53 protein-coding genes and 1 pseudogene are annotated in these 56226 nt (G+C 60.9%); 20 read left to right on the top strand and 34 right to left on the bottom strand.

Annotated elements, in window-relative coordinates:
• Window positions 1-80: 80 nt before the first annotated feature.
• The 14 genes from U5782_RS24540 to U5782_RS24475 all read right to left on the bottom strand — a co-directional run bounded on the left by U5782_RS24540 (window position 81) and on the right by U5782_RS24475 (window position 16716).
• The gene (locus U5782_RS24540; protein ID WP_322046484.1) at window positions 81-839 is read right to left on the bottom strand and encodes an SDR family NAD(P)-dependent oxidoreductase; all 759 of its coding nucleotides are present in this window, start codon (window positions 837-839) and stop codon (window positions 81-83) included.
• A gap of 27 nt (window positions 840-866) precedes the next feature.
• Window positions 867-1661, bottom strand: coding sequence for an enoyl-CoA hydratase/isomerase family protein (locus U5782_RS24535; RefSeq protein WP_322046483.1), 795 nt, complete (start codon window positions 1659-1661; stop codon window positions 867-869).
• Between the two features lie 139 nt (window positions 1662-1800).
• Window positions 1801-2745, bottom strand: coding sequence for a LysR family transcriptional regulator (locus tag U5782_RS24530; protein WP_322046482.1), 945 nt, complete (start codon window positions 2743-2745; stop codon window positions 1801-1803).
• Between the two features lie 148 nt (window positions 2746-2893).
• A complete protein-coding gene (locus U5782_RS24525) occupies window positions 2894-4252 on the bottom strand; it encodes an MFS transporter (protein ID WP_322046481.1) in 1359 nt (452 codons plus the stop codon).
• 355 nt (window positions 4253-4607) lie between these two features.
• On the bottom strand, window positions 4608-5360 hold the full coding sequence (locus U5782_RS24520; RefSeq protein ID WP_322046480.1) for an SDR family NAD(P)-dependent oxidoreductase: 753 nt from the start codon (window positions 5358-5360) through the stop codon (window positions 4608-4610).
• A gap of 12 nt (window positions 5361-5372) precedes the next feature.
• On the bottom strand, window positions 5373-6254 hold the full coding sequence (locus U5782_RS24515) for an SMP-30/gluconolactonase/LRE family protein (RefSeq protein WP_322046479.1): 882 nt from the start codon (window positions 6252-6254) through the stop codon (window positions 5373-5375).
• Window positions 6251-6808 carry a nuclear transport factor 2 family protein gene (locus tag U5782_RS24510; RefSeq protein WP_322046478.1) on the bottom strand — a complete coding sequence of 186 codons (558 nt, stop codon included), beginning with the start codon at window positions 6806-6808 and terminating at the stop codon, window positions 6251-6253. The genes U5782_RS24515 and U5782_RS24510 overlap by 4 nt, the downstream gene beginning before the upstream one ends.
• Window positions 6809-6908: 100 nt before the next feature.
• On the bottom strand, window positions 6909-9008 hold the full coding sequence (locus tag U5782_RS24505) for an acetate--CoA ligase family protein (RefSeq protein ID WP_322046477.1): 2100 nt from the start codon (window positions 9006-9008) through the stop codon (window positions 6909-6911).
• Between the two features lie 60 nt (window positions 9009-9068).
• A complete protein-coding gene (locus U5782_RS24500) occupies window positions 9069-11366 on the bottom strand; it encodes an acyl-CoA dehydrogenase family protein (protein WP_322046476.1) in 2298 nt (765 codons plus the stop codon).
• A gap of 77 nt (window positions 11367-11443) precedes the next feature.
• Window positions 11444-12217: an enoyl-CoA hydratase/isomerase family protein gene (locus tag U5782_RS24495; protein ID WP_322046475.1), complete on the bottom strand. Its 774-nt coding sequence runs from the start codon at window positions 12215-12217 to the stop codon at window positions 11444-11446.
• A gap of 43 nt (window positions 12218-12260) precedes the next feature.
• Window positions 12261-13073, bottom strand: coding sequence for an SDR family oxidoreductase (locus tag U5782_RS24490; RefSeq protein WP_322046474.1), 813 nt, complete (start codon window positions 13071-13073; stop codon window positions 12261-12263).
• Window positions 13060-13824, bottom strand: coding sequence for a carboxymuconolactone decarboxylase family protein (locus U5782_RS24485; RefSeq protein WP_322046473.1), 765 nt, complete (start codon window positions 13822-13824; stop codon window positions 13060-13062). The genes U5782_RS24490 and U5782_RS24485 overlap by 14 nt, the downstream gene beginning before the upstream one ends.
• A gap of 32 nt (window positions 13825-13856) precedes the next feature.
• The gene (locus U5782_RS24480; protein ID WP_322046472.1) at window positions 13857-15056 is read right to left on the bottom strand and encodes an SDR family NAD(P)-dependent oxidoreductase; all 1200 of its coding nucleotides are present in this window, start codon (window positions 15054-15056) and stop codon (window positions 13857-13859) included.
• A gap of 10 nt (window positions 15057-15066) precedes the next feature.
• Window positions 15067-16716 (bottom strand): long-chain fatty acid--CoA ligase, encoded by a 1650-nt coding sequence (locus tag U5782_RS24475; RefSeq protein WP_322046471.1) that lies wholly within the window; start codon window positions 16714-16716, stop codon window positions 15067-15069.
• Window positions 16717-17038: 322 nt separating this feature from the next.
• On the opposite strand from U5782_RS24475, the gene U5782_RS24470 reads away from it, so the two are divergent.
• The 4 genes from U5782_RS24470 to U5782_RS24455 all read left to right on the top strand — a co-directional run bounded on the left by U5782_RS24470 (window position 17039) and on the right by U5782_RS24455 (window position 21448).
• Window positions 17039-18100, top strand: coding sequence for an LLM class flavin-dependent oxidoreductase (locus U5782_RS24470; RefSeq protein WP_322046470.1), 1062 nt, complete (start codon window positions 17039-17041; stop codon window positions 18098-18100).
• Between the two features lie 26 nt (window positions 18101-18126).
• Window positions 18127-18915: a flavin reductase family protein gene (locus tag U5782_RS24465; protein WP_322046469.1), complete on the top strand. Its 789-nt coding sequence runs from the start codon at window positions 18127-18129 to the stop codon at window positions 18913-18915.
• A 265-nt stretch (window positions 18916-19180) separates the two neighbouring features.
• Window positions 19181-20140 (top strand): alpha/beta hydrolase, encoded by a 960-nt coding sequence (locus U5782_RS24460; RefSeq protein WP_322046468.1) that lies wholly within the window; start codon window positions 19181-19183, stop codon window positions 20138-20140.
• A 117-nt stretch (window positions 20141-20257) separates the two neighbouring features.
• Window positions 20258-21448, top strand: a complete 1191-nt coding sequence (locus U5782_RS24455; protein ID WP_322046467.1) for a porin — start codon at window positions 20258-20260, stop codon at window positions 21446-21448.
• A gap of 118 nt (window positions 21449-21566) precedes the next feature.
• Here the strand turns inward: U5782_RS24455 and U5782_RS24450 are convergent, their stop codons facing one another.
• Both U5782_RS24450 and U5782_RS24445 read right to left on the bottom strand, forming a co-directional pair.
• Entirely contained in the window at window positions 21567-21893 is a 327-nt protein-coding gene (locus U5782_RS24450; RefSeq protein ID WP_322046466.1) for a DUF4148 domain-containing protein, read from the bottom strand.
• Between the two features lie 123 nt (window positions 21894-22016).
• On the bottom strand, window positions 22017-22745 hold the full coding sequence (locus U5782_RS24445; RefSeq protein WP_322046465.1) for a helix-turn-helix transcriptional regulator: 729 nt from the start codon (window positions 22743-22745) through the stop codon (window positions 22017-22019).
• Window positions 22746-22888: 143 nt separating this feature from the next.
• Between U5782_RS24445 and U5782_RS24440 the strand changes: the two genes are divergently transcribed.
• The 3 genes from U5782_RS24440 to U5782_RS24430 all read left to right on the top strand — a co-directional run bounded on the left by U5782_RS24440 (window position 22889) and on the right by U5782_RS24430 (window position 25387).
• The gene (locus tag U5782_RS24440) at window positions 22889-24136 is read left to right on the top strand and encodes an MFS transporter (protein ID WP_322046464.1); all 1248 of its coding nucleotides are present in this window, start codon (window positions 22889-22891) and stop codon (window positions 24134-24136) included.
• Window positions 24133-24390 (top strand): hypothetical protein, encoded by a 258-nt coding sequence (locus U5782_RS24435; RefSeq protein WP_322046596.1) that lies wholly within the window; start codon window positions 24133-24135, stop codon window positions 24388-24390. Before U5782_RS24440 ends, U5782_RS24435 begins: the two co-directional genes overlap by 4 nt.
• A gap of 223 nt (window positions 24391-24613) precedes the next feature.
• Window positions 24614-25387 (top strand): SDR family oxidoreductase, encoded by a 774-nt coding sequence (locus U5782_RS24430; protein ID WP_322046463.1) that lies wholly within the window; start codon window positions 24614-24616, stop codon window positions 25385-25387.
• 152 nt (window positions 25388-25539) lie between these two features.
• On the opposite strand, the gene U5782_RS24425 is transcribed toward U5782_RS24430, so the two are convergent.
• Window positions 25540-26331, bottom strand: a complete 792-nt coding sequence (locus tag U5782_RS24425; protein WP_322046462.1) for an SDR family oxidoreductase — start codon at window positions 26329-26331, stop codon at window positions 25540-25542.
• A gap of 77 nt (window positions 26332-26408) precedes the next feature.
• Window positions 26409-27173 carry an SDR family oxidoreductase gene (locus U5782_RS24420; RefSeq protein ID WP_322046461.1) on the bottom strand — a complete coding sequence of 255 codons (765 nt, stop codon included), beginning with the start codon at window positions 27171-27173 and terminating at the stop codon, window positions 26409-26411.
• A gap of 140 nt (window positions 27174-27313) precedes the next feature.
• Here U5782_RS24420 and U5782_RS24415 point away from each other — a divergent pair, with 140 nt between their 5' ends.
• The gene (locus U5782_RS24415; RefSeq protein WP_322046460.1) at window positions 27314-28231 is read left to right on the top strand and encodes a LysR family transcriptional regulator; all 918 of its coding nucleotides are present in this window, start codon (window positions 27314-27316) and stop codon (window positions 28229-28231) included.
• 196 nt (window positions 28232-28427) lie between these two features.
• Here the strand turns inward: U5782_RS24415 and U5782_RS24410 are convergent, their stop codons facing one another.
• Complete coding sequence (locus tag U5782_RS24410) at window positions 28428-28631, bottom strand: hypothetical protein (protein WP_322046459.1); 204 nt, start codon at window positions 28629-28631, stop codon at window positions 28428-28430.
• Between the two features lie 12 nt (window positions 28632-28643).
• Window positions 28644-28994 (bottom strand): HdeA/HdeB family chaperone, encoded by a 351-nt coding sequence (locus tag U5782_RS24405; RefSeq protein WP_322046458.1) that lies wholly within the window; start codon window positions 28992-28994, stop codon window positions 28644-28646.
• 234 nt (window positions 28995-29228) lie between these two features.
• On the opposite strand from U5782_RS24405, the gene U5782_RS24400 reads away from it, so the two are divergent.
• A complete protein-coding gene (locus U5782_RS24400; protein ID WP_322046457.1) occupies window positions 29229-29510 on the top strand; it encodes a GCG_CRPN prefix-to-repeats domain-containing protein in 282 nt (93 codons plus the stop codon).
• Window positions 29511-29888: 378 nt separating this feature from the next.
• Here the strand turns inward: U5782_RS24400 and U5782_RS24395 are convergent, their stop codons facing one another.
• From U5782_RS24395 to U5782_RS24385, 3 genes are all read right to left on the bottom strand, one after another.
• Complete coding sequence (locus U5782_RS24395; RefSeq protein ID WP_322046456.1) at window positions 29889-30437, bottom strand: YMGG-like glycine zipper-containing protein; 549 nt, start codon at window positions 30435-30437, stop codon at window positions 29889-29891.
• A 59-nt stretch (window positions 30438-30496) separates the two neighbouring features.
• Window positions 30497-30670 (bottom strand): DUF3563 family protein, encoded by a 174-nt coding sequence (locus U5782_RS24390; RefSeq protein ID WP_322046455.1) that lies wholly within the window; start codon window positions 30668-30670, stop codon window positions 30497-30499.
• A 131-nt stretch (window positions 30671-30801) separates the two neighbouring features.
• Entirely contained in the window at window positions 30802-32151 is a 1350-nt protein-coding gene (locus U5782_RS24385; RefSeq protein ID WP_322046454.1) for a HAMP domain-containing sensor histidine kinase, read from the bottom strand.
• Between the two features lie 215 nt (window positions 32152-32366).
• On the opposite strand from U5782_RS24385, the gene U5782_RS24380 reads away from it, so the two are divergent.
• From U5782_RS24380 to U5782_RS24370, 3 genes are all read left to right on the top strand, one after another.
• Entirely contained in the window at window positions 32367-33074 is a 708-nt protein-coding gene (locus U5782_RS24380; RefSeq protein WP_322046453.1) for a response regulator, read from the top strand.
• 173 nt (window positions 33075-33247) lie between these two features.
• The gene (locus U5782_RS24375; protein ID WP_322046452.1) at window positions 33248-33499 is read left to right on the top strand and encodes a hypothetical protein; all 252 of its coding nucleotides are present in this window, start codon (window positions 33248-33250) and stop codon (window positions 33497-33499) included.
• Between the two features lie 105 nt (window positions 33500-33604).
• The gene (locus U5782_RS24370; RefSeq protein ID WP_322046451.1) at window positions 33605-33991 is read left to right on the top strand and encodes a DUF3564 family protein; all 387 of its coding nucleotides are present in this window, start codon (window positions 33605-33607) and stop codon (window positions 33989-33991) included.
• 53 nt (window positions 33992-34044) lie between these two features.
• On the opposite strand, the gene U5782_RS24365 is transcribed toward U5782_RS24370, so the two are convergent.
• The 9 genes from U5782_RS24365 to U5782_RS24325 all read right to left on the bottom strand — a co-directional run bounded on the left by U5782_RS24365 (window position 34045) and on the right by U5782_RS24325 (window position 45012).
• Window positions 34045-35157: an AraC family transcriptional regulator gene (locus tag U5782_RS24365; protein WP_322046450.1), complete on the bottom strand. Its 1113-nt coding sequence runs from the start codon at window positions 35155-35157 to the stop codon at window positions 34045-34047.
• 150 nt (window positions 35158-35307) lie between these two features.
• Window positions 35308-35862, bottom strand: coding sequence for an OsmC family protein (locus U5782_RS24360; RefSeq protein WP_322046449.1), 555 nt, complete (start codon window positions 35860-35862; stop codon window positions 35308-35310).
• Window positions 35863-35906: 44 nt separating this feature from the next.
• The gene (locus U5782_RS24355) at window positions 35907-37556 is read right to left on the bottom strand and encodes a long-chain-fatty-acid--CoA ligase (RefSeq protein ID WP_322046448.1); all 1650 of its coding nucleotides are present in this window, start codon (window positions 37554-37556) and stop codon (window positions 35907-35909) included.
• Between the two features lie 54 nt (window positions 37557-37610).
• On the bottom strand, window positions 37611-38432 hold the full coding sequence (locus tag U5782_RS24350; protein WP_322046447.1) for an enoyl-CoA hydratase/isomerase family protein: 822 nt from the start codon (window positions 38430-38432) through the stop codon (window positions 37611-37613).
• 65 nt (window positions 38433-38497) lie between these two features.
• Window positions 38498-39493, bottom strand: a complete 996-nt coding sequence (locus U5782_RS24345; RefSeq protein WP_322046446.1) for an MDR family oxidoreductase — start codon at window positions 39491-39493, stop codon at window positions 38498-38500.
• Between the two features lie 33 nt (window positions 39494-39526).
• The gene (locus U5782_RS24340; RefSeq protein WP_322046445.1) at window positions 39527-41017 is read right to left on the bottom strand and encodes an aldehyde dehydrogenase; all 1491 of its coding nucleotides are present in this window, start codon (window positions 41015-41017) and stop codon (window positions 39527-39529) included.
• 59 nt (window positions 41018-41076) lie between these two features.
• Window positions 41077-42483: an aspartate aminotransferase family protein gene (locus U5782_RS24335; RefSeq protein WP_322046444.1), complete on the bottom strand. Its 1407-nt coding sequence runs from the start codon at window positions 42481-42483 to the stop codon at window positions 41077-41079.
• 33 nt (window positions 42484-42516) lie between these two features.
• Window positions 42517-43926, bottom strand: a complete 1410-nt coding sequence (locus tag U5782_RS24330) for an APC family permease (protein ID WP_322046443.1) — start codon at window positions 43924-43926, stop codon at window positions 42517-42519.
• A 315-nt stretch (window positions 43927-44241) separates the two neighbouring features.
• Entirely contained in the window at window positions 44242-45012 is a 771-nt protein-coding gene (locus U5782_RS24325) for an alpha/beta hydrolase (protein WP_322046442.1), read from the bottom strand.
• 166 nt (window positions 45013-45178) lie between these two features.
• Here U5782_RS24325 and U5782_RS24320 point away from each other — a divergent pair, with 166 nt between their 5' ends.
• The 3 genes from U5782_RS24320 to U5782_RS24310 all read left to right on the top strand — a co-directional run bounded on the left by U5782_RS24320 (window position 45179) and on the right by U5782_RS24310 (window position 49004).
• Window positions 45179-47164, top strand: coding sequence for a carboxypeptidase-like regulatory domain-containing protein (locus U5782_RS24320; RefSeq protein ID WP_322046441.1), 1986 nt, complete (start codon window positions 45179-45181; stop codon window positions 47162-47164).
• Between the two features lie 306 nt (window positions 47165-47470).
• A complete protein-coding gene (locus U5782_RS24315) occupies window positions 47471-48556 on the top strand; it encodes a helix-turn-helix transcriptional regulator (RefSeq protein WP_322046440.1) in 1086 nt (361 codons plus the stop codon).
• A 79-nt stretch (window positions 48557-48635) separates the two neighbouring features.
• On the top strand, window positions 48636-49004 hold the full coding sequence (locus U5782_RS24310; protein WP_322046439.1) for a hypothetical protein: 369 nt from the start codon (window positions 48636-48638) through the stop codon (window positions 49002-49004).
• 46 nt (window positions 49005-49050) lie between these two features.
• Here the strand turns inward: U5782_RS24310 and U5782_RS24305 are convergent, their stop codons facing one another.
• The gene (locus tag U5782_RS24305) at window positions 49051-50088 is read right to left on the bottom strand and encodes an AraC family transcriptional regulator (protein WP_322046438.1); all 1038 of its coding nucleotides are present in this window, start codon (window positions 50086-50088) and stop codon (window positions 49051-49053) included.
• Between the two features lie 149 nt (window positions 50089-50237).
• Between U5782_RS24305 and U5782_RS24300 the strand changes: the two genes are divergently transcribed.
• The 4 genes from U5782_RS24300 to U5782_RS24285 all read left to right on the top strand — a co-directional run bounded on the left by U5782_RS24300 (window position 50238) and on the right by U5782_RS24285 (window position 54245).
• Window positions 50238-51191 (top strand): 3-keto-5-aminohexanoate cleavage protein, encoded by a 954-nt coding sequence (locus U5782_RS24300; RefSeq protein WP_322046437.1) that lies wholly within the window; start codon window positions 50238-50240, stop codon window positions 51189-51191.
• A gap of 77 nt (window positions 51192-51268) precedes the next feature.
• Window positions 51269-52615: an MFS transporter gene (locus U5782_RS24295; protein ID WP_322046436.1), complete on the top strand. Its 1347-nt coding sequence runs from the start codon at window positions 51269-51271 to the stop codon at window positions 52613-52615.
• 42 nt (window positions 52616-52657) lie between these two features.
• Window positions 52658-53398, top strand: coding sequence for a 3-oxoacyl-[acyl-carrier-protein] reductase (fabG, locus tag U5782_RS24290; RefSeq protein ID WP_322046435.1), 741 nt, complete (start codon window positions 52658-52660; stop codon window positions 53396-53398).
• Window positions 53399-53453: 55 nt separating this feature from the next.
• Window positions 53454-54245 (top strand): SDR family oxidoreductase, encoded by a 792-nt coding sequence (locus tag U5782_RS24285; RefSeq protein WP_322046434.1) that lies wholly within the window; start codon window positions 53454-53456, stop codon window positions 54243-54245.
• 94 nt (window positions 54246-54339) lie between these two features.
• Here U5782_RS24285 and U5782_RS24280 read toward each other — a convergent pair whose 3' ends face one another.
• The gene (locus U5782_RS24280) at window positions 54340-55593 is read right to left on the bottom strand and encodes a serine hydrolase domain-containing protein (protein WP_322046433.1); all 1254 of its coding nucleotides are present in this window, start codon (window positions 55591-55593) and stop codon (window positions 54340-54342) included.
• Window positions 55594-55836: 243 nt separating this feature from the next.
• Between U5782_RS24280 and U5782_RS24275 the strand changes: the two are divergent.
• Window positions 55837-56226 (top strand): annotated as a pseudogene (locus U5782_RS24275) (muconate cycloisomerase); the annotation flags it as partial.

The following is a 56226-nucleotide window of genomic DNA, read 5'->3' as shown; positions in this document are numbered from 1 at the left end:
TAACCCGGTGGCTCGACGCTTGCTTGTCGGCATCGCGATTGAGTCGCCGGGAGTTTCTTGCTGTCGTGTCTGTCGACCGCCTAGATATTCGTGAAGGTGATCCCGCCATCTACGGCCATCCATTGTGCCGTCACGAAATCGGCATCGTCGGAGGCCAGATAGACGATGGCTTTGGCGATGTCGTCGACGTTGCCCAGGCGGCCCAGGGGAGTCGTGGCCACGCGTCTGGCGTCACGTTCCTCGTTGCGATTGCGAACCGTGCCCTCGGTCGGCACCGCCGATGGACAAACCGCATTGACGCGGATATTGCGAGCGCCCAGTTCTGCCGCCGCCGCGCGCGTAATACCCAGGATGCCGGACTTGATGCCCGAGTACACGATGGAATTCGCGGCTGAGCGCAGCGCTGCCGTCGAGGCTACATTGACAATGGCGCCGCCGCGTTCGGGATCCATGACTGCCGTCGCGGCCTGAATGCCCCAGATCACCGCCTTGAATCCGATATCGAGCATACGATCTACGGTCTCTGGTGCGATCTCCAGTACCGACTGATAGCGAACCCATGCTGCGTTACTGATCAGGATATCGAATCGATTGCCACGCTCATAAACCGCATTGACGGCCTCGGTGATGCCTTCCCGTGTCGAGACGTTCTTCACGACCGGGAAAGCCTGGCCGCCCGCGGCGATCACCGCTTCGACAGTGCTGTTGACCAGCTCTTCCTTCAGGTCGTTGACGCCCACGATAGCGCCACGCGCGGCCAATCTGAGGGCCGTCGCTTTACCAATACCCGCGCCGGCACCGGTCACGAGCGCATAACGCCCAGCCAAATCTTGTTGCATAGTGATTTTCTGTTCCGGGTTAATGGATTAACGACCTTTGAAGACCGGTGCGCGTTTTTCAAGGAATGCCATGCGGGCTTCCCTGGCGTCTTCGGTTTTGGCCAGCATCATCGTGATGTCCTGCTCGTGACGATACGCTTCACGTTGGGGCATCTGCTCGGTAAAGTTGGCGGCTTTCTTGGCCTGGACGAGTGCGATAGGGGACTTGCTGGCAATGCGTCGGGCAAGTTCCATTACGTGGGGCAGAAGCTGTCCGGAAGGCAGCACGTCCTCCAGCACATTACGGCGCAGGAGATCTTGAGCCGTCAGCTTGTCGCCGGTAAAGAACATACGACGGACGGTCGAGCGACCGAACAAGGTACGCAGCATGGATGCACCGCCGGCCAGCCCGACATTGATCTCCGGCATGGCGAACACGGCATTTTCCGAGGCATACATGATGTCACATGCGGCCATCAGACCCAGACCGGCACCCAGGGCTGCGCCGTTGACTGCCGCGATCACGGGCTTGGCGCATTCCTTGATCGAATTGCCGGTTTCGCGAGTCCAGCGGTTGTGGTCGAGGAAATCGCTCGGGATGTCGGGGTCCGGACGATCGCGCAGATCTGCCCCGGCGCAAAATGTATCGCCGGCACCCGTCAGGACTGCGCAGCGAATATCGTCACGCAGGCTGATCTCATCAAATACGGCAATGAGACGGCGACGCATCGCCCGCGATAGCGCGTTCTTGACCTCGGGCCGATTGAGGGTGACCAGGGCCACGCCGTCCTGGACTTCCAGGGTCACCGTATTTCGGACGGTCTCTTGCACGTCTGCGCTCATGCGTCTACTCCAGTCGTTAATCTTGATTTATGGCACCAAGTGGTGCAAAAGATTGTACTGCGACCGGAATAGCGGATTTTCAAGCAAAAACCGAGGGTGATTCACCAGAATCACGGGTAATCAAAACAAGTGCCAGATATTATGATGCGGTTTGTTCCTGGGGAAGCTTCATCTGGCGGGGCTCGTACGCAGAGAACCTCAGCTCTGAGCCCCCGACCCGCGAGGCCACGAAGTCCAGAAACAGGCGGATCTTGATCGGGATGGACGGCGAGTCAATAATGGTCGCGTACATGCCATCCTCGAACGAGGAATTGGTGACCTGATATTCGGGGAGCAGACGCACCAGTCGTCCACTCATGAGATCCTTGTGCACGGTATAGTCATCCAGAAGAACGATGCCTTCACCCATGCGCGCGAATTCAAGTAGGGCGATACCGTTATTGCTCACATGACAGGGCTGAAACGCGACTTCGGTTTCGACATCGTCTTTGCGGAATTTCCATGAATAGCCGTTTCCCGGCATGGAGTACGCGAGACATCGGTGGAGTTTCAGATCTTCCGGCGCTGAGGGCTGGCTTCGGCCAAAGAAATAACCAGGGGAAACCACGAGGTATCGGTCGCTTCTGAAAAGCATCCGGCGCTTGATTCCGGATTCGACTGGAGGCGCAATCCGGAAATCGATATCAATATGATCATTGTTCAAATCGGCCAGGCTTTCGCTCAACACCAGTTCGATTTGAATGTCGGGGTAAAGCTTCGAGAATTCGCTGACCAGGCTCGGCAACACGCCCAGGCCGAACATGACGCGAGAATGGACTCGCAGCGTTCCCGATGGGGCGGAGGTAATGGACGTGATGCTTCGGTGGGCGTCCTCGATGTGCCGGAGAATGCCTTCGACATGCTTGGCGTACTCAAGCCCAGCCTCGGTCAAGGCGACATTGCGAGTCGTGCGAGTGAATAGTTTGACCTTCAAATCGTCTTCGAGATCCAAAACCATTCTCGAAACGGACGCCGGTGCAATGCCGAATTGACGGGCAGTTTCAGAAAAACTCTTATTTCTGGAGATGGAAAGGAAGAACTCCATCGCACGAAGCCGATCCACGATGTCTCACTATATTTGTATGATTGAGCATTGATTATTGCACATTTCGGAACACGAAAACATCAAAAAGACAAAGCCGCTGTCCTGCGACAGCGGCTTTATAGGTACTACGAAATCTTCTCTTTGGTAATCAGTGGGAAGACAAGGCGGGGGCGCCTTGATAGCGGCGCAGAAGCACCGGAATCTTGATGCCGATAAGCATGATCGAGACCGAAGCCAGCACTGCCGGAACGGCCACCCATGTCACGATTGCGGTCATGGTCCAACCCAGCGACAGCAAAACGGGACCCAGGAACGTACCGGCAACGCCGCCAAAGCGGCCCATGCCGAGCACCCATGCCGCACCCGTTACGCGGCTCGACGTGGGGTACATTTGCGTGGCAAGGGTGGACATCGAGGAGCAGGCGCCGTTGTTGGTCATGGCAACCAGCATGAGCAACACCATCAGGACATCACCGCGAGCGCCCGTAATACCGACGATCAATGCTGCAACCGTGCAGATCGCAAAATAGCCGGAAATCACGCGCAGCGGCCCAAGTTTGTCCATCAGGATGCCGGAGATGAAGATGCCAATGCCGGAAATCCAGTTGAACCACATCATCGTGTTCGCCATTTCCTCCAGCTTGTGCCCGTCCGCCTGGAGAATGGTCGGGAGCCACATGCTCAGCACGTACAGTGTGATCGTGGAGCAGATGTAAGCGACCCACAGCAGGAGCGTCGGTCCCCGAAGTTGCTCCGAGAACAATTCGGCGATTGAGAATCTGTGCTTTTTGACTTCAACGTGTGTATCGGCCACGAACGTGACGCCCGTGAAATCCGCGGTGGGGTCGATGCGCTTGAGTGCCTTGGCGATCTTGTCTTGACCTTTTCCGGACGCCGCCAGATAGCGAACCGATTCCGGGAGAAAGAACGCGAGCAGAATGCCGACGACAATCGGAGCGACACCCCCGACAATCAGATAACCTTGCCAGCCGTGCGTCGGGATAACCGACTTGGCCAGCGGGCCGGTGATGCCGCCGCCAAATGCAAAACCGCAGAGCATGAAGTTGACCGCCCGGCTGCGCATACGGCTGGGCAGGAATTCGCTCATCATGGTGGCGCAGTTCGGGATGGCCGCGCCAAGACCAATCCCGGTCAAGAGACGTGCCACAAGTAGTTCGTCCAGGTTGGTCGAGTAGCCTGCGGCCAACGAGAACACACCGAAGAAGACAACCGAGCAAGCGAGCACGAGACGACGGCCAATGCGGTCGGCGGCAGGGGCTGCAACAGCGGCGCCAATACCAATACCGACGAGGGCTGCGCTCAGCACGGGTGCCAGATCGGCTTTGGTCACCCCCCATTGTTTGATCAGGGCCGGGGCGATAAGACCCATTGCGCTCGTGTCCAGACCATCGAGAACAATGGTCAGGAAACACAGCACGAATAAGAGCAAGTGAAAGCGGCTGAGCGGCCGCTCGTCGATGAACGACTGTACGTCGAGGGTTTTCATGTCCTGATCCCGTTTGCCTACGAATGAGAAGCACGAATAGCAGCGTTATTTATCGGATGAGTGAAGACGCTGCTAATTTGTTCTGCTGAGAGCAACCTGTATAAAGGGTTACCGGTTGCCGCTCCGTTGAGTGAGGAACTTGCTCAATGCGCGAATCGAGTGTCTTTGGATACTCAAATCGACATCCTGCACGGCATGAAACCCACAGAATGGCTTCGAAAGGCCTCGGGCCTCGACGATGTTGTCAATGCTCATATATCTCCAATATCTCCGTAGTTCTATTTTTTACCGAGGGGAATCATCCCCATCGGGTGCTGCATCACAACCAGGTACAACAGAATGAAACTATTATCGCTCACAGGTAGGCAATTGCCGACCCGCCATCAACGCGCACGCATTCGCCATTCACGAACGAACTCTGATCCGAAGCGAGGAAGCAGGCAGCGTTCGCAATGTCTTCTGGTTTTCCCAAACGAGGCATGGGGGTCTTGGCCTGGCGGATTTTGCGCGTTTCTTCGCTGACGTTTTTGACCACGCCTTCCGTTTCCGTATAGCCTGGAGCTACCGAATTGACGCGAATGCCGCGCGGACCCAATTCCGCAGCCGCGCTGCGCATCAAACCCAAAACACCGGCCTTGACGCCACAGTAGACCAGCGCCTTCGGCAGACCGATGAAGCCCGACGAGGACGCGATATTGACGACCGATCCCCCTTCCTTCATGTATTCAGCCGCAGCTTGAATGCCCCACACGACCGAGTTAAAGCCCGTTCCGGTCATCATCGATACGTCTTTTTCCGTGATCTCCAATACCGGGGCATAGCGAACCCACATGGCGTTGCTGACCAGGACATCCAGACGGCCTGCCTGTTCGGCCAGACCGCCCGCGGCATGGAAAATCGTTTCGCGCTTTGCCACATCGCCGCCGAAAGCATAGGCTCGGCCACCTTGGGCCTTGATTTCTTCGGCGGCGGCCTGTGCCTTTTCCAGATCGCGATCCAGAATGCCGACGACCGCGCCTTCGGCCACGAATTTGTCAACGATGCCGCGACCAATGCCTTGCGCGCCACCTGTCACGAGTGCGACTTTGCCTTCCAGTTGCTTCGTCATTTCCATTCCTGATTAGAGATCGTTAAATCGGCATTCGGACAGACCGCGCACATGCGTGCCTGTGATCGCAACCACAGCGCCCGCATTCGGGTTTTCGCTCTTCAAGGCATTGCCACTGTTGCTGATCGAGGTTACGAAGATCGTATCGAGCTGCTCACCGCCGATGGAGGGGCAGGTGGGATAGACCGTTGGCAGATCGATCAGCAGATCCAGTCGGCCTTCGGGCGTAAACCGGGCAAGTTGACCCGAGATAACCATGGCTGCCCAGAGATTGCCTTGCGCGTCGATCGTGGCGCCGTCGGGACCGGATTTCAGTGATGTTGTGTCTGCGAACAGGGTGCGTTCATCAATCGATCCAGACGCGGAATCGTATCGATAGCGACGCAACTGGTGGCTCAGGCTATCCGAGAAGTACAGATACTTTCCATCGGGACTAAAGCACGTGGAGTTGGTGACACATATTCCTTTTTCCAGAGACTTGAGATTGCCGTGGCCGTCGAGTTGATACAGTTCGCCCACGGGCTCCCGGCGCCCGAGAGCCATCGAGCCCACGACCAGGCGTCCTTCGCGATCGACGCGACCGTCGTTGAGCCGCATGTTCGGCGCAGGATGCGCCACATCGACAAAGTGCGTGATATGGCTGGTTTCGGTATCGAGGAAGCAAAAGCTGTCAACGAGTGCGACGAGAACACGACCGCTTTCGCACAGGGCGATAGATCCAATCTGCGACGGCAATGTCCATTCACGTACCGATTCCGCTTTCAGATTGCGCGCTTTCACCTGGTGTGCGTGCGAATCGATCCAATACAGGATCTGGTTCCGGTCGTCCCATAGCGGGCACTCGCCCAGTGCATCGCGGGATGTGCCGATAATGTCGATAGAATGGTTATTCATGATTCTTTCTTGCTAGTGTCTTCTACTGCTGCCGCATTCAGCGCCAGGATATCGGCGCGAACCTCATACAGCGTATCCGTCGGGTAGCGCGAACCCAACGGACGACGAGCCGTTCCAAACATGTCGATTTCGGTCGTGGTTTCAATGGGCGTGGTGCGGCTCCAATCGTAGACGACGGTGCGCGCCGCCACTCGCCATTCGCCAGCGCGTTTCTCGAAGCGGTCGATATAGCGGCCATAGAGACTCACTTCCTTGCGCTCGCTCGCGATCTTTCGGTCTTCCTGAACAGCGTGGAAATAGCTTTCGGCCAATGCCCGGTCGCCGTGCAATTCGATCATGATGTTGCCGATCATATGAATCATGCGGCCGGCGCTCTTGAGCGATTCCATTGCCCAATCGCAGAATCCCGAAGCCGTGCCCTGATAAGGGCCGTGGCGATCCGTTGCGTCTTCCCAATAGGTTGCGCGCAGTGCTTTCTCGTCGCCGCGATCCACGCCACGGCAGTAGCGATAGAGGCAATCGCGAATGGCTTCGCGGTCGAGCAATTCCTGCATTGCCTGATTCGAGATTTCAGATTTGCTCATGTCATTCCTGGCCCAGCCTGGCGTGGATGGTGGCCGGGTTACCCGGCCACGGTTAGCGCACGGTTACCGTTTAGAGCACCGCTTCAGGATGCTTGATGATCACGGCGTCGAGCACGGCGGCGCCGGATTCACGCACGACAAGCGGATTGACGTCCACGCTCATGACTTCTGGATGATTCATCGCGAAGTCCGAGAGCTTGACCATCGCCTTGACCAGTGCGTCGGTGTCCTTGAGTGCCGAACCGCGCCAGCCCTTCAGGAGCGCCGCAGCCTTCACCTTGTCCAGCGCCTGACGTGCGCGCGCTTGCGTGAGCGGGGCAGAGACGAGCGACACGTCCTTGTACAGCTCGGTATTGACACCGCCGGCGCCCACGAGAATCATCGGGCCAAAGGTCGCATCGTTGTTCACACCGAGGATCATTTCGGTGCCGCCCACGATCATCGGGCACACGAGGATGCCGTCGATTTGCGCATCGGGAACATGGATGTGCGCGCTGTCGAGAATCTGTTGGTGGGCCGCACGCACAGCGTCAGCGTTGGCAACGTTGAGCACGACGCCGCCGACTTCGGTCTTGTGCACGATTTGCGGGCTCACGATCTTGAGCACCACGGGGTAGCCCATCGCCTCGGCGGCTGCTACGGCGGCATCCGCGTTGACAACCAGCACGTCTTGCGGCACCGGCAAGCCTGCGTTGGCCAATGCTTCCTTCGCCAGGGCTTCCGTGCTCACGTCGCCGAGCTTATGGGATGCATGACTCGATTCACCCAGTTCGTAGAGGTGGGTCCAACGTGCACGGATCGTCGCCGCGGCGCCCAGCGCGAGCGTAGCGCGCGTTGCGTCGTTGAAAACCGGAATGCCGATTTTTTCAAGTTCGCGGTCCACTTCGGGCACCGAGAGCGTGACCACGATAACGTCGCGCTCGGGATGCTTCGCCTTCAGTTCGGCAAACGGCTGCTCGTAGTTGGTCTTGAACGACGCAGGAGCCAGGCCGGCCGATGCCAGATACGCCAGTGTCGTGCCATAGCTGCTATTCGAGAGCATGACGTCGAGCGCGCGAACCGTGCCGTTCTTGACCGACGTGATTTGCGCGGTCACGTCGAGCGGGTTGGCGGCGACGGCGAACGGCAGCAGTTCGAGCATTGCCGTTTTAGCGGCTTGCGGCAGGGCCGGCATCGTGAGGCCGGAATCGCCACATGCGTCCGCGACCATCACGCCGATCCCGCCCGACGACGTCAGCACGCCCAGTTCGTTATTGACCGGCAGATGACCCGTGGTCGAGATCAGGTAGGCGATGTCCAGCATCGCTTCTTGCGACTGGGCGCGATATGCGCCGCACTCCGCAAAAACAGCGTCGTAGGCCGCATCGTTGCCGGCCAGCGAACCCGTATGGGTTGCGGCAGCGGCGGCCCCGAGTTCGGAGCGGCCGACCTTCATGATGATGACCGGCTTGTGAGCCTTCGCCGCTTTCAGGAGGGCACGGCGCAGTTTCTGACCGTCCTTTGCCGATTCAAGTGCGGCCATGATGACCTTGGTATGCGGATCTTCAGCCAGATAGTCGATGGCTTCCGCGACATCGACGTCCGCTTCATTACCCGTGGCCACGATCTTGCTGAAACCCATGCCGCGCAGCGTCGCGGCACCATACAGCGCCGACCCGAAGGCGCCCGATTGCGTCGCCAGAGCGATGCCGCCGGCCTTTGGGCTGACGCCGTAGAGCACGACCGAGAACGTCGAGAACAGGCGCGATTCAACGTTCAGCAGACCCAACGAGTTCGGGCCGATCATGCGAACGCCCGAGGCCTTGCACATCGCGGCCATACGGTCTTGAACGGCGCGGCCTTCCTCGTTGATTTCGGCGAAACCGGCGGTCAGCACGACCACCGACTTGACACCCTTCTGGATGGCGTCGCGCAGTGCGGATTCCACACCGCCGGTCGGCACCACAATGATCGCTTGATCGGGCGTTTCGGGCACGTCGAGAATCGACGGGTACGCCGGAAGGCCTTGAATTTCCGCGCCGCTGCGGTTGATCGGGAAGAGCTTGCCCTGATAGCCCGATTCGCGAAGGAACCGCAGTACACGGCCGCCAATGCGATCCGGATCCGACGAGGCGCCGATAACGGCCACCGATTTTGCGTCAAACAGCGCGCTGAGTGTAGAAGATGTCATGGTATGCGAGTGAGTTCGAGCACTCCCCGGTCATGCCGGGGCGCTTCAATCAAGCCGGATTTAGACTTGTGCGACGAGCCAGTCGAGACATTGGCTACGGTTGCCGAAGCGTTCCGCTGCGGTGCGCGACTGCATGCAGAGTTGGGTGGCAGGCATTTCCACCGTCATACCCATGCCGCCGTGCATCTGGATAACGGCGTGGCCGACGTCCTTCGCCACGCCCGCGCAGAACATCTTGGTCAGCACGACGAATCGATCGATGGCGCAGTCGTCGCTGGCGTTGAAGCCTTCTATAAGGCGTGCAACCTGGCCCTTGATACCTTCGTAGGCCACATAGCAATCCACGACGCTGTGCTGGAGCACCTGGTGGACGGCCAGCGGTTTGCCGAACTGCACGCGGTCGTTGAGATACTGGATCGTTTGTTCGACCTTGGCGCCGACTGCGCCGACGATTTGCACGCATGACAGCAGTGCGCCGATCTGCAACGCCTGGTTGACCGCGACGTTCACCGCAGAGCCGAGCAACACAATTTCGTCGTCGCTCACTTCGAGGCCGTCAACCGCGTAGTCAACGGTAACCGTACCGTCAATGCCGCTGAAAAACTGGGCGCGATCGGCCAGACGCGAACGCGCGATCAGCACCAAAGCCTGACCTTCTTCGGTCGACGCATTGAAGATGAGGTGAGTGGCGGGTTCGCTTTCGTTCGAGCCACGGATCGCACCGCGCAGAACGTTGCCTTCGAGGCTGACCGTGGCGGCCTGGAGAGGCGTGCCAAACGCCGATTGCAGAACCGGCGACACCGAAGTCTCGCCGCTCAGCAGTTGTTCGAGCACCGGGCCAACTAGCGGCGCTGCCGCCGCGGCTTCGAGCAGAACCGGGGCCACGGCGCAACGCTCGACCAGCGGCGCCACGTTCGTGTAGCGCGAGGCCGCTTCAACGATGCCGGCGAGATCCGTCAAGGTTGCCCCGACGCCGCCGTTGTCTTCCGAAACCAGAACCGACTGCCAGCCCAGTTCGAGGGCTTGTTGCCACTTGCCCGAAGCCTGGCCTTGAGCGGCGTTGCCCTTCAGCGTTTCGGCAACGGCCGCCAGGCGTGCCGACGAGTCGAACATGTCGCCCTGGAACATGGTGCTCACGGCGTAGCCTTCGCCCATGATCGACTTGGCGATGATGTTTTTCTGCACTTCCGTCGAGCCGCCGGCGAGCGTTCGCGAACGATAGAACAGGTAGGTGTGGACGAAATTGCGTTCGAGGTTCAGCTCGTCTTCCGTCGTTGCCAGAGGCATCAGCGGCAGCAGGCGAGCCGCGTACTCAGGCCCGAGTACATCCATCGCGATCGACGTCACTTCCTGGCTTTGCTTCGAGCACGCCATTTTCAGCGCCGACGACTTCGACGATTGCAGCGTGCCCGCCATGTCTTCCTTGATGGCCGACAACAGGATTTCACGCGTACCGTATGCACCGGCTTCGACTTCGAGCAAGCGGTCGAGTGCCTTCAGCAGTGACGGCGTTGTGCCCTTTGCCTTGATCTTGTCCTGAACGAGTTCGGTTACCTGCTGAACGTGACGAAGCAGACGGGGCATCAGTGCCGGGCTCAATCGCTCGCGGTCGAGCAGGAACTTGCCGTATGACCAGCCCTGGCCTTCGGCGCCGATGCGATTGAACACCGGCACCTTGACGTCCTTCAGGAACACTTCGTTGACGTGATGCCACTGGTCGATCGTGTGAATCGGGCGAACTTCGATGCCGGGCGTGTTCATCGGGATCAGGAGCAGGGTGATGCCTTCCTGACGCTTGCCTTCGTTGCTTGTTCGCACGAGCGTGTACATGATGTCCGCTTCCTGAGCGTGCGAAGTCCAGATCTTCTGGCCGTTGACGATGTAATGCTCGCCGGTTTCGTCCAGAACGGCAGCGGTCTTGAGCGAAGCCAGATCGGAGCCCGCACCCGGTTCCGAATAGCCCTGGCACCACCATTGCGAACCGTCGATGATGGGCGGCAGGAAGTGGGCCTTTTGCGCGTCTGTGCCGAATGCCTGAATGACGGGGCCAATGTGGCCAATGCCGTGGTGATACAGCTGCGGGCAGTCCAGTTCCGCGGTCACTTCTTCGAAGATCAGGCGCTGCATCACGTCCCAACCCGGCCCGCCGAACGCTTTGGTCCAGCCCGGCGCAGAATAGCCGAGACCGCCTTTGGCCATCGCAGCGGTGTACTGGCTCAGGAGTTCACGGCCCAGCTTCTTGTTTGCGCGCGTTGCGGCGCGCACTTCGGCAGGCACATTCGCTTCGATATATTCAGCGATTTCGTTGCGAAACGCTGCATAGAACGCTTCATCCCGTACTTGATCTGCTTCACTCATAATTCACTCTGTTAAATCCAGTAGGATGCCTAACTGGCTGAGATTGACCGCCGCCCATCTCACGGCTACCTGTTAGATCAGCGGCCCGTGTACACCGGCGCGCGCTTTTCGAGGAAGGCGCGTTGCGCTTCCTTCGAGTCTTCGGTTTTGGACAGGAATTCGGTATTGCCTTGCTCGTAGCGATAGGCTTCGCGCAGCGGCATGTTTTCGGTCAGGCGCGCAGCTTCCTTCGCCAGACGCAACGCCACCGGCGACTTCGACGTCATTTCCTTCGCGATCTCCATCGCGAAGGGCAGCAGTTCTGCCTGGGTCGTGCACGCTTCCACGAGGCCGAGGCGATACAGTTCAAGACCCGTGACTTTCATGCCCGTGTAGAACATGCGGCGCGCCCGCGATTGGCCGAAAATCCGGTTCAGGAACGAGACGCCTCCCGCCAGACCCACGTTGATCTCGGGCATCGAAACATACGCCTCTTCCGACGCAACCCAGATGTCCGAGTTCATCACGATGCCAAAGCCGGCGCCCATCGCTGCGCCATTGATAGCGGCAATGATGGGCTTCGGGCATTCGCGGATCGCATACGCCGACTCACGGACGACGCGGTGATGCTTCGGGAACGCACCAGGCTGGGAGAGGTCCTTGCGGTCGCTGATATCGGCGCCGGCGGAGAACACCGAGCCCGCACCCGTAATGATGATGACCGAAACGTCGTCACGCGCGCCGAGGATGTCGAAACAATCGATGATCTCGTTGCGCATTTCGGCGTTCTGGGCGTTGCGCTTTTCCGGACGATTGAGCGTTACGAGCGCGATCTTGTCTTTGATATCGACGAGGAGGGTATTGAATTCCATTTTTAAGTCCTTTATTGAGTGCGAGTACTGCGCATGCGCCGAATCAGACGCGCGGAATGTTTGCCATCACTACCTGGCTCAAACCCCCATCGACGAGGAGGTCTTCGCCATTGACATAGCTGGACCGATCGCTGGCCAAAAATAGAATCGCCTCTGCCATGTCGTTCGACGTTGCAATTCGCCCGCTGGGAACGGCTGCATTGCGTGCGCGCAAACGTCCTTCATCCTGATAGTAGGCTTCGCTCATCGGCGTGCGGACCAGTCCGGGGCTGACGCAATTGCTGCGAATGCCATACTGCGCGAGTTCCAGGCAAAGTTGCTTTGAGAGCATGAGGACGCCAGCTTTGCTCACGCTATAGGCAACGCCATTCGGAATGGCGATGTCCCCGCCGATCGAGGCCACATGCACCATTGTTCCGCCTTTGCCCGCATCGCGCATTTGCGCGCCGAACGCCTGTGCGCAAAGGAAGGCGCCGGTGAGATTGATGGACAGCAGACGCTGCCATTCATCGGGCGATGCGTCAAGCAGGGCAATACGGCCACCACCGCCAATACCTGCGTTGTTGACCAGAACTTGAGCGGGGCCGAATTCACGGAGCACCGTTTGCGCAGCAAGGACAACCGATGCGCGCTCAGCTACGTCGCATCCGATCGCGATAGCCGTGCCGCCATTGAGCAGAATGGCATCCGCGACTTCGGAGCAGATCGCTTCGGTGCGATCCAGGATCGCGACCTTCGCACCGGCCGCCGCCATTTGTTTTGCCGTTTCCGAACCGATACCGCCGGCACCGCCCGTGACTACGCAAGTACGCCCGGCGAGGCCCAGCCAGGACATCGAGTTTTCACTGTGACTCATGGCCTTCGCCCTTGGAGGATTCGATGATTTCGTTCAGTGACAGCGCACCCAAAGCCGTGCCATGCACGGAAAGATGAGCGCCGAGCTGGATCACCTGGAGAATCTCCGATGCGGCAATGCCCTTGTTCAAAGCGGCACGAATATAAAGGCGAACCGCTTCGGGATTGAACGCGGTAAAACAGGCATTCAAGGCGATTTGAATGAGCAGGCGTTCGTTATCGCTCAAACCCTGGCCCGTGCCGCCGAATTGAATGAAGTCCATCACAACCGTCGCATACTCTGCATCGAACCGCGCGAGGTCTTCGATCAGTGAGCCAGCGACGGGATGAGCGGCCTTGAACTCGTCGCTCATCGGAATGCCAGAGGACTGGCGCTTGTCCGGCATCTGGGCGCCAAGTTCCTGGCCAAGAATCGCCGTGCTGGCATAAACGGCTTCCAATCCCTGCATAGCCACCAGATGAAGCACGTCTAGCACATCAAAAGGCGTTGCACCCGCATTCAGTGCGCCTTTGAGATGGGTCAGCAGGCCCGGTCCGTACATATGAGCCGACGAAGCGTCGAGCGCGACGTACACAAGCTCCACCATGCGGGGGCTGAGCGGGCCTGTCTTTGCAGGCTGACCCGCATAGTCGGCGTACCGTTCAAGAAAGTCGGGGTGCAAATTTAGAATGGCATCGGTCCAGGGGCGCCAGTAACCGCGCGCAGCGATGAACTTCTCCTTGATCCGCATTTGTTCCGTTGAATGCGCCATCCTCGTCTCCATTTGTTATTCGATACCGCAATTCAAGGCGTTATCGTCCACGACTGGCCGGTCAGGAATTGTGCCGCTGCGCTTGCCATGTAATGGGTGATGGGCTGCACCTGGTGCGGCTGGGTATGCGTATGGACTTCGAGAGAGTTGATGCGCAGACCTTTCGTGCCCCATTCGCAAGCTTGCGTTGCCACGAACATACGTGCCGCTGCGTCGTCGCCGCAGTTTGTCCAGTTCGTGGTTTGCGTGGGCAGCAGGAGCGTGAGGCTCGCGTTTTGCTCATGGGAGAGTGCAAATCGCTTTGCGGCTTCATGCGCAGCGCTCAGGCGCTCGCCAACGGGGGCGGCCAGCACGGAAGCGTCAATGACCGAACGATACGGCGCACCGGTATTCACGGACTCCAGCGACCTCCAGTGCGGCGCGCCAGCGACGACGGTGATGGCCGTTTCTGCGTTCATGGGGAGTACGTCGTACCCAGCGGGGGCGCACTGGATGGAGCCGCCGTAGACCGAAGCCGCACCGTCCACCGACACAGCGGAGCCCGAAAGTGGGCGCGCGCCTTCGCTGGCGAGGAAGAAGAGGGCTTCAGCAAGTTCGACCGGCTCGGCAATGCGACCAAGTGGCGTTTTGCCAGCAGCGCGAACCGGATCGAGCCGACCCGATTCGATCAAGCGCCGTACGATTTCCGTGCGCACAAAGCCCGGGCACAGGGCGGTCACGCCGAGATCGGGACGTGCATCTGCCAGTGCTTTCGTGAAAGCAATCACGCCGCTCTTGGTCGCGGAATACGCGCCACGAAACGGGATGGCATGTAGCCCAGCGCCCGACGATACATTGACGACGCGGCTATGCGGCTTGAGCTTCTTTTCGAGCGTCTGGATAATCAGGCGAGGCGCATCCAGATTCAGACGGACGAGCGGCGCAAACTGTTCTTCCGTCATGGCCGTGAGCGGCAATTGCGTGCTGTCCGACATGCCTGCGTTATTGATAACCGCGTCGAGATCAGGCATATCCACGGCCAGCGACGCGATCTTTTCCGGCTTCATGAGATCGACGACGCGAATCAGATGCGGTTCGCCAGCCCGCGGCAGGCTCTCAAGCAAACCCTGTAACGCTTCGGCCTGGTAGTCCACCAGCACACAGCGCCAGCCGTCTTGGGCGAAGCGCACTGCGGTCGCGTAACCGATACCGGAAGCGCACCCGGTGATAAGAACCGTTTTCTGGGGCTGCATAGGTACACCCTTAAACATTTTCGACATCCGTCGAGAACTTGAAGCTCGCAAACTGCTTGCGCAGCGGAACCTTGTACAGCTTGCCGGTGGCCGTGTGCGGGAGGGAATCCACGAAGACGACGTCATCGGGAAGCCACCACTTCACAACGCTATTACGCATGTGATCCAGCACTTCGTCGGCCGTCACATCCATGCCCTTGCGCTTGACCGCGATGAGCAGCGGGCGCTCTTGCCAGTGCGAGTGATGCAGGCCAATGACGGCAGCCTCTTCAATGGCGGGATGGCCGAGCGCCGCGCTTTCAAGATCCAGCGAAGAAATCCATTCACCGCCCGACTTGATCACATCTTTCGCGCGATCGGTGATCTTGAGGTAACCGTCGGCGTTCAATGTCGCCACATCACCGGTTGCGAACCAGTCATCCGCATCCCATGCGTCGTCTTCGTGGTTGTAATAGGCGCGGGCGATCCACGGGCCACGTACTTTCAATTGACCGGTGGTTTGACCATCGTGAGGAAGGCGCTTGCCTTCGTCGTCGAAGATCGCGATTTCGGTGCCGGGCAGTGGACGACCTGCAAGCATTTGAAGGTCGAAGCGCTCTTCGAGCGTCAAATGATCGTGCCTGGGCAGCGGAACATTCACGGTCACGACTGGACTCGTTTCAGTCATACCCCATGCCTGGCACAACCAGGCACCAAAATACCGCTCGAACTTTTCGATGATGCGACGAGGGGCAGCGGAGCCACCCGAGAGTGCGCGTGTTACGACGATGTCACGGCGACGCTGCTCGGCGTCCACGGTCTCTGCGTAGTCGAGCAGCGACATCCAGACGGTGGGGACGCCGCAAGACACAGTGCACCGCTCGTCGCGGAGCATCGAGTACACGTTCTCGCCGGACAGTTGCGAGCCCGGAAGAACGAGTTTGGCGCCGGCCATGGCCGACGAATGCGGGATGCCCCAACCGTTCACATGAAACATGGGGACGATCAGCAGGACGCTGTCGCGAGCGCTGATTGCAAAGCTGTCGGCCATGCAGGTTGACATGGCATGCAGAACGGTCGACCGATGGCTGTACAGAACCCCCTTGGGCTTGCCCGTGGTGCCCGAGGTATAGCACATGGACGATGCGTTGTTTTCATCGAAGCGTGGCCATGCATAGACGTCGCTGCAGCCGGCTATCAACGACTCATAGCAGGCGAGGCCGGGCACATCGATGTCAGGCATCTGGTCGGCTTCGCACAGGGCGATGAAGCGCTGGATATTCGGACATTGCGGCGCGATCTCCGTCACGAGCTTCGCCAGGTTCACGTCGAAGAAAACGTGTGTGCTGCCGGAATGATTCAGGATGTAGACGATCTGTTCCGTGAACAGGCGCGGGTTCACGGTAGTCAGGACCGCGCCTGTGCCAGAAACCCCATAGTAGAGTTCGAGGTGGCGGTGGGTATTCCACGCCAGCGTAGCAACACGCTGGCCCACGGCTACACCCAGTGACTCGATGAGATTTGCAACCTGCTTCGAACGGCCACGCGCGGCAGACCACGTATATCGATGGATATGGCCATCGCCCAGATGGGAAACGATCTCCCGATCGCTATGGTAATTGGCCGCGTGCTCGATCAAATCGGAGATCAAGAGCTGCCGTTCCTGCATCAGACCGTTCATTGTCGTCCTGTTTTTATCTGTCTAGTGTCTCGCTCCATAGCCCGTTTGCCGAACCCGGCAAATCGAGCCGCAACGTGCCTTGTTCAGGACGCCGGCCGCTGAACCACAAGGGTCGAGGTCGAACCTGATTCGGAGAGTTTCCCCCTTAGGCGAGGCTACTTTACTACAGGGAAGGACTGCAATCGCGCCGCTATTGATGTCGAATTCGCAATACAGAACGAGACATTTTCTGGATTGTGTGATGGTCACCGAGCTGCCTAGAATCCGCTCAGATCGGGTTCCAGCCACGTGAACCCATTACCATTACAACGGAGATGCCACTATGGAATTCGGCGTATTTCTTCTTGCGCAGCAGCGCAGCTACGCTCAGACGTCGCAGAGCGTCATTCACAACACCATCGAGCAAACGGTCGTGGCCGAGCAGGCGGGCTTCGACGCCGCCTGGTACGCCGAGCACCATTTCAACAATTACTCGCTGTCGCCCTCGCCCCTGATGACGATTGCCCATGCGGCGGCCAAGACAAGCCGGATCCGTCTTGGGTCGGCGGTCTGCATCCTGCCGCTCTACCATCCGGCACGTCTGCTGGCTGAAATCGGTCTCGCCGATACGCTGTCCGATGGCCGTCTGGAACTGGGCATCGGTTCGGGCTATCAGCAGTTCGAATTCGAGCGCTTCGGCTCCGACTTGCCGACGTCGGGCGAGATCTTCCACGAAATCTGGGACATCCTGAATAAGGGCCTAAGCCAGAAGGTGTTCGAGTACAAGGGTAAGCACTTCGAAATGCTGCCGACGTCGGTGGCGATCCGCACCATTCAGGAAAGGGTGCCGCTCTGGATTACGTCGATGAATCCGGGCACGCTTGGCCGCGCATTCAACGAGAACGTGAACCTGTTCACCACGGTTCTGCACGGCGGTAACGACGCGCTACGCGGTCTGCGCAGTCGTCTGGAAGGTCTGGCCACGGAGCTGGGAAAAGATCTCAGCAAGACGAAGATCGGCTTCCTGCGTTGTGGTTTCGCGTCGAACAACAAGGCCGAAGTCGACGCGTATCTGGATTCGGCCCGCTGGGCGCGCCGTATTTCGGAATCGCTGAAGGATCGCCGCATGGACATGGACGATGGTTATCTCGTCAGGGAAACCCCGTGTGCCGCCGACATGACCCTCGACCAGCTGCGCCAGAATCTGCCGGTCGGTTCGGTGAATGAAGTGATCGACAAGCTTCTGGCCGAGATTGAAATTCTGAAGCCGAACCACATCGCACTTCAAACGCAGCTTGGCGACTGCGACCAGAAGACCATGCTCAAGCAGATCGAGCTCTGGGGCGACACGATTGTTCCGGCAATCAAGAAGGAACTGGCGCGCAACGAAAAGCTCGCAGCGTAAAAGAACGGAATACAGAGACTAAGGCTATGCGTCTACATCTGACGAACAGTGGTGCGATTACTCTGATTGCGCCGTCGCACTTCAAACAATTCGAAATTTTGGTAGACGAGCAGCCTGACTCCCTGTTGGATCAGGCGATTGCGCGAGTCGGCCAGCGTGCGGATGACGAGCACGTCTGGGTTAACCCCCAGGTCATTCGATTCCTCTCCGGCAAAGCCGGGAATGCCGAATGGGAAGCGGGCTTCGAAACCATGATCGGCTTTGCCGCGAAATATAACTGGGTCAACGAAGAAGGTCTGATTCGCGCGCATATCGTCCGTAATGAAAACTCGGCGGGTTCCAGCATCGACGATTTCAAGGCGGCCATGCGTATGCTTCCCGCTGGTGTGAGCGCGATCACGACGGGCGATATCACCCATCCGAACGGTATGGTGGTATCGAGCCTTACATCGATATCGGCGGAGCCGCCGCTCGTTGGCTTCTTCGTCCATCGAGATTCATCGATGCTCGAACCCCTGAGGACGCACGGCAAATTCGTGGCCAACATCCTGGGGCAGGCTCACCACGAAGTGGTGACGAAATTCATGAAGGAACCGCAGGGCTGTGCTCGCCTGGCCGCAGGTCAGTGGGGTTCTGGCCTGGACGGACTTCCGGTTCTGGTGGACGCGCTTGCCAACGTGGAGTGCGACATCATCCACACGACGCCCTTGGGCACGCACGAGATGATCGTGGGCAGGATCCGCAAGACGACGACCGACGACGCCGGATCGCCGATGGTCAATTTCAACGCTGGACTTCGCGCGCTGGCGCAGTAATCGGGAGGTCCTGATGCTTAGGCAAGACAGGAGCATTCGCAACACGCCGCAAGCCCCAAACACGGTCCCCGACAATTACCGGTTTGCATTGGTGCCCGCACACGTGAGGCACGCAGACTACGGTTTCGATCTGTCCAGTTATTTTGGCGACGAGACTGCGGAACTGGTGAATGTCCGGGTGCAAGGCAAGGGCTGAGCCAGGAAATCAGACAATACTCCTATTCCAGATCCATGCCGATAGATCGCGGAAAAGTATCCTGAAGGCGTGAATTTCGATATGGCTAGATTTGATTCCAGAAATGAAGTCAGCAGACTGGAAGACATCGCGGAACAGCACGTTGTTATCTGGAATGGCGTCCCTATCGTCTGGCGTAAATTTGGAATGGGTCCGCCACTCGTGCTGATTCACGGCGGATTCGGTAGCTGGTTGCACTGGGTCAGGAATATTGAATTGCTTTCCTGGAAGCACACCGTCTGGGTGCCGGATTTGCCTTCGATGGGTGACTCGGGAACGATCGAGGAAAGCGACGATGCCATGACTGCGATCCAGAACATCGTAGCGGCATTGACGGATTCACTGGGTCAACTCATTAATCGAGACACAGCGATTGATATTGCGGGATTTTCGTTTGGAGGGGTCGTTGCTACGCTATTCGCGAAGCAATGGTCGAACGTCAAACGCCTGGCGCTAGTCGGTACAGGAGGACACGGGCAAGGACGACGGCAAACGAAAGCCATGATGTCGTGGCGCGAGATCGAGGGTAATGAAGAGCAGCAAGCGGCTTTGCGCCATAACCTCTTGTCCCTGATGTTTCGACACCGAGAGAGTCTGGACTCCATGGCCGTGGAGATCTATGAGGAGCAGTGTCGCAAGTGTCGGTTCCGGGGGCGCTTCAGTCGCGCCAATATGCTTCAGAAGATGCTCGAATCATTCGCAAAGCCAGTGCTTTTTCTCTGGGGAGACTGTGACGTGACGGTTGAGGATCCATGCAAAACCGCAACGTGGCTCTCTCAGGGCAAGAACGAGCGTGAATGGCGCGTTATCCCGGGCGGCCACTGGATTCAGTATGAAGACGCAGACACGGTGACCCAGTTGATGCTTCGCTGGTTCAACACGTGTACGACTCGTGGCAGAAGAATGACTCACGGTGATCGCTTCGCCCCCTATCAGCGTCCGTCCTGGTTTCATGGACGCGATGCGCTAGCGTTGTCGGAGCTTTCCTGATGTGAATCGGGTCACGCGAAAATGCGATGAAGAATTGGATAATTGAAACTGAAGAGGTGAAAAAGGAAAATACGTCAACGAAGTACAAGAAGTGAAAAAACAAATTGGAGACATTCAATGAAAAAAATTCTCGCACTAACGGCATTGTCGGCTTTCGCGGTATCGTCGCACGCACAAAGCTCGCTTCTTCTCTACGGTATCCTTGACGAGGCACTCACCTACACGAACAACACGGGCACAACGAATGCCAACGGCTCGGTTACGCCGGCAGGCTCGAAGTTCGCCGTCGACTCCCTGTCGGGTATGTACGGTTCGCGCTGGGGCTTGCGTGGCGACGAAGATCTGGGCGGCGGTCTTCACACCATTTTCACACTGGAGTCGGGCATCAGTCTGCCGAACGGTGGACAGGGCCAGGGTGGCCTGATGTGGGGGCGTCAAATCTACGTCGGCATGAAGAGCGCAAACTTCGGTCAGGTCACGCTCGGTCGCCAGTACGATTCGGTCTATAACTTCACGATGTTGCTGGATTCCGGTTCGCTGACCTCGAACGGTGCCTCGATGCACGCGGGCGATCTGGACAACGCGGCAATCAACCTCCGGCAAAACAACTCTATCCGCTACCTGAGTCCGAACATCAAGGGCTTGACCTTCGGCGGCGGTCTGGCAGTGGGTGGCGTTGCCGGTGATGTGACCAACGGCCTGCAATACAACTTCGGCGCGCAATACGATACGGGCGTTGGCCTGAAAGTCGGCGCTGCCTATGAATTCTTCAAGAACCCGATTGGGTCTAGCGCGGGCACCGGTTGGTTCACGTCGAACGGTTCGGGTACGCTGCTGAGTCACGCGCTGGATGCAGGCTACACGAGCGCGCATAACTACCAGATCGGCATGGTGGCGGCGCAGTACACGAAGGGCCAGTGGACGTTCGCGGGGTCGTGGTCGAATGCGCAGTTCGGCAAGATGACGGCATTCGACGGAAAAACGGTCACTTTCAACACGTTCGATCTGGGTTTCCAATATATGTGGACGCCTTTCTTCTCGACGGCCGTGGGTTGGAATTACCAGACATCGACTGGCGTGACCCGGCCTGATGGCACCAAGGTTGGAAATCAGCACTCGAACCAGTTCTACGGACGTGCGTCGTATAACTTGTCGAAGCGTACGGCCCTCTACAGCGCCGTGGGCTACCAGGATTCCCGTGGCGTTAATTCGTTGGGTGGCCGGGCCGTTGCCGACATAGACAATATCGTGGATAGTTCAACGGGCAAGCAAGTCGTTTTTCGTCTTGGCATCACGCACTTTTTCTAAGCGCTGTAATGGCCCGGTCTTACGGCGTAGAACACGTCTAGCCGTTTAGTTTTAAAGCGCAGCGACGGCCGGATGTCTGAATATCGCATCCGGTCGTGTTCTATTTTCATTCCGGGATTCAAGGATTGACGAGTGTGATTGTGCTGCCGATGTTGCAACGTTGCTTCCATTCGGTTTCGCCCACACCCTGAGATTGCAGTTTTTGTTTGCAAGCCAATCGTCGTTGAGCTTCCAGCGCATCGTCCGGATACAAGGCGTTGCTCGTGTTTTCAGGACGATAGCCGACGGCTTTCAGGTCGATCACCTGTTGCCGGACTTCGGCGCGGTTCACCGTTTGCGCTGGGTTCGAATAGTTGGTTGTGGGTTGCGACTGTGCAAAGGCTACGGAACTAGCGAGCATAACGCCGCTCAAGCACGCGGTCTTGATACCACGTTGCAGATACATATTGCCTCCGTCGAAGATGGTTGACAACGGGACTGCAGAATGCCCCGTAAGTATAGACCCCTATTCCAGATGGGCAAGGAAGGGCGCCGCGCGCCTGGGCGCCAGCTTGAAGCCTGATCCGGATTACGCGCCGATCCGGAAATACTCGCTTGGCACTACGCCAAGCTGCTTTTTGAACATCGCTGTAAATGCGCTCGGACTGTCGTATCCCATACTGAGCGCGACATCCAGGATGCTTTGACCGGTCGCAAGCCGCTCCAACGCCATCAGCAGGCGCGCCTGCTTGCGCCATTGGCCGAAGGTCATGCTCACCTGTTGGGCGAAGGTGCGCTGGACCGTTCTGGCGTCGATTCCGATGACCTGTGCCCATTCATCCAGCGTTCGCTTGTCGTCTGGCGCCTCGAGAATCTGCTGGCAAATTGCCGCGAGATGCGGATGAGTGGGCAGCGGGAGATGCAGCGGGAGCACGGGCAGGAAGTTGAGTTCATCCAGAAGCAACCCCATCAGCCGCCCGTCGCGCGAATCTGCCGTGTAATCGTCGTTAATCTCCATCGCACTCAGAATCAACTGCCGCAGAAGCGCCGAAATCGCAACGGTATGGCAGCGTTGCGGCAAACCGTGCGCGGCATCGGGCTGGATATAGAGCGTACGCATCGTCACCGCATTCACCATGCGTACTGTGTGCGCGGTGTGGGCGGGCATCCAGATAGCCTGCGTGGGCGGCACGATCCATTGTCCAGCGTTGCTGCTGATGACCATGACGCCATCGACCGCATAGATCAGTTGCGCGACCGAATGATGATGCAAGGGGCGGATATGGCCGGCTGGGAAATCGACGGCCCGGCTGCTCACCGGTACCGTGTCGCGGTGATGATCGCGTTGAGCGGATGTTGGGCGTGGCATGTCCGTTTTGCGACGATGGGCCGGATTTTCGCGTGAGACAGGCGATCAGTGTATCCCTAAACTGCGCTGAACCTCTTCACTCTGCCTACGCCATGAAGATCGCGCCCAACGTCGCCCACGCCGCGGATGGTTCGAAACCCGCGAACCAGACTCGTTTCCAGATCACCTTCGGGATACTCGGTGTCACGAGCGCATCGCACCTGCTCAATGACATGATTCAATCGTTGATGATCGCCGTGTATCCGATCTTCAAATCGGGGCTGCATCTTTCGTATTGGCAGATTGGCTTTGTGACGCTCGCTTATCAGGTCACGGCGAGTCTTCTACAGCCACTCATCGGCCGCTACACGGATCGCAGGCCCCAACCGTATTCGTTGCCGCTCGCGATGCTGTTCAGCTTCTGCGGCCTGCTCGCGTTGTCCAGAGCACACGGGTTCACGACACTGATCGGCGCGGCCATGCTGGTCGGTGTCGGCTCATCCGTGTTTCATCCAGAAACCTCGCGGGTGGCGCGGCTCGCATCCGGCGGACGTCATGGGCTTGCGCAATCCATCTTTCAGGTGGGCGGTAACGCGGGGAGTGCGATTGGTCCGCTGCTTGCCGCTTTAATTGTCGTGCCGAACGGGCAGGGCAGTATTGCCTGGTTCACGATTGCTGCGCTGCTGGCGATGCTGCTGCTATGGCATGTGAGCGGCTGGTACAAAGAGCAACTCACACAGAGAAAGCGTCACAAGGCAACGACGCCGGTTCCGCCGCTCGATACGCGTATCGTGGCGCCGGTTATTGGCATTCTCATGGTGTTGATGTTTTCGAAATACTTTTACACGGTCAGCATCAGCAACTACCTGACGTTCTACCTGACCGGGAAATTTGGCATCAGCGTGCGGGCAGCGCAATTGCATCTGTTCGTCTTTCTCGGCGCGGTCGCGCTGGGTACGCTGATTGGCGGCCCTTTGGGCGACCGGGTGGGCAGAAAGAATGTGATCTGGTTTTCGATCCTGGGCGCTGCGCCATTCACCATCGCACTGCCTTACGCCAATCTCGCGGTTACGACGATTTTGATTACGCTGATCGGATTGATCGTCTCTTCGGCGTTCTCGGCCATTCTGGTCTATGCGCAGGAATTGATGCCGGGGCGCGTTGGCATGGTGTCCGGATTGTTCTTCGGCTTCGCGTTTGGTCTGGGCGGAATCGGTGCGGCCACTTTGGGTTGGATGGCGGATAACTTCGGTATTCAGGCGGTCTACAAAATATGCGCGTGGCTGCCGTTGCTGGGCATGGTTGCGGTTTTTCTGCCGAAACAGGCCAGTACAACGCAGTCGGAGCAGGGCCGCAGATGAAGATAGCGGATCTTGTCTGTATCGGCGTCGTTACAGGGACATACGCAACGATTTCGTATGCCAGTTTGTGCCTCCATATCAGGAAAATGACGGAGGCGATCCAGAGCGAAGTCTTTCCTCTGAAAGGCGTAAGCCGAGTCGAGGCATCTGCACAACTGCGCGAATGGGACGCACAAAGAAAGAGACTGTTGCCGATGGCAATCCTGTTTGCAGCGTTTCTTTTCGCGGTGGACTACGTTTTAAATTTCAAGTGAAATTCGCGCACTCCACGACACGGACGAATACGCGAAACAGGTCGATACGATCCATGCTTGTCTGTTAGCTAAAGCTCATTCGAAGGGTAAAAAAGCGACGCCTCAATTGGTCGTAAATCCTGACCGATGCATCCAGAAATAGAGCCTTTATAGACGATAAATCGAACTATATCATCCGCAATCGAGTGATCGCATGGTGCGGTCACGCGGATTGGAGCGGCAAATGGCAAACCATGAAATTCGGGGCAAAACGGTGCTGATTGCAGGTGGCGCGAAGAATCTCGGCGGGCTGATCGCGCGGGACCTGGCCAGCCACGGGGCCAAGGCGGTCGCGATTCATTACAACAGCGCCGGCACGAAACAGGCCGCGGATGAAACCGTCGCAGCGATCAAGCAATCCGGCGCTGAGGCCATTGCATTTCAGGCGGATTTGACGAGTGCGGCAGCGGTGGAGAAATTGTTCGCGGATGTGGTCGCAACGGTCGGTCGTCCGGACATTGCGATCAACACCGTTGGCAAGGTGCTGAAAAAGCCGTTCACGGAGATCAGCGAAGCGGAATACGACGAGATGACGGCCGTCAATTCGAAATCCGCGTTTTTCTTCTTGCGCGAAGCAGGCCGCCACGTGAACGACAACGGCAAGATTGTCACGCTCGTGACATCGCTACTCGGCGCATTTACCCCTTTCTATGCGGCGTATGCGGGCACGAAAGCCCCTGTCGAGCACTACACGCGCGCGGCGGCTCAGGAGTTCGGCGCGCGCGGCATTTCGGTGACGGCGGTAGGGCCGGGGCCGATGGATACGCCATTCTTCTATCCCGCCGAAGGGGCGGACGCGGTTTCGTATCACAAATCAGCCGCGGCACTGTCAAAGTTTTCGAAGACGGGGTTGACGGATATCGAGGACGTTGTGCCGTTCATCCGCCATCTCGTTAGCGATGGCTGGTGGATTACCGGCCAGACCCTGCTGATCAACGGCGGATACACCACGAAATAAGGCACCGTCGCGCCGGGATAAATGCCATCCCGGCGAAATAGCATACGCCTGAGTACTAACGGGCCGCGCTTAAAAAAAGAAAACTGTGGCGGGCCAGGCACAAGCCAGTCGTCAATCGAGTCGACTGTCCTGGCAAAATGTCGGCCCGCATTTTAAAACGCGCTCTTTATCACGCCGCCATCTGCGCGCAATGCCGCGCCCGTTGTGGCCGACGAAAGCGGACTGGCGACATAGGCCACGAGCGACGCTACCTCCTGCGGCGAACCAAATCGCTTGATGAGCGACGTGGGGCGAACCTTCTCGAAGAACTCCTGTTCGAACGCTTCAAACGATTTACCATCGGCACTCGCAAGCGCCTCCACGAAATCGCCCACGCCACGCGATTTCGTTGGCCCAGGCAGCACGCTGTTCACGGTAATGCCCGTGCCGGCGACCGATTCGGCGAGCCCGCGCGACACGGCGATCTGCGCGGCTTTCGTCATTCCGTAGTGGATCATTTCGGCGGGAATCTGCACGCCGCTTTCGCTCGAAATGAAAATGATGCGCCCCCAGTTGGCGCGCTTCATTGCGGGCAGAAAAAGGCGGGCGAGGCGTACGCCGCTCAACACGTTGACGTCGAAGAAACGCGACCAGTCGGCATCGGGAATGTCCTCGAACGGCTTGGGCTCGAAGATACCCAGGTTGTTGACGAGGATTTCCACGTCCGGATAGCGCGTGGCGAGTTCGTCGGCCGCCGCGGCCGTGCCGAGATCGCCCGCAAAACCCAATACATCGCTGCCCGTTTCGGCTTTCAGTTGGGCGACCACGTCATCCACCGACGACTGCGAGCGCCCATTCACGATCACGCGCGCGCCTTCCTGCGCCAACGTACGGGCAATAGCGAAGCCGATGCCGGCGGTGCTGCCGCTGACCAATGCGAGTTTGCCTTGCAGATTCAGGTTCATGATTCATTTCCTTTTTGCATGAGTGAGGTAAAACTGGCGGCATCGACTCAAATATGCCCACTGCCGCCGAAGTGATATCACGTCCGGGTAATCGATGCGCCGCCGTCAACCAGCGATGCCGTACCGGTCACGAACGACGAATCGTCCGACGCGAGATACAGCACCGACCGGGCCAGTTCTTCAGGCTTGGCCACGCGTTTGAGCGCATGCAGGCCGGTGATGAACGCCTGCGATTCGCTGGTGTCGTTCATGTCGCGATACATCTCCGTGTCGACGGCGCCCGGCAATACCGCGTTCACGCGCACACCTTGCGCGCCATATTCGGCGGCCAGTGCCTGCGTGAGGCCGATCAGGCCCGCCTTGCTGGCCGCGTAGGCCGCGGTGCCGGGAAACGCGAACGAGTAACCGACGAACGTCGACGTGAAGATGATCGACCCACCGCCTTGCTTCACCATTTCCGGAATCTGATGTTTCGCGCCAAGGAAGGCACTCGTCAGGTTGGTCGATAGCGCGGCATTCCAGCCTGCTTCGGAAATGCCGGTGCTGGGTCCCATCTCGCCGAGCGTACCGGCGTTGTTGTAGGCAATGTCCAGGCGGCCGAAGCGGCTCACCGCAAGCGCGACCAGCGCCTTCGCAAAGTCTTCCGATTGCACGTCGCCGGCCAGATACGCGGCTTCGCCGCCTTCGCTGACGATTTCCGCAGCGAGTGCTTCAAGTTCCGCCACGCGGCGCGCCGCGATCACCACCTTGGCGCCTTCCTTCGCGAACAGCTTTGCGGTAGCACGGCCAATCCCTGCGCTGGCGCCCGTGACGATCGCGACCTTTCCTGTCAAGCGTTGCATTTTCAATCTCCTGATGGACTTCATCGGCCAGTGCCCTGTGCGTTGGCCCGTTGAAAGCAACTATAGGATTCAGCTCTGATTGTGGAAAGGTCGAAAAACTGGTTCTATCATTCAGTTTTTGTGAATAAATCGAGATATTGATGGATCGCCTGCGCGCCTTTGAGGTTTTCGTGACGGTGGTGAGCCGGGGAGGCTTCGCGCGTGCCGCGGACGCGCTAGGCACGTCGCCCGCCAATGTCACCCGCTATGTGAACGAGCTGGAGGCGCATCTGGGCACGCGCTTGCTCAACCGCACGTCGCGCACGCTGTCTCTGACCGAGGCTGGCGAGACGCTCTACGCCCGTTGCAAGTCGATCCTCGACGACGTCGCCGAGACCGAGGGGCTGGTGTCGTCGGCGTCGGTCGAGCCGCGCGGACGGCTGCGCATCAATGCCCCCGTGAGCTTCGGGATTGTGTATCTGGCGCCGTTGTGGCCCGAGTTCCTGCGCAAATACCCGGGAATCGAGCTAGACGTTGAATTGATCGATCGAGTCGTCGATATCGTGGACGAAGGCTACGATCTCGCCATTCGGATATCACGCGCCGGTTCGACCAGCCACGCCGCCCGCAAACTGGCGACGTCGCAAAACATTCTGTGCGCGTCGCCGGCGTATCTGGCGCGTTGCGGCGTTCCGGCAGCCCCAGCGGAACTGGTTGGGCACCACTGTATCGGCTACACCTACGCGGCCACCGGCGATGAATGGCAACTGATCGATGCGCGCGACAAGCTTCACCCCGTGAAGGTCGACTGTCATATGCATACCAACAATGGCGATACCGCGCGAGCAGCGGCGCTCGCTGGACATGGCGTGATCTGGCAGCCCACGTTCCTGATAGGTAGCGATCTTCGCGCGGGCCGCCTCGTTCGTGTGTTGCCCGAGTATCACTTGCCGGATATCGACATTCTCGCGCTGTATCCGAGCCGTCGACACCTCAGCGCCCGAGTGCGCGTCATGATCGACTTCCTCGTCGATGCGTTCAGTGGCGTGCCGCCGTGGGACCGGGATGATGGAGCTTGAGAAGGTGGGGCGGTGGTGGTGAATTGCAGGCGCATCGATGATCAATGCGTACCGTGCTTGCGCATTCGGCTAGCTTGAAGCCAGACTCTCCCGCGCTCGCCATGAATTGTCATGGCGAGCAGTTCGAAGCCGATCACGTCGAGATAGCAGGTTTTGTTCGCACTACGGAAGGACAAAATAGATTGGTGATTCAAGGTTACGCGTGGCGGTGCACCACGAAGCTGCGATGCGGCGTGTCCGTGGCTGGCTGGTGATGGAATCGGCGCTTGCGCAACGTTCTCTCTGTATGAAAGGCCTCGGGAGATTCGGCTTTCAGGTGATGAATCATCGTGTCGAGATAATCGATGCCGTGCTTCGAGGCCAGGATCAGCGCCCTTTTCTGGTCATAGTTGAGCGTCATGACGGCTCCCGCTTAGCTGTGTTGGAACAACGCAAGGCGGCCGCTCTTGTAGAGGTCGTGCACCTTGTTGGCAAGCGGTACGTGGGGCGCTTTCTGGCATTCCCCCACAACCACGGCCACCGGCGTCGCGACATCGACCACTGTCGTCACCGTTTCGCTCACGCCGAGTTTGTCGACGCCCGAGACCCAGTACACGAGCGCCGGCTTATAGGCGTCGTCTACGGCAAGGAACTCGGAGCAGGTCATTTTCGCGGGTGAAGCGGTGGTCACGGGTTGAGTGGTATCCGCGAATGCGAGCGGGGAAACACACAGAGCGGCAACCAGGGCAGCGCCAAGCGTTGCGACAGAGGTCAGGTTTTTCATGTCAATTCTCCAGAGTTGAGGAACGTAAGCAACGGAACCTTGGGAGGTGCGTCGATGGTTCTCATCGTAGGGGCCGATAGTTAGCGCAAAGTGATGGCGCCACGCGCGGCCGCAATCTGGAGCTTGCTTTCCTCATCCTGCGCTAACTCTGCGGCGAGACCATGTGCAACGTGGCAAGCGAATTGAGTCGCAATGCCACGAAACCCCCACGAAACCCAGGACGAGAGGAATGTCATGATCAAGCTTCGCACTGTATTGGCTGCCGCCGCGCTTGCGGCCACGGCCCTGTCGGCTGGAACCGCGTATGCCGCGCAAGGCTGCGGCCCTGGTGGTTGGCGCGGTCCGTGGGGGCACTGCCACTACGCGGGCGCGGTTTATATCGCACCGCGTCCGGTGATCTATCAGGCACCGTCGGTGTCCGCTTATGCTTGCCCTCCGGGTTATTGGCTGGGTCCGTGGGGTCACTGCCGGGATACGCCTTATCACGGCCGGCTGCCCAATGGCGACTGGCAATAAACCCGTGGCCGTCGCGATCTTCGGAGGGTCACCGAAGCAACGGGTCCCATGCGAGCGCGGACTTCGATGAAGCCCGCGCTCGTTTCAATGGGCGCGAGGGGCGGCTGTGCCATCGGCAAAGCGTTGTTTCATACGGACGAGTTTCTGCGCGAACGGCGCACGATCTACGAACGGATATCTTGCGAAGAATCGGATGAAAATTTGGCATCCTGATCAATGTCGATGAAGTAAACGGTCTTGTTCCGTACACATCGAGGCCTTGGCCGATCAGGTGGCCGGCCCGCGCGGCGTCCCTGCGAGTTGGCGCTGGATCAGGGCGGGACGCACAGGCGTCCCCTTATCAGTCCCACCCGGCCCTTGCATAGACCGGGCGTGCGTTCAATACGCCCAGTAACCCATCGGGCGAGGATAGCCATAGATAACGGGCGCCGGGGCCAGAACGGGGGGCGGTGCATACACGGGCGTGGTCGCATAGACGGTGGGCTGCGCAATCCGATTGCCCTTTGACGCCATACATTGCGAGTAAGCCGCGTCGTAGCTGGCCTGCAAACTCGCAGAACTCGCCTGCGCGTTATTGGCGCCTACGGCGCTCCCGAGCAGCAAGCCTGCCCCCGCGCCGATCGCCGCGCCAACGCCCGCATTGCCCGCCGCCGCGCCCAGCAGCGCGCCTGCTGCTGCGCCGCCTGCGGTGCCAATGGCCGTACTGCCCAGCCCATCGTGGCTTGTCAGCGACGGGTTGGCGCTGTCCGTGCGGAAGGCGTAGTTCCTGCACGCATAGTCTTCTTGCTGGAACTCGTCGAGCGGCTTGCCGTTCGGCGGCAAGGCGACTACCGATGGACCGGTGGGAGGGATGACGGCGCATCCGCCGAGGGCGGCGGCGATCAGGCAGGCCGACAGGGTGAGACAGGCAGTACGGGAGGGTTTCATGATGAGGGTATCCGGTAAGTGCATGAATCGCAGTCTGACGCTCGAGAGTTAGGCCAGAGTTATCGACCGTCGCGGTCGCCATGCGGCGCAAAGAGCGTGTGATTCGTGTCGAAATACCGGCTTCGACGTTCGAGTTCCGCGAGATCTGCCGACGACGCGAGCCACGCGTCGCGTTGTTTGTTTTCGTCGATCACGAAGAAGGCTTCGAGCTGGCTAATGAGCTTTGCAAACATGATGTTTCTCCTTGAACCGGGCGCGGTGCAAGCCGTGTGCTACACGGACATGGGCCCGTCGTTGAGAAGCATCTTCGTCAATCGGAATTAGGCGGGAGTTAGCCGGTGACCGGCTTGCCGAGTTCAACGCGTCATGGCGCCTCGGCGCAGCGCCCGCCGTCCTCGGCGAGCAAGGGAATGTCCACCACGGCCCTCAGGCCCGTCACGCCGTCATGGCGGTTTTCGAGCATGACGCGGCCGCCGTAGCGTGTGACGATCGCGCGCACGATCGCCAGCCCCAGGCCGCTTCCCTCGATGCCGTGGTTCACGCGAAAGAACCGGTCGAAGACACGCGGCAGCGCGTCTTCAGGAATGCCGGGGCCGGTGTCGGCGATGTCGATGCGCGCATAACCCTCCACGGCGAGCACGCGCAAATCGACAGAGCCGCCATCGGGCGTATAGCGCAGCGCGTTGCCGATCAGGTTCTTGACCACGGCGCGCAGGTCGGACTCGGTTGCGCGAACGCGTGCAGGCATCAATTCGCTCGCGCCGATATCGATGCGCTTCTGGTTGGCAATGGGCAGCAACTCGGAGACGACCGAAGCCACCAGCTCCGTGAGTTCGAGCGAAGCAGGGGGCGTCGACGTCAATTGCGCATCGGCGCGCGCGAGCTGCAAGAGTTGCGCGACGAGCGCGCTCGTGCGTTCGATACCACGCCGTAGCGCCTGAAAGCGTTCGCGGTTTTGCGGTGCGATGTCGCCTTGCAGATTGTCGGCCTGCAATTTCAGCGCGGTGAGCGGCGTCCGTAGCTCGTGCGCGGCATCGGATATGAAATCGCGCTCGAGCTGCATCGAGTCGTCGAGCCGCTGGATCATGCGATTGATCGAGCTGACGAACGGCAGCAGCTCGACGGGAAGGCCTTCGTCCGGCAAGGCCTCGAGGTGCGTCGAATCGATTGCCTGGGCGCGGCGCCCGAGCCGGTCGAGCACCCGGAATGCGCGGCGCACGCAGATATACACGGCAATCCAGACAGCTGGAATCAGCAGGAAAATCGGCATCAAGGCGTGTGCCGCGCTATCTTGCGCCATGCGTACGCGCACCGAAATCCTTTGGCCGACCTGAATCACCTCGTCATAAGTGACGAGCGTATAAACGCGCCAGGCTTCGTGTGCAGCGATTTGTTGCGAGAAACCCGTGGGCGAATTGCGATTGAACTCGACGGTGCTGTCGGTGGTGCGGGCGGGTGAATGGTGCTCGGCAGTCCAAACGATAACGACAATATCGTCGACGTTGCCCGAGCCATTGGAGCGGCGCGGAATGGCGGCCTCGTACACGTCGCGTATACGCGACGCAACGTTCGAGAGCCGATCGTCCAGCAGGGCGTTGACGCCCACCAGGGCGAGCCGGTAGGAGCCCACGCCTTGCACGATTCCGAAGATGGAGAGCAGCAGACCCAGCGAGACGATCAATTGGGTGCTGAGAGACCGCGTTTTGATGCGCATGTCGGTTGGCCCCGCGATAGCCAGCGACGGACCGCGGCCCGCCGTCGTGCCGCCATCGTCGGCTTGTGTGCCAACGATATCAGATTACGCGGACGATTCGTCGCCGCCCCTTGCGATCCCGTGCTTGCTTTCGCCCACGTCGTTGGATCACAATCGCGCGTGCGCAGGCGTCCGACGCTTGTGTCCAAGCGGCCCATTCATGCGGATGACTGACCATGCGAATCCTCATCGTTGAAGACGACATCGATATCGGCCAAAGCTTGATGCGTGCATTGAAGGACGCGGACTACAGCGTGGACTGGATCCGCGACGGCGCGCAGGCCAAGGAGGCGATGGTGGGCAATGCCTATTCGATCGTACTGCTGGACCTCGGCCTGCCAGGCTCCGACGGCATCGACGTTCTAGCCACCGCGCGTGGGCGCGCCTGCACAACGCCGGTGCTCATTGTGACGGCGCGCGACGACATCGAGACCCGTATTCGCGGTCTCGACATCGGCGCTGACGACTATCTGCTCAAGCCGTTCAACACCGCCGAACTGCTGGCGCGCATTCGTGCGGTGATGCGCCGCCACGCGGGCGCGGCCGTCTCGGTGCTCGGCGACGAAGCGTTGAGCCTCAATCTCGACACGCACGAGCTGTGTTTCAAGGGGCATCGCGAAGGGCTGTCGGTGCGGGAGTTTTCGCTCATGGCGGCCCTGCTCGAGCGTCCCGGCATGATTCTCTCTCGGGCCCAGCTGGAAAGCCGGCTATATGGGTGGGGCGAGGAAGTCGAGAGCAATGCGGTGGCCGTACTGATTCACGGCGTGCGCAAGAAATTCGGGCACGACGTGATACGGAATATTCGGGGCTTTGGCTGGACCATCGACCTGGCCGCGCGCGACGAGCCAACGGACCTGCCGCCCGCCGATGGCAACGTGAGCTGAACTGCGCAGCGTGTAATCGGTTTGCCGGATGTTTCGGCATGCGAATGTTTGTTTTCGTTCGTAGATGTGTAACCCTCGCCGACTGCCTGCTAATTCTCTGCTAATTCCCGCATCCGAACATGGCTGTGAACACGCCGTACCTTTGACACGGCGTTCGTCACCGGAGAATTGCCATGAAGTGGATGCGTTGCGTCGTCGTGTGGACGTCACTGGTTGCCGATGTAGCCGGTGCAGCTAATCATCGGGTTCGAGCGAGTCTGGGTGTCAGCGTGGCATCGCCAGGCCTCACCTGGACGCCCGTGGCCGTGTATGTGCCCCCGCCTGTTTTGCCGCCCATCTATTACGCCCCGCCATCGGTTCGGTGGTCATTCCCGCTTTATGCGCCGCCCGACATCGCATTTTCAAACGACAAGAACCGCGTCTGAGGTTCTTGCCCCGGATTTCTCAGAAGTCTTTCACTATACATACCGTGCTGAGGGCGAATTCGTCTCGCCGCGACTCGCTCCCGCTTTACTTTGTCGGAGTTTTGCATGCGACTGACCATCCTTATCAATCATCCTGAGCGGACCACGAATTCAGACTTTGCCCTCGTATGGGTCGATACCCGGCAAAAGCGCTGGTCGCGTGAATCGCATCAAGGCGTCGATTTGCCGAGTTGGGGCGAGATTCACGAGTCCGATGGCCAGATCGTGCTCTGCGCGCCCGCGAGCGACCGGCCGCTTTGCACGATTGGCGGGCTTAGCGTGACGCGATCGCAGGAGATTGGCCCAACGCGTGGCGAGGTCATCTGGCCGTCCAATGGCGCGCAGGCGCGCAGACCGAATTACTGGCGCCTGCAGGCGGTGGATCGGGAAACGATATGCGCCGCTGACTCGTTGTTCGCCGGTCACCACGAATTGCGCACACGCAGGCGTTGAATGCAGGGCGCAAACCTTCCGTGCCCTGGCTTCTTGTCGTGAGTCGCCTATGGTTATCGCAGCAACGCGCGTTCGCTATCGGCGTCTTCAGTGCCGCAGCGTTCGCGGAAGATGCTCGGGGGCACGCCGGACCAGCGCCTGAAGGCATGGCGGAAGCTCGCGGAATCGCTATACCCAAGCGCCTCCGCAACGTCGGCGACTTTCGCGCCGCGCGAGAGCATTTCGCTTGCGCGTTGCTGACGGGTTTCATCGATCAATTGCTGGAACGTCAGCCCTTCGCATTTGAGGCGCCGGCTCAAGGTTCTTTCGGTCGTGCAGAGATGCGCCGCGAGGCGGCCTATCGAGCTGAACGTCGGCAGGTCCTGCGCAAGCACCTGGCGCAGACGCGTGGCGAAATCCGACGTGGCGGCGATCATCCATTCGCGCTCCAGTTGCGCGCATTGGCGGTGCATGGCGTCGAAGCTCACGCCGTTCGCCAACGGGCAGGGGCGGTCGAATAGCGCGGCAGGAAAAGCGATGCTGTTTCGCTCGGCGGCGTAGTCGATCCTGCATCCGTAGACTTGCTGCTGCGCCGCCGAATGGCCGGGCGCGGCGTGGCGCAGCGAGACTTCGAGTGGTGCGACCGCACTAGCACTGAGATCTTCCACGATCGCGATCATCGCGGCGAGAAGCATGTCGGTAAACAACAGTTCGAGCTCGCGATCGTATCCGTAGCCGCTCGCCACGATCCTCACGCGCTCGTCCGTTTCGCTCACGCTCACGTCGAAGTACAGGCCCATGAGCAACGGGAACGCGCTGAGGCACGCGAACGCGTCGCGCACCGTGCCGCTCACGAGCATCGTGTAGCCGGGCAAGCCGAAGCAGGACACATGCATCTGGCGCCCGATAGCGAGGCCGATCGATGCATCGTTGGTGAGTCGCAGCAGGTTGGTGAACACCTGCAACTCCTGCGCGCGATTGACGTTGAGCGTTGGCGAGCGCAACTGGTCTTCGGCGAGTTCGGTGCTGGCGAGCAGTTGCGCAATGTCGATGTGCCGCCGCCGTGCGATATCGACAGCCACGACGATCACATGCGTGGTCGCCGGAACGTTGACGGGCGGCACGCGCAGCACGACGGACGAGGTAGCGGGAGCCGTGAGAGCGGCGGAGTCGGAGGTGCGCGCCATAGTACGTCCCGTGGGGATTGCTCGACGATGGAAGGATAACCACGAGCGTACGCGATTGCAGCCGACTTGAAAATCCGGGATCTGTGCGGATGCGGGTTCCGCCGGACGAGGCGAGCTGGCATTGCCTCGTCCGCGGAACCATCGCACGCGCTACTTCAGGGTCGTCACGACATCGACCGGGTTGGCAAGCGTATCGCGAATCGGTGAGCGCTCCTGAAGCTTGCGCACGAGCTGCTCGATTTGCGCGCGCGACGTACCGGGGCTTTCGACGGCCACGTCCACGCGAATCTGCTGCGCGCCTGGCCGCACGTGCTTGTCGATGCCGAGAAAGCCGCTCAGATTGACGTCGAACGCCAGGTTCACGTCCACGCGCTTGAGCGCGATGCCGTCCTGGGCGGCCAGCGCCGCGAGCGTCACGGCGTAGCAGCCGGCGAGGCCCTTCATCACGTATTCGGCGGGACTCACCGCGTGATCGCTGCCGAGCAGTGAAACCGGCTCGTCGCTTTGCAGCTTGAACTTGCCGCGCCGCGATGCATCGACATTGCCGGCCTGGGAGAGCGCGCCGGTCTGCGAATTCAGGCGCAAACCGCCATCGGATTGCCCTTCGAGCGAGAACGTGACGTGGCCAAGCGCGGGTTCGCGGCGCACGGCATCGACGGTATCGGCCAGGGCTTGCGGATCGAGATAGGGCGTTGCATTCGACATGTTGTTCTCCATTGAAAAGGGAAACTGCATGAATCAGGCGTGAATCAAGATTGTTCGGTTGCGCTTGCCGCGGCGTCGATGCGTTCGAGCATCAGTTGACGAACGCGCTTCTTGTCCATCTTCCCGACGCCGGTGCGCGGCAGGGCGTCGACGAATTCCCAGCGCTCGGGAAGCCACCACTTCGCCACGCGCGCCACGAGCCAGTGCGCGAGTTCGTCGGGCGCGGCGCTGTGGCCAGGCGCCAGCACCACGGCGGCGCCCGGCCGCTCCTGCCAGCGCGCGTCGGGCAGGGCGACCACGGCGACGTCGAGCACCGCGGGATGACTGCGGATCGCCTCTTCGAGCGCAAGTGACGGAATCCATTCGCCCCCCGATTTGATCGCGTCCTTCACGCGGTCGGTGAGCGAGATGAAGCCATCGGCGTCGATCGTGCCGAGGTCGCCCGTACGCAGCCAGTCGTCGTGCAGATGCGCGTGATCGGCCTGGCCGAGATAGTCGTGCGTGACCCATGGACCGCGTATCTGGATCTCGCCGACACTCGCGCCGTCGCTCGGCAGCAGCGTGCCGTCGAGCCTGGCGACGCGTACTTCGAGCCCGCACACAACGCGGCCTTGCGCCGCCGCACAGCGCGCCTGCGTCGCCCGATCGGCACCCGCCATCCAGCGCGGCGATTGCGAAATCGCGGACATCGACGATGTCTCGGTCATGCCCCAGGCCTGGAGCATGCGCACGCCGAGTGCCGCGTACGCGTCCACCAGCGATGGCGGCACCTGCGCGCCGCCGCAGGCGATCGTGGTGAGCGGGCCGAGATGCGAGCGCTGCGTCGCGCGTAAATGCGCGAGCAGATCCGACCAGATCGTCGGCACGCCCGCGGCGAGCGTAGGCCCTTCAGCGTCGATGAGCGCGAGCAGGTCGGGCGGTTGCAGCGACGCGCCTGGCAGTGCGAGATCCGCGCCCGCCATCAGCGCGGCGAACGGTAGACCCCAACCGTTGACGTGATAAAGCGGCACGGCGGGCAGCAAGCGGCTTGCGCTGCCGAGCGCGAGCGAGTTCGCCGTGCACAGGCTCATCGCCTGCAACCAGACCGACCGATGGCTGTAGCCAACGCCTTTCGGCAGACCCGTGGTGCCGCCGGTGAAGCAGAGAATCGCGGTCTCGTGCTCGTCGATGATCGGCCAGTCGAGGCGCGGCTCGCCCTCCACGAGCAGCGCTTCATAGTCGATCGTTTCGCACGGCAACCAGGCAGCGAGATCGCCGGGAAGCGGGCCGCCCACCGTCACCAGCAGACGCAGGCGCGGCAAACGCGCAGCAAACTCGCGGAATTTGCCGAGATGGCTGGCGTCGACGATCAGCGCTTCGTCGTCGGCGAGCGAAGCGATGTGAACGATCTGATCCGCGTGCAGGCGCGGATTGATGGTGTGCAGCACGCGTCCACTCGCAGGCACGCCGAGATAGGCCTCGAGGTGTTCTGGCGAAGCGCCTGCCAGCGTGCCGATCACGGCGCCGATGCCGAAACCGCGCTGCTCCAGCGCGCTGCCGAGGCGCCCGGCGCGCGCCGCCAGTTCCGCGAAGCTGCGCGTGTTGTGCCGTCGTTGCGTGTCGAACGACGCCACGCGCGAGCGGCCGTTGACGCTTGCGACATGCCGCATCAGCAAAGGCAGGCCGAGCGGACCGTCTTGCATCGTACTTTTCATGAAGGTCTCCGTATTATTCTGGGCTACGAAGTACATGAACGCGGTGAGGGTTCGTTAGAGCTTGCCGTAACGCGTGTCGCGCCAGTCGAGCGCGCTGCGCAGGCCGTCCTGCTTCACGCGCTGCGTGAATTCGGCTTTCTCGGGCGAATACGCCGAATTGAGCGTGGCGGCGACATCGAGATTCACGTTGACGGCCTGACGCAGACCCATCGCCTCGTAAGCGCGTGTGAGCGCGATCTTCGTGAGCTTGAGTGTGACGGGCGGCGTGATGGCCAGCTTTTTCGCGAGCTTGTCGACGCTCGCGTGCAGTTCCTCGGGGGCGACCACGCGATTGATCATGCCGATGCGCTCGGCTTCGTGCGCGTCGATCACGTCGCCCGTGAGCAGCAGTTCGTTGGTCTTCTTCTGGCCGATCAGGAACGGCATGAGGAGCGTCACGGGCCCGGAGCCGAAGCGGATCTCCGGCTCGCCGAACTGCGAGCGGTCCGTCGCGATCACCAGGTCGCACGCCATCGCGAGTTCGCACGCACCCGCGAGGCACCAGCCGTCCACCGCCGCGATGGTGGGCTTGTGCGAAGCCCAGACCGACATCGACAGATCGACGTTGCGCGTGAGCGCCGCGTGCCAGTCCTCGGCGCGCTCGATGCCGGCCGCCACTTCCTCGGCGATGTCGTAGCCTACCGAGAACGCCTTACCCGCACCTTGAATCACGATCACGCGCACGTCGGCATCGTCGTTGAACTGCTGGACGAGCCGCCGCATCTCGATCACGACCGTCGACGACAGCGCGTTGAGCTTGGCGGGCCGGTTAATCGTGATCCACGCCGTACCGTCGATGACTTCGCTTGCAACTTCCTTCACGTCTTCACGCTTCATGAGTGACTCCGGGTTGAGTGTCTTGCGTTGACTGATACTGGATGCGTTGTTGGCTCAGTTGTTGGTTAGTTCACGTCCACGAGCACGCGGCCGCGCAACCTGCCTTCGAGCATGTCCTGCGCCGCGCCGCAAACGTCGTCGAGCGCAACGGTGCGGGTCGTGATGCCTTCGAGCATCGACATCGGCAGGTCGGCGACGATGCGCTTCCACGCCTTCACGCGATCCTTCGCGGGCAGCATCACGGAGTCCACGCCGATCAGCTTCACGCCGCGCAGGATGAACGGCATGACGGTGGTCGGCAGGTCCGCGCCGCCTGCGAGGCCGCACGCGGCGACTACGCCGCCGTAGTTCATCTCGGCGAGCACGCGAGCGAGCACTTTGGAGCCGACGGTGTCGATGGCCGCGGCCCAGCGCTGCGCCTCGAGCGCGCGCGGCGCTTCGCTCCATTGCGGGCTGTCGATCACGTCGCTGGCGCCGAGGCGCTTGACGTAGTCGTGCTTGTCGGGATTGCCGGTGAGGGCGCCGACCGTGTAGCCGAGACGCGCGAGAATCGCGACGGCCACGCTGCCCACGCCGCCTGCTGCGCCTGTGACAAGCACGGGACCGCTGGCGGGCGTGATGCCCGCTTCTTCGAGCGCGTTCACGCAGAGCATGCCGGTGAAGCCCGCCGTGCCAATCATCATGGCCTGCCGGGTGCTGAGCCCATCGGGCAGCGGCACGAGCCATTCGCCGCGCACGCGTTGATACTGGCTATAGCCGCCCCAGTATTTCTCGCCCACGCTCCAGCCGGTCAGCACGACCTGCTGGCCCACGCGAAGAGCGGGATTCGAGGTTTCGACAACGGTGCCCGCGAAGTCGATGCCGGGCACGAGCGGCCAGCTCTTGACGATCTTGCCGCTGCCGGTCACAGCGAGCGCATCCTTGAAATTGAGGGTCGAGAAGTCGATCTTGACGAGCGTGTCTTGCTGGGGAAGTGCGTCTAGCGAAAGCGTTTCGATGGTGGCCAGCGTCTGCCTGTCTTCTTCTCGCAGCACCATCGCCTTGAATGGCTTGTCGATCATTGCGTCTCTCTTGAGTTTTTTGATGAGGGGGATTCAGCGCAAGCGGATAATGGTCGACTTTAGTTCGGTGTACTTTTCAAGTGCGTACAATGACTTGTCGCGGCCATTGCCCGACTGTTTGTAGCCGCCGAACGGGAAGCACATCTCTCCACCTTCGTTGTAGCAGTTGACCCAGACCGTGCCCGCACGCAGTTGCCTCGACACCTCGTGAACGGTGTTGACGTTCGCGGACCAGACGGCCGCGGCGAGACCGTAGTGCGTGTCGTTGGCGATCTCGACGGCTTCTTCCACCGAATCGAACGCGATCACCGATAACACCGGACCGAAGATCTCTTCGCGAGCCACCTTCGCGTGCGGCGCGACTTCGAACACGGTGGGTTCGACATAAAAGCCGCCCGACTGCTGCTTCACACGAGCGCCACCCGCGACGAGCCTGCCTTCACTGCGCCCGGCCTCGATGTACCCGAGCACGCGCGCAAGCTGGGCCTGGTCGACGATCGCGCCCATCGCGACCGAAGGATCGAGCGGATTGCCGGGCTCGTATAGACGCGCGACGCTCAGCAGCCGGTCGAGCAGCGCGTCCTTGATCTTGCGATGAACCAGCAGGCGCGAACCCGCCGTGCAGACCTCGCCCATGTTGTAGAAGATCGCATTGGCGGCGGCTTGTGCGGCTCGATCGAGATCGGCACAGTCGGGCAGCACGATGTTCGGCGACTTGCCGCCGAGTTCGAGCCACACGCGCTTGAGATTCGATTGCGCGGCGCACTGCATGATCTGCTTGCCGACCGCGGTCGACCCTGTAAACGCGACGCAATCGACGTCGTCGTGCAGCGCCAGCTGTTTGCCCGGCAGACCGCCGCCCGTAACGACGTTGAAGACGCCGCGCGGCACGCCCGCTTCGATCGCCAGTTGCGCGACGCGAATGGCGGTGAGCGGCGACTTCTCCGAAGGCTTCAACACGACGCTGTTGCCCGCGGCCAGCGCCGGGGCGAACTTCCACGCCGCCATGAGCAGCGGGAAGTTCCAGGGCACGATGGCCGCCACGACGCCAACCGGCTCGTGCGTCACGAGCCCGACGAACGTTTCGGGCGCCGGTGCGACTGCGCCGCCGATCTTGTCGATCGTTTCCGCGAACCATTCGATGCAGTAGGCCGATTCGGGAATGTCGAAGGCGGTCGTGTCGCGAATCGGCTTGCCGGAGTCCACCGTTTCGAGGAGCGCGATTTCGTCGGCATGGGCGCGGATCAGACTAGCCCACCGCATCAGCACCGACTTGCGCTCGCGTGGTGCGAGGCCCGACCAGCACCGGTTCTTGAAGGTCCGGCGCGCCGCCGACACGGCGCGATCGACGTCGGCGCCGTCGCAGTCGGCAACCTGCGTCAAGACTTTGCCGTCGATGGGGCTGATGCAGTCGAATGTCCGGCCGCTTTGCGCCCACTGCAGCTCGCCGTCGATCAAGGCACGCCCCTCGTACGCGAGACCCGCCGCGAGCGCGATCCAGTCCGAAAACGCTTTCTGAACCATTCCATTTCTCCGTATGGGCAAGGGCGACGTGCGTGCACGTCGCGTCGTCCAGGCCGCGATCAGTTGACGTCGCCGTGCGCTTCGAGCACGCTTTTCAGTGTCTCGACCATCCAGTCGATCTCGTCGCGCGAGAGAATGAGCGGCGGCGACATCTGGATCAGCGGCGTTCCTTCGTGATCGACGGCTGCGCGGCAGAGCAGGCCAGCGCGGAACAGCGCGGGCGAGAGCACGCGCGAGACGAACTCGCTCGACGCGATGCTCGCGGACCACGTGCGCTTTGTCTTGTCGGTGACGAGTTCGAGCGAATAGTGATAGCCGTCGCCGCGCAGATCGCCGACGAGCGGATGATCGAGCAAGGTCGCAAGACGTGATCGAAAGTAATCCTGATTATTTCGCACGTTCTCCAGCACGCCCTCGCGTTCCATGATCTGGAGATTCGCGAGCGCAGCCGCGCATGCAGCCGGATGGCCGCCATACGTGAGACCGTGCAGGAACATCTGCTGCGGGCCTTCGAGCACGGTGTTGACGATGGCATCGGTGGCGATCAGCCCGCCGAGCGGCACGTGGCCCGAGCCAATCCCCTTCGCGAACGTGATGATGTCGGGCTCGAAACCATAGCGCGTCGAGCCGAACCATTCACCGAGACGGCCGAAGCCGCAGATCACTTCGTCGGCCACGAGCAGAACGCCGTGGCGGTCGCAGATGCGCCGCAAGCCCTCGGCGTAACCGGCCGGCGGCGTCAGGCTGCCGCCCGCGTTTTGCAGCGGCTCCACGAAGATGCCGGCCACCGTATCGGGGCCTTCCTGGACGATCAGCGATTCGATTTCCTCCAGCAGGAATGCGGTGAACTGCGCCTCGGTCTCCTCGATCGGGCGGCGGTAGCGCTTTGTGTTCGATACATGGCGCACACCCGGCATCAGGGGCTCGAAGGTCTTGCGGAAGTTCGTCATGCCGTTCAGCGAGAGCGCGCCGTAGCTCGTGCCGTGATACGAAACGCGCCGCGCGATGAACTTCGTCTTCGCGTGGTCGCCGCGCGCGATGTGATACTGGCGTGCGAGCTTGATGGCCGATTCATTCGATTCCGAGCCGCTCGACGTGAAAAACACGCGGTTCAGGCCAGCGGGTGCCAGCGACGCGACCTTGGCGGCGAGTCGGATCGCCGGTTCGTGCGCATAGCTCCAGTTGCTGAAGTAGGGCAACTGGCTCATCTGCCGCTGGACCGCGGCGCCAATTTCATTGCCGTGGCTATAGCCGATCTGCACGCAGAACAGTCCGGCGAGCCCGTCGAGATAGCGATTGCCCGCGCTGTCGTAGACCCAGCAGCCTTCGCCACGGGCCATGATCGGCACGTTGGCGTCGCGGTAGTACTGGTTATGCGTGAAATGCATGAGCAGATGCTTCTTCGCGAGCGCTTCGAGTTCAGCGGTTTCGGACGAGCGCGACAGGATTTTTTCGTTTGCGTTCATGGAATCACCTCGATTGGGAAGGGCGATGAGTGCTCAGAAGCAGGCGTTGGCTTCTTCGTATTCTTCGATGCGCGGTGCGGGGCGGCGAAAGCCGCGTGTGAGCCACAAGAGCTGGCAAAGGCCGACGGCGAGCCAGATCAGACCGACGCGAAATGTCGTGGCGGAAAGACTTGTCCAGAGCCACACGGTCAACAGGAAACCGACGACGGGCACGACGCCGTAGCGCAGCAGATTGGCCGCGCCGCGCAGGCGCAAGGTGCCAAGGTGATGCCGGGTCATCGAGAGGTTCACGAACGAGAAGGCGACGAGCGCACCGAAGCTGATCATCGTGGAGGCGAGATCGAGGCTGATCGCGAGCGCCGAAAGCGAGAGCACGCTCACCGCGACGGTGGCCGAAACCGGCGTGCCAAAGCGCACGCTCCGGCGGCCGAAGATGCTGCGCGGCAGCACGCCGTCGCGGCCCATTGCGAAGAGGATGCGCGTCACGCTGGCCTGGGACGCCATCGCGCACGCAAAGCAGCCTGCCACGTACACGGCGGTGAAGAACGCGCTGAGCAGATGACCGCCGACGTGCTCCATGAGTTCGAGGCTGGCCGAATCGGCGTCCTTGAACGACTTCCAGTCCGGCAGCGCAAGCTGGCTCAAATACGCGAGGAAGATGAACAGGAGGCCGCTGATGAGCGTGCAGAGGATGATCGCTTTGGGAAGCAGACGCTGCGGATCACGGGTTTCTTCGGACAGCGTGGAGACCGCGTCGAAGCCGAGGAACGAAAGACACAGCGTAGCGGCGCCCATGAAGAGACCGTTGGCGTTCATGCCGTGCTCAAAGAACGGGCTCACATAGGATACCGAAGCACTGGCGGATATCGACTTGACCGACGCGACCACGAACACGGCGATGAACACGACTTGGACGCCGATCAGCGCGAAGTTGGCCTTCGTCACGAGCTTGATGCCGAGCACGTTGAGCGCGAGCACCGCTCCGATGCAGCCGACGATCCAGACGGGCGACGGCACCCCCGGAAAGTACTGGGACATGTAGATGCCGATGACGAGATAGCAGATCATCGGCATGAAGAGGTAGTCGAGCAGCAGGGCCCAGCCCACCATGAACCCGACATTGCCGCCGAATGCCTTGCGCGCATAGGCATAGGCCGAACCGGCGACGGGCAGGGCGGCGCCCATGCGGCCATAGCTGTATGCGGTGAAGAGCATGGTGATGAGCGTGACGACGTAGGCGGCGGGAAGATGGCCGCCGGTGGTCTGGGTCACGATGCCGTACGTCGTGAACACGGTCAGTGGAACCATGTAGGCGAGGCCGAAGAACAATAGCGAGGGCAGGCCCAGAACCCGGGCCATCCGCGTATCCGTGGGGTTCTGGGTTGCTTGCTGGCTGGAACCGAACTCATCGAGCGGCGGGCTTTTCACTGCGACGTCATTCATGATGTGCACCTCGGTTTGATAGGCGGCTGTGTCGGGAAGAGAACGGCACCTGCTTGCAATCGACTCGATCTGGGACACATTGTTGGCGCCCAAAAATGCTTCGAGGAGGCGGAAAGACGACAAAAGAGGGGATAGTGCGCACCGCCCCGGGAATGACCTGGTGCGGGGCTGGTGGAGGAGGCTGGGTTGGCGGGAGGGGGAAAGCGGGCACGCTTCGGTAGCCTGAAAGGCTAGCCGAGCGCAAACGCAGCGTACTCCAGTGTGTCCCCCGTGCGTTTGCTGAATGGCGAAAGCCGATTGCGCCGCGATCGCCCGTTACGCGCGGAGAAACGGCGGCCACCACACCGACGGCGGTGCGGTGAGATGAATGAAGTGACCGCACGGCACGACTCTAAAACGCGCTGCCGGGCACAGCGTCGCCCGTCGACGGCGCTCGGCGTCGATGTCGAGCATCGGATCGGCGGCACCGACCACTACGCGCACGCGCTGCGCAACGTGTGGGACAGTTGCTGGCAGCGCACGTGACCACGCGTCGCCGATAACCGCATCGAATACATCGCGATCGAATGCACTACGGCGCGACATCCGTGGGTCGTGACACCATTGCACCGGCGCCATGAACGGCAGCGCCAGCACGCGTTCGATTTCGTCGACCAGCACCCTAAGCCGTGCGAGTTCCGGGCGCTCCTGAAATGCCGCTAATGCTGTCGTCAAGTGCATCGCATCGTCCGCGCTCATGTTGAGCGACATAGCGAACCGTACGCATGCCGCGCCGACATCATGAATCGGCGCAAGCAGCACGATTGTGCCGAGCACGTCCGGCATTCTTTCGGCCAGTGCGAGCGCAAGCGTCGCTCCAAACGCGTGCGCCACCACATCGACCGGACCGCTCCCGCGCTGCGCAAGCAGTCGCACTTCTGCCTGGGCTGCGCCGACGAGCGCGCTGAACGGGCTCGGGTACAGGACGACCGATCGTGGCTGATCCCACCAGTGGATCGGCAGTGATCGGCCATAGTGCGCGCGTTCGAATGCGGCCGAACCGCCGGGGCCGCCGTGCAGAAAAAGCGTAGGCGCGTCGCCGTACATGGCTTTCTCCGTTCGCTGCTGCGATAGGCAAAGCCTGGCGCACGCGCCACCCGCGCGCCCATAGTCAATTTGAATCATGGAAGCGCGCGGGCGGGAAACCTAGCCTAGTACATACACGACCGCGTCGTGTGCATCGCCCGAATCAATCGTCCAGGGGGAATCCATCATGAAGCGCTCTTCCACACAATTTCGCATGGTGTTGACGGCCATCGCGGGCGCGGTTGCCGTTTGCGCGTGTGGCGGTGGCAGCGACAGTTCACCGTCCGCTACGCCGGCTGCATCCGTTCAGGGCACAGTCGCCAGTGGCGCTGCGATCGCCAATGCAAACGTTACGGCCACCGACGTCAATGGCAAGACCGCCAGCACGACTGCCGGCGCGGATGGCACCTATACGCTGAAAGTCGGGCAGTTGAACGCGCCGGTCGTGGTGGTCGCCACCGATCCGCAGGGGCGCAGCGATCCGCTCGTGTCGGTCATCGCGGCGCTGCCGGCCGCTGGGACGTCGTCGACGGTCAACGTCACCACGCTGACGACCGCGATCGGCGACCTGCTGACCGCGAGCGGCAACGCGCTCGATCTGACCACGCCAGCCACGCTCGGCGCGAACGTCCAGGTGGCTGCGGTGCAGAAGGCATCGGGCACGCTCAACAGCGCGCTGGCCGACATCCTGCAGCAGAACGGGCTGTCGACGGCGAGCTTCGACGCGATCTCCACACCATTCACGGCGAACCAGACCGGAGCGGATGCGGTGATCGATTCGGTGCAACTGCTGAGCAACGGCAGCGGCACGACGCTCGTGTCGAATGGCTCGCCCGCGCAGGGCGTGCTGCTCAACGCCCAGACCGCAGCGCCGTCCACGCCACTCGCCTCTGCGCCCGTCGCCGCGAACTATCTCGGCTTTATGTCGGGCCTGCTTCAATCATGCCTCTCGGCGCAGGTCTCGCAACGCAGCACGAACGCATCGTGCGCAGCCGCTTTCGACGCACACTACACCGACAACGGCTATACGAGCATCGACGACTACGTCGGCGCGTTTCAGCTCGCGACATCGGTTGGCGCAAGCGTCGGTCAGCCCGTGACGTTGCAGTTCTTCAAAGACGCCAGCAACGTGCAGTCGGCGCTCGTGCGGATTCCGTACACGCTCACCGACGGCACGCAGGGCACGTTCGTCACGACCGTTCACGCGCTTGCCGCGCCCGTCACGCTGCCGGACGGCAGCACCGCGTCCTGGAGCATTGTTGGCAACCAGCTCAAGTACGATGCGCGAACCGAATCGCGTATCACGTTGCGCACGTTCCTCGATTCGTTCGCGGATAGCACCGGCAGTGCGGACGTGAGCCATTACGATGCCGGCATGTCCTTCGTCTTCAATCCCGCTGGGCCGAACGCGTCGACCGTCAACGCCGTCCAGGTCACCGGGCCGGGCTTGCCGAGCGGCGGATTGTTCCTGTTCCGCTCGTCTGCCTGTGGCACTGCTAACTATCTCGCGATTCCTGGCACGAAACCCGCGACCTTACCGCCGACCAGCAGCTTCACCGTGTCGAGCGATACGAACGAATATCGGTGGTCATGGCAGAACGTGGCCGGCACTTCGCCGAATTTCAGTCCGCCGTCGAAGTATTTCTGGGACACGTCGCAACTCGATCCGTCGAGCGTACCGTTCTATCCGCAGTACACGTTTGCCTTGTTTGACGCGAGCGGCAATTCGCTTGATTCCTTTACGGTCACGAGCGCAACCCCGGTCGTAAGCGCAAACCTCGGCGCGACGACGCCGTGGGCGACGATCGGTCAGGACGTCGTTGCGAACTTTCTGACGCCCGGCGGCTCGGCGGCCAACGCCGCAGCAAGCGCGAGCGTCGACTGGACACCGAACGCCGATGCGCCGCCGATGATCGGCGTAGCCGTGCTCACACTCGGCAATTCGGCGTCAGGTATCGACGGCTTCACGTCGGTCCAGGGCAACGCCACCTCGGCCACGGTGACTGCTGGCGTCGACACGACGGGCGCGCAAACCTGCGCAGGCTCGCAGTTCCTGCCACTTGTGGACGGCAACTACCGGATCGTGCAGTTGCGCGCAAAGAGCGCGAACGGCATCCGGTTCTTCCAGAACGTGACCTATCGCAACGGTGCATCGGCGCCTAATGCGTCCTGAAGGCCTTCATCGCCGGGCGGCGGGCAGGGGCCGCTCTTGCGCAGGCGAGGGGGCGGGGCCGTCGTTCCGCCCCGCCGGCGCCGCGCGCTCGATGCGCTGCGCAACGGCGTAAAAGATGGCGGATAGGGCACCAACGTCGCTTCCGCATGTTTCAATCCTGAAACGTTTTTGCTGTGTATCGCTCTCCAACATGCGAGCCATGCCGCTGCGATAAGGGTTCGCACGCAACTTGCAGGACTTTCGGCTTACCTATATCGAGCCCGTCGACGGTACACGCCGTCTGTCGAGCCCCGAACCTGAGAGCCGATGTCCGCCACCGCCATCTTCCGGACAGCGATGGACGCAGTCCGTACCCTGTCGGACCCCGATCCGCCGTGGGCGGCGTTGCTCGACGCTGCCCGCGGGCTGCTTGGCGCCGACGCAGCCAGCCTGATGATCTTCAGCGCCGAATACGAGCTCACGGTGCTGCGCCAGCAGGGGCTCGACGCTGCAACGGAGCAGGATTACCGCGATCACTACGCACAGGACGACCCGATTGTGCGGGCGGCTCGGGATTCGTCGACGTGCGCCTGGCTGGACAGCAACCGCTTGCGCACCAGGCCGGACGCAAATCGGCACCCGTTCTACAACGAATATCTGTCGAATCATCGTATCGGTCAGGTGCTCGCGTGCGAGCTGGTCGTCAACAACGAAATACGGGCCGGCATCAGCTTCCTGCGCACAACGTCGCCTGCGACGCCGCGCAGCGGCGATCGTGAAGTGCAGGTCGATCGCTTCGTGCGTGCGTTGTCGCAGGCTATCCGCGATCGTTCACGCGCATTGCAGGCGCGCATGGATTCGCTCGACACGGGCCTCGCCCCTTTTGGCGACGCGATGCTACTGATTGCACCGTCGGCGACCATCCTGATGCGGACCGCCAACGCTACCGAGCTGCTCGTCGAAGGCCACCTGCTGAGTCCGACTGATCGCACGCTTACGCACCCGCATCCGGCGCTCGCCGCGGGTCTGCGGCGAGCGATTGCCCGCACGCATGCTGAACAACGGGCTGTGACGTTTTCCGTGCCCACCTCGTGGGGCGAAGGACTGAGGCTCGACATCGCGCCGGCTCCGGTCGCGTTCACGTTCGCGAGCGAGTCGACACTGATCGTGAGAATCCGCAAGAACAGCGCATTCACCATGCCAGGGCTCGACGAACTGGCCTCGTTCTTTTCGCTGACGCCGGCCGAAGCGCGCGTGCTGGCCGCGCTAGTCAGCGGCCATTCGCCGGGCGAATATGCGGACGCGACGGGGGTTGCGATCGCAACGGTACGCAACCAGATCAGTTCGCTGATGAGAAAGATGTCGTGCAGCCGGCAGTCCGAACTCGTGCGGCTCGGCACGCTGCTGTTCTGAGATTAATATTCCATTTGCGACGACTCACTGGCTCTCAATCCGATTTCAGTTGCCATTTACTGGGCAACTCCGCAAAGCAATGAAAGACTCGAACAACAACCCGGTAGCACTGCAAGAAACACCCATTCGCCGATACGGACTGGGCTGTGTGGCGCTTGGCTGGCTTTGCCTGTGCGGTATGTTCGCAGGCTACTCGTTTCTTGCCTGCTCACAGGCATGGATCGACTCGCCTTGGGCGAGCTATGGAGATCTCGCCCATGAAACGCGCAATGTGTTCGCCTTGATGCTGGTTGCGTCCGTCGGCCTTGCCATCGCCGCCATCAACTTGCGACGCCGGCTGGCGGGGGTTCTTCTATTGCTTGTTTCCGCAACGATTGGCCTGTGGGGTGCCGCCATGAACGTGATGACCGCATTGGCTGGACACGGCTATCCGTATTTCGACTTTTGAACCTCATGCTTCGGCGATACGCCGACGTCGCAATTAGCAAAAAACCTCACCCCCCGCCTTGTTCGCGCAATTCGCGCGGCCCTTTCCCTGTCCATCGTTTGAGCGCACGCCGAAAGTTGGCCGTGTCGCTGAAGTCCAGCAACATCGCAATATCGTCGGTGCTCATCGGCGTGGTCTTGAGATATTCGAGCGCGAGGGAGCGGCGCACGTCATCCAGGATGGCCAGAAATGAGGTTTCCTCCGCCAGCAGGCGCCGACGCAGCGTGCGTGTGGTCATGTGCATGGCGTGCGCAACTTCGTCCATGCCCGGGAAGACGCCGGGCTTGCCCATCAGGATCTGGTACACCTCGCCGGATACGCCGGTGGAGGTTTTCGCCTGTCCGATCAGGCGCTCGCAAGTGTCCTGAAGCAGCGCGGCAGTCAGTTTGTGCGCCAGTTGCGGCTTCTGGTCGAGAATCGCACCGTCATAGACCAGTTCGCATTGCGCCTCGTCGAAGAAACATTCGCAGCCCAGATACTGCCGATAAAGATCGGCGTGCGGCGGAGCCGGGTAGGAAAAGCTGGCCTTGATGGGCGGGCAGCCCCGACCGGCCACGTCCTGCAAATGGGTGACGTGCTGCATGTACTGCTGCTCGAGGATGAACGGGCCGAGTTCGCGCGAAGGGCTTGAAATAAAGGCATCCGGGAACGTCCAGACCATTTTGCCTGGGTACTCGGTCCATTCGATCGTGACCGTGGGGGTGGCGAGCCGGTGGTATTTCGCGCCCAGTTTGAAGTATTCGCGCAGTGACAGGCAGGACATCAGCGCGTAGCCGTACATGCCATAGGCGGACAGATGCAGGCGGCTGCCCACCTTGAAGGGCGTGGCCGAGTCGCTCGACAACGTGATGGCGTTCCTGCAAACCGTGGCGTACTGACCGATCGACGTCATGACCGACGCGTCGTAGATCTCGTCGACGCCAACGCCCGAGCCCTTGAGGCTCTCCTGCGGCGAGATGCCCTGTTCCGACAACACCTCGACGAGCGCAGCGATCTTGTACGGCGCATACAGGCGTTCATTCAGCGGTGGACGGGTCGATGTCATGTCAAAGCCTGAAATTGTCCCCGAGGGATCGCTGGTTGTCCGAAAATGACCTTATTGGCGCGATGCTACCGGAATACCATGATGCTCACAAGACGCATCCGGGTCGCGCCTCACGAGGGCGCCCGGCGGCTTTTCAATCAGGAGACAAGATGAGCGAGTTGGGCCGCAAGGTCATCATTTCGTGCGCCGTCACCGGCGCCACGCATGTTCCGTCCATGTCCGAGCATCTGCCGATTACGCCCGCGCAGATTCGCGACCAGGCGATCGAAGCGGCGCGTGCCGGCGCGGCGATCATCCACCTGCACGCGCGCCATCCCGAAGATGGCCGACCGACACCGGACCCCAGGGTATTCGCCGAATTCGTCCCGGAAATCTCCCGGGCGACCGATGCCGTCATCAACATCACGACGGGCGGCAGCACGCGCATGACGCTGGAAGAGCGCCTGGCTTACCCGCGTTTGCTCAAGCCCGAAATGTGCTCGCTGAACATGGGGTCGATGAACTTCTCGATCCATCCGCTCGCGCAAAAGATTGCGTCGTGGCGCTACGGCTGGGAAAAGGACTACGTGGAAGGCATGGAGGACATGATCTTCCGGAACACGTTCCGCGACATCAAGTCGATCATGCTCGAACTGGGTGAGCACGGCACGCGCTTCGAGTTCGAGTGCTACGACCTGGGCCATCTGTATAACCTCGCGCACTTCGTGGATGAAGGCCTGGTGAAGCCGCCATTCTTTATCCAGTCGGTGTTCGGCATTCTGGGCGGTATGGGCCCGGACCCGGAGAACATGGCCGTCATGCGCTCGACCGCGGATCGGCTGTTCGGTCGCGCGAACTATCAGTTCTCGGTGCTGGGCGCGGGACGCCACCAGCTTTCCCTCGTGACGATGGCGGCCATCATGGGCGGCAACGTGCGCGTGGGGCTCGAGGACAGTGTGTATCTCGCGAAGGGCGTCAAAGCCGAATCGAATGCGCAGCAAGTCGCGAAGATCCGCAGAATTCTGGAGGAGCTTTCGTTTGAGATTGCGACTCCGGCCGAAGCGCGCGCGATGCTGGGTCTGAAGGGAACGGAAACGGTATCCTTCGACGCCGCGCTGGCGTAAGCAAGAGCAGTAAAACGGGCGCTTGTTGCGTCCATCCCCACAACGACAAGAAAACCGCTTCATCAGGAGACACGACCATGACAGGCGCTTCAGGCATCGAAAGCGCTGATGCATTGCATCGGCTGGCGACACGCAGGGCGATGGCGCGACTCATACCGTTGATGTGCGCCATCTACTTCATGTCCTTTCTCGACCGCACCAACGTTGCGCTTGCGAAGGCGCAACTCGCGATCGATGTGGGCGTCAATGCCGCCGCTTATGGGCTTGGCGCGGGCATTTTCTTTATCGGCTATGCGCTGCTCGAAGTGCCGAGCAATCTCGCCGCGCACCGCTTCGGGCCGCGCCGCTGGATCGCCCGCATTGCCGTGACGTGGGGCGTGCTGTCGACGCTCATGATGTTCGTGCAGGGTCCGTGGTCGTTCTACGTGCTGCGTGTGCTGCTTGGCATCGCCGAGGCCGGTCTTTTTCCGGCGCTGATGTACATGGTGACCTTGTGGTTCGCGCCCGAGGATCGTCCGGTCGTGGTCGGCTGGATTTATACGGCGCCTTCGCTTGCGCTGGTGATCGGGAGTCCGGTGGGCGGCGCGCTGATGCAGCTTGGCGGTCTCGCCGGGCTGCACGGCTGGCAATGGATGTTCATGATCGAGGGGGTGCCCAGCATCCTCGTCGGCGTGCTGCTCTACTTCAAGCTGCCCGACCGGCCCGCCGATGCGCGTTGGCTCTCGGCGCAGCAGGCCGCCGCGCTACAGTCTCGCGCGATTGCCGATGCGCATGACCACGCCGTGCTGAGCTCGACGGACTGGATCGCCGCGATCAAGCGGCCCAGCACGGTGATGATCGGCCTCATCTACTTCCTGAACCAGGTGGCATTCGTGGGTCTGTACTTCTTCGCGCCCGCCATCATTCACCAAATGAACGTGAATTCGCCGTTTATCGTGGGCGTGCTTTCCGGGAGCGTGGGGCTGGGCTTTCTGCTTGGCGTGCTCGTGCTGCCACGCATCCACCGTCGGTTGTCGAAGGATTGCGCTTATCTGGGCTGGCTGACGGCTGGCACGATCGTAGGCGCCTGCGCTTACCTGCACGCGGATAGCCCGGCGGCGCGCATCGCTTGCCTCGCGATCACGTCGTTCTTCGGCGGAGGCGTGCTGCCTTCGTACTGGTCGATCGCGATGAAGCGCCTGCAAGGCATTCAGGCCGCGGCGGGCCTCGCCTTCATCAACACGCTGGGTCTGCTGGGCGGGTTCGCGGGACCGTATCTGTTCGGGCTGGCGGAGACGGCATCGGGCCGTAGCGACGCCGGCTTTACCGTGATTATCGTGGCATCGGTCGCGGGTCTCCTGCTCGTGCCGCTGCTCGCGAAAGCGATTCGCAGCGACAACCGTATGCCGTCGATCCCGGTGCAGACCGCAGAAATGAATCGTTGAAATTGAATCGACGCGACTGAGATGGAAACAAGGAATCAGGCAATGAGATTGAAGGGCAAGGTGGCGATCGTCACGGGAGCAGGACAGGGGATCGGCGCGGCAACCGCGCTCAAGTTCGCGCGCGAAGGCGCGAGCATCGCGGTTTGCGATCTGAATGCAGAGGCGGTGGGAGTCGTGGAAAGCGCCTGCCGCGAGGTGGGCGTGCAGGCCCATGGCTATGTGCTCGACATCGCGAATCGCGATGCGGTTGTCGCGATGATCGGGGATGTGATCGCGCGGCATGGACGTATCGATGTGCTGGTGAACAATGCCGGTATCACCCGCGATGCGCGCCTTCAGAAGATGACGCTCAAGCAGTTCGACGATGTGATCGATGTGAATTTGCGCGCCGTATTCACGGTGACGCAGGCCGTGGCCGACATCATGGTCGAACAGCGTGCGGGCGTGGTGCTGAACGCGAGTTCGGTGGTGGGCCTCTATGGCAACTATGGGCAGACGAACTATGCTGCCTCGAAGTTCGGCGTGATTGGTTTCACCAAAACATGGAGTCGCGAGCTGGGGCCGAAGGGCGTGCGTGTGAATGCGGTCGCGCCGGGTTTCATCGATACACCGATCCTGTCGACCATGCCCGACGAGGTGCTGCAGAAGATGCGCGAACAGGTGCCGCTCGGGCGGCTCGGCCATGCCGAGGAAGTGGCGAACGTGTACGCATTCCTCGCGAGCGACGAGGCAAGCTACATCAACGGCGCGGTGCTGGAGGTGACGGGCGGCTTGACGCTGTGAGCGGGGTGGGCCTGCTGTTGCATGAAATGAGTGACCAGAACAAGTGAGGTAATCGATGAGCGTAGTGGATCTTTTGAAGCCGAGACCCGGTTTGCGGGTGCTCATCTCCGGCGCGGCGGCCGGCATTGGCGCGGCGATGGCGGACGCGTTTCTCGAAGCCGGGGCGCAGGTCTATATCTGCGACGTAGACCCCGCCGCCGTCGAGCAGGCGAAGTTGCGGCGTCCCGCGCTGCACGGGAGCGTGGCGGACGTGTCGAAGCGCGAGCAGGTGGACCGTGTTGTCGACGAGGCGGCTAAATTTCTCGGCGGCCTGGACGTGCTCGTCAACAACGCGGGCATCGCGGGGCCGACGGGCAATGTCGAGGACCTCGATCCCGAGCAGTGGGAACGCACGGTTTCCACCAATCTGGACAGTCAGTTCTATTTCCTCCATCGCGCTGTGCCGGTGCTCAAGCAAACGTCGGACTGTGCGAGCATCATCGCGCTGTCTTCGGTGGCGGGACGGCTGGGCTACGCGTTCAGAACGCCCTATGCCTCGACCAAATGGGCGATCGTTGGGCTCGTCAAATCGCTGGCGGTCGAACTCGGCCCGAGCGATATTCGCGTCAATGCGATTTTGCCCGGCGTAGTGGAGGGCGAGCGGATGGATCGCGTGATTGCCGCGCGTGCCGATGCACTCGGTATCCCCTTCGAGTCGATGCGCGAGGAATACCTGAAGAAGATCTCGCTACGACGCATGGTCACGGTTGAAGACATCAGCGCGATGGCCCTGTTTCTGGCTTCACCCGCAGGCCGCAACATTACCGGGCAGGCGATCAGCGTGGACGGCAACGTAGAGTATCTGTGAGGTTGCTGGCGGCGCGGCGAAGGACGAACAAAGCGCGGGAGCGAAGCGTCGCCAATCCCGGACAAGTTCGTTCCCGCCGCGCGCCGCCAGGGCGCTAGCGTGCCGTATCGGTGATCGCGCTATAGACCAGCGTGCGCAACTGGCGCCGTATGGGATGAGCCGATGAAGGCAGCAGTTGAGTCAGGAACAGCCCGATCAACTCCTCTTGCGGATCGACCCAGAAGAAGGTGCTCGCCGCGCCGCCCCAAAAGAAGTCGCCCGCGCTGCCAGGGATCAGCGTATCGGCCACGCGCAGCGTGGTCGCAAAGCCAAGCCCGAAGCCCACACCGGCGTAGTTCGCTTCGCTGAACATCGAGCGTGACAGACGCGGCAAGTCCACGCCGCCCGGCAAATGGTTGGCCACCATCAGCGCAATCGTCTTGGGCGACAAGAGGCGCACGCCATCCAGCTCGCCGCCATCGAGCAGCATCCGCGCGAAGCGCATGTAGTCCGCCGCCGTGGACACCAGACCGCCGCCGCCAGACAGGAACACCGGCGGCTCCAGGAAGGCGCTCGTCTGCGGATCGTCCTGCAATATCGGGCTGCTGTCCGCGATGGACTTCGAACCCAGCGCGCCAATCGCATAGCAGGCGCAGAATCGGCCCGCTTTGTGCCGGGGTACGTGGAAGTCGGTATCGACCATGCCCAGCGGCTCGAAGATGCACTCTTTCAGGAAGACGTCGAGCGGTTTACCGCTGATCTTCGCGACCAGATAGCCCAGCACGTCCGTGGCGACCGAGTAATTCCAGGCGTCGCCAGGCGAAAATTCCAGCGGAAGCTTGCCGAGCTTCGCCACCATTTCCTCCAGCGTGTGCTCGACGACCAGGTCGCCGATCCCGAACTTGCGATAGGCGGCATCGACATTGCTGTTCTGCTGAAAGCCATACGTGAGTCCCGCGGTATGGCGCATCAGGTCGACGATCTGCATGGGGCGCGCGGGCTGGCGGACCTGAAACGAATCCAGATAACCGCCCGCAAAGACGCCGATATCCTGCCACTCCGGAATGTATTTGCTGACCGGATCATCGAGCGCGATCTTGCACGCCTCGACAAGCATCATGATGGCCACCGAGGTGACGGGCTTGGTCATCGAATAGATGCGGAAGATCGCGTCGTCGGTCATGGGCAACTGACGCTCGCGATCGCGCTGGCCGAGCGTGGCGTTGAGCGCTAGTTCGCCTCGCCGCCATACCTGGATCACGGCGCCCGGCAATTTCCCCGGCGTCACATAGGTCTCGTCGAAAAAATGCTCGATGCGGGAAAGCCGCTCGCGCGACATTCCGTGTGTGCTGTTGTCCTCGTTCCGCATATCGTCCTCTTTGCGTCCTCTTGGTGGGTGGGTCCGGTTCGATCGCCAACGCTGCGACTGCCAACGGCAATCCCTATGATATCCACATAATGGATGATTGTTCGCATATATGATTGATTTGACAGATAAAGAGGCGATCGATAACTTACCAGGGCAAAGAACGAACCATCGCTTTGCATCGGCAAATTCGCTTTTCTGCCCCGGGTTTGCCGCCTGAATACTTCACTCCGCAATTCAAACAATATGGCGATCATCGAACGCATCGAAACCCGTCTTGTCGATCTGCCGACAATTCGCCCCCACAAGCTTTCTGTGGCGACGATGTACGGCCAGACCCTGATGCTCGTGAAGGTGTTTTGCAGCGATGGCGTGGTCGGCATCGGTGAAGGCACCACGATTGCGGGTATGGCTTACGGCCCGGAAAGCCCGGAAGCGATGAAGGTGGCGATCGACACGTACTTCGCGCCGGCCATGATCGGGCAGGACGCTACGCGCATCCAGGCGCTGATGGCGCATTTGGGCAAGCTCGTGAAGGTCAATCACTTCTCGAAGAGTGCGCTTGAAACCGCGCTGCTCGACGCCCAGGGCAAGCGCCTGGGCGTGCCGGTGAGCGAGTTGCTGGGTGGCCGTCGC

This window comes from Paraburkholderia sp. J67 (genome assembly GCF_905220265.1).
Classification (GTDB): domain Bacteria; phylum Pseudomonadota; class Gammaproteobacteria; order Burkholderiales; family Burkholderiaceae; genus Paraburkholderia.
The sequence above is the reverse complement of the archived record's forward strand: the minus strand, read 5'-3'. Positions and strand labels throughout refer to the sequence as shown.

Bases quoted from the DNA above. Each gene is read 5' to 3' on its own strand.
- U5782_RS24390 (WP_322046455.1), bottom strand. From the start codon at position 30,670: ATGTTTGCAAAGCTCATTAGCCAGCTCGAAGCCTTCTTCGTGATCGAC.
- U5782_RS24280 (WP_322046433.1), bottom strand. From the start codon at position 55,593: ATGCGGAACGAGGACAACAGCACACACGGAATGTCGCGCGAGCGGCTT.
- U5782_RS24360 (WP_322046449.1), bottom strand. From the start codon at position 35,862: ATGTCGAATGCAACGCCCTATCTCGATCCGCAAGCCCTGGCCGATACC.
- U5782_RS24340 (WP_322046445.1), bottom strand. From the start codon at position 41,017: ATGGTTCAGAAAGCGTTTTCGGACTGGATCGCGCTCGCGGCGGGTCTC.
- U5782_RS24315 (WP_322046440.1), top strand. From the start codon at position 47,471: ATGTCCGCCACCGCCATCTTCCGGACAGCGATGGACGCAGTCCGTACC.
- U5782_RS24395 (WP_322046456.1), bottom strand. From the start codon at position 30,437: ATGAAACCCTCCCGTACTGCCTGTCTCACCCTGTCGGCCTGCCTGATC.
- U5782_RS24410 (WP_322046459.1), bottom strand. From the start codon at position 28,631: ATGACGCTCAACTATGACCAGAAAAGGGCGCTGATCCTGGCCTCGAAG.
- U5782_RS24500 (WP_322046476.1), bottom strand. From the start codon at position 11,366: ATGAGTGAAGCAGATCAAGTACGGGATGAAGCGTTCTATGCAGCGTTT.
- U5782_RS24475 (WP_322046471.1), bottom strand. From the start codon at position 16,716: ATGAACGGTCTGATGCAGGAACGGCAGCTCTTGATCTCCGATTTGATC.
- U5782_RS24540 (WP_322046484.1), bottom strand. From the start codon at position 839: ATGCAACAAGATTTGGCTGGGCGTTATGCGCTCGTGACCGGTGCCGGC.
- U5782_RS24375 (WP_322046452.1), top strand. From the start codon at position 33,248: ATGAAGTGGATGCGTTGCGTCGTCGTGTGGACGTCACTGGTTGCCGAT.
- U5782_RS24530 (WP_322046482.1), bottom strand. From the start codon at position 2,745: ATGGAGTTCTTCCTTTCCATCTCCAGAAATAAGAGTTTTTCTGAAACT.
- U5782_RS24495 (WP_322046475.1), bottom strand. From the start codon at position 12,217: ATGGAATTCAATACCCTCCTCGTCGATATCAAAGACAAGATCGCGCTC.
- U5782_RS24295 (WP_322046436.1), top strand. From the start codon at position 51,269: ATGACAGGCGCTTCAGGCATCGAAAGCGCTGATGCATTGCATCGGCTG.
- U5782_RS24455 (WP_322046467.1), top strand. From the start codon at position 20,258: ATGAAAAAAATTCTCGCACTAACGGCATTGTCGGCTTTCGCGGTATCG.
- fabG (WP_322046435.1), top strand. From the start codon at position 52,658: ATGAGATTGAAGGGCAAGGTGGCGATCGTCACGGGAGCAGGACAGGGG.
- U5782_RS24350 (WP_322046447.1), bottom strand. From the start codon at position 38,432: ATGAAGCGTGAAGACGTGAAGGAAGTTGCAAGCGAAGTCATCGACGGT.
- U5782_RS24515 (WP_322046479.1), bottom strand. From the start codon at position 6,254: ATGAATAACCATTCTATCGACATTATCGGCACATCCCGCGATGCACTG.
- U5782_RS24525 (WP_322046481.1), bottom strand. From the start codon at position 4,252: ATGAAAACCCTCGACGTACAGTCGTTCATCGACGAGCGGCCGCTCAGC.
- U5782_RS24345 (WP_322046446.1), bottom strand. From the start codon at position 39,493: ATGATCGACAAGCCATTCAAGGCGATGGTGCTGCGAGAAGAAGACAGG.
- U5782_RS24430 (WP_322046463.1), top strand. From the start codon at position 24,614: ATGGCAAACCATGAAATTCGGGGCAAAACGGTGCTGATTGCAGGTGGC.
- U5782_RS24385 (WP_322046454.1), bottom strand. From the start codon at position 32,151: ATGCGCATCAAAACGCGGTCTCTCAGCACCCAATTGATCGTCTCGCTG.
- U5782_RS24305 (WP_322046438.1), bottom strand. From the start codon at position 50,088: ATGACATCGACCCGTCCACCGCTGAATGAACGCCTGTATGCGCCGTAC.
- U5782_RS24415 (WP_322046460.1), top strand. From the start codon at position 27,314: ATGGATCGCCTGCGCGCCTTTGAGGTTTTCGTGACGGTGGTGAGCCGG.
- U5782_RS24300 (WP_322046437.1), top strand. From the start codon at position 50,238: ATGAGCGAGTTGGGCCGCAAGGTCATCATTTCGTGCGCCGTCACCGGC.
- U5782_RS24320 (WP_322046441.1), top strand. From the start codon at position 45,179: ATGAAGCGCTCTTCCACACAATTTCGCATGGTGTTGACGGCCATCGCG.
- U5782_RS24325 (WP_322046442.1), bottom strand. From the start codon at position 45,012: ATGTACGGCGACGCGCCTACGCTTTTTCTGCACGGCGGCCCCGGCGGT.
- U5782_RS24440 (WP_322046464.1), top strand. From the start codon at position 22,889: ATGAAGATCGCGCCCAACGTCGCCCACGCCGCGGATGGTTCGAAACCC.
- U5782_RS24465 (WP_322046469.1), top strand. From the start codon at position 18,127: ATGCGTCTACATCTGACGAACAGTGGTGCGATTACTCTGATTGCGCCG.
- U5782_RS24520 (WP_322046480.1), bottom strand. From the start codon at position 5,360: ATGACGAAGCAACTGGAAGGCAAAGTCGCACTCGTGACAGGTGGCGCG.
- U5782_RS24470 (WP_322046470.1), top strand. From the start codon at position 17,039: ATGGAATTCGGCGTATTTCTTCTTGCGCAGCAGCGCAGCTACGCTCAG.
- U5782_RS24330 (WP_322046443.1), bottom strand. From the start codon at position 43,926: ATGAATGACGTCGCAGTGAAAAGCCCGCCGCTCGATGAGTTCGGTTCC.
- U5782_RS24355 (WP_322046448.1), bottom strand. From the start codon at position 37,556: ATGAAAAGTACGATGCAAGACGGTCCGCTCGGCCTGCCTTTGCTGATG.
- U5782_RS24490 (WP_322046474.1), bottom strand. From the start codon at position 13,073: ATGAGTCACAGTGAAAACTCGATGTCCTGGCTGGGCCTCGCCGGGCGT.
- U5782_RS24425 (WP_322046462.1), bottom strand. From the start codon at position 26,331: ATGAACCTGAATCTGCAAGGCAAACTCGCATTGGTCAGCGGCAGCACC.
- U5782_RS24485 (WP_322046473.1), bottom strand. From the start codon at position 13,824: ATGGCGCATTCAACGGAACAAATGCGGATCAAGGAGAAGTTCATCGCT.
- U5782_RS24405 (WP_322046458.1), bottom strand. From the start codon at position 28,994: ATGAAAAACCTGACCTCTGTCGCAACGCTTGGCGCTGCCCTGGTTGCC.
- U5782_RS24435 (WP_322046596.1), top strand. From the start codon at position 24,133: ATGAAGATAGCGGATCTTGTCTGTATCGGCGTCGTTACAGGGACATAC.
- U5782_RS24420 (WP_322046461.1), bottom strand. From the start codon at position 27,173: ATGCAACGCTTGACAGGAAAGGTCGCGATCGTCACGGGCGCCAGCGCA.
- U5782_RS24400 (WP_322046457.1), top strand. From the start codon at position 29,229: ATGATCAAGCTTCGCACTGTATTGGCTGCCGCCGCGCTTGCGGCCACG.
- U5782_RS24365 (WP_322046450.1), bottom strand. From the start codon at position 35,157: ATGGCGCGCACCTCCGACTCCGCCGCTCTCACGGCTCCCGCTACCTCG.
- U5782_RS24510 (WP_322046478.1), bottom strand. From the start codon at position 6,808: ATGCAGGAATTGCTCGACCGCGAAGCCATTCGCGATTGCCTCTATCGC.
- U5782_RS24505 (WP_322046477.1), bottom strand. From the start codon at position 9,008: ATGACATCTTCTACACTCAGCGCGCTGTTTGACGCAAAATCGGTGGCC.
- U5782_RS24285 (WP_322046434.1), top strand. From the start codon at position 53,454: ATGAGCGTAGTGGATCTTTTGAAGCCGAGACCCGGTTTGCGGGTGCTC.
- U5782_RS24535 (WP_322046483.1), bottom strand. From the start codon at position 1,661: ATGAGCGCAGACGTGCAAGAGACCGTCCGAAATACGGTGACCCTGGAA.
- U5782_RS24450 (WP_322046466.1), bottom strand. From the start codon at position 21,893: ATGTATCTGCAACGTGGTATCAAGACCGCGTGCTTGAGCGGCGTTATG.
- U5782_RS24480 (WP_322046472.1), bottom strand. From the start codon at position 15,056: ATGCAGCCCCAGAAAACGGTTCTTATCACCGGGTGCGCTTCCGGTATC.
- U5782_RS24310 (WP_322046439.1), top strand. From the start codon at position 48,636: ATGAAAGACTCGAACAACAACCCGGTAGCACTGCAAGAAACACCCATT.
- U5782_RS24380 (WP_322046453.1), top strand. From the start codon at position 32,367: ATGCGAATCCTCATCGTTGAAGACGACATCGATATCGGCCAAAGCTTG.
- U5782_RS24335 (WP_322046444.1), bottom strand. From the start codon at position 42,483: ATGAACGCAAACGAAAAAATCCTGTCGCGCTCGTCCGAAACCGCTGAA.
- U5782_RS24370 (WP_322046451.1), top strand. From the start codon at position 33,605: ATGCGACTGACCATCCTTATCAATCATCCTGAGCGGACCACGAATTCA.